Here is a 57,126-nt window from a genome sequence, read left to right as displayed (position 1 = left end):
AGGAGGGCCTGTTCGGCGCCCCGCCGCCGCCGCAGACACTGGACATTGACCCTGAGCACCCGGTCTCGCACCGCATCCAGGCGTTGGCCGAACCCGGACTGGCACCGATCACCCGCTCCTACGACGACAAGGGCAAACTGCGCAGTCAGATCGTGGTCGATGACATACGTAAATTGAACCGCTTTTTCGGCCTGTCGGCCACCGACGGCGGTCGGCGGGTGGTGATCGTGGACGCCGCCGACGACATGAACGTGAGCGCCGCCAACGCGCTGCTGAAAATGCTGGAAGAGCCGCCTGCGCGCACAACGATCCTCTTGATCTCGCACCAGCCCTCGCGCCTTTTACCGACGATCCGCTCCCGCTGCCGCACCCTGCGGCTGGGGCCGCTGTCTGCACCGGACATGGAGGCAGCGCTGGCGCAATCGGGTGTCGAGCTGCCCCAGAACATGGACAATCTCGCAGCCCTGGCGGGCGGTTCTGTCGGCGCGGCGCTGCGGCTGATCAACCTGGGCGGACTCAAGATCTATGCCGAGCTGGTGCAGATCCTCGATTCCATGCCCCGGCTGGACCGCCAGCGGGCAATGGCCCTGGCCGAGGCTGCTGCCCAGCGCGGTGCGGCTGACCGGTTTGAATTGCTGTTGTCGCTGACAGAGATGGCGCTGGCCCGGCTCGCGCGCACAGGCGCCACCGGCGCACCGCCAGCGCCCGAGGCGGCACCGCAGGAGGCGGCGATGCTGCAGCGCTTGTCGCCCGATCCCCGCAAGGCACGCGCCTGGGCCGACCTTGCCGCGGAAGTGACAGCGCGCGCCCGCCACGGACAGGCGGTGAACCTTGACCCCGCCGCCCTTGTCCTAGATACGGTTTTCAAGATGCAGGAAACCGCGTCGCGCTAGGGTTTTGGCGCGGTGCAAGCGGCACCAGAGGACAAATGACCGAGACGCCCCCACAGATAACGGACAGCCATTGCCACCTGGACTTTCCGGACTTCGAAGGCCGCCTGGATGAGGTGATCGCCAGCGCCGCTGAGGTCGGCGTCACCCGTATGGTGACGATCTGCACCAAGATGAAGAACGAACCGTCCGTGCGCGCGATTGCCGAAGCCCACGCACCGGTGTTCTACGCCGCTGGCACCCACCCGATGAGCGCCGCGGACGAGCCGCTGGTTTCGGTGGATGAGCTGGTGGCGCTGGCCAAACACCCGAAGTTTGTCGGCATTGGCGAGACGGGTCTCGACTACCACTACACCGCCGACAGCGCCAAGGTGCAGCAGGAATCCCTGCGCATTCACATTGCCGCCGCCCGCGAAACCGGCCTGCCGCTGATCATCCACGCCCGCGCCGCCGACGAAGACATGGCGCGCATCCTGGGTGAGGAGATGAAGAACGGCGCCTATTCCTGCGTGATGCACTGCTTCTCCTCTTCAGCTGAGCTGGCAAAGGCCGCGCTGGATCTGGGGTTCTACCTGTCGATGTCCGGCATTGCCGCCTTCCCCAAGAGCCAGGAGCTGCGCGATATCTTTGCCGCCACCCCGGTGGAACGCATCCTGCTGGAAACCGACGCGCCCTATCTGGCGCCGCCGCCTTACCGCGGCAAGCGCAACGAACCCGCATACACGGCCTTTACCGGCAAGGTGGGGGCTGAGGTGTTCGGCATGGACTACGCCGCCTTTGCCGCGCAGACACAGGCCAATTTCGACCGCCTGTTCTGGAAGGCAGCAGCTTATGAGGCCGCCGCCTGATGGCTGAGATGCGTTTCACCATCCTTGGCTCGGGCTCCTCCGGCGGGGTGCCGCGGATTGGCGGCCATTGGGGAGATTGCGATCCAAAGAACCCCAGGAACCGCCGCGGCCGCTGCTCGATGCTGGTGGAGCGCATTGATGCGGGCGGCACAACCTCGGTGCTGATCGACACCCCGCCGGACATGCGCAACCAGCTGCTGGATGCTGAGGTGGGCCGGCTGGATGCGGTGGTTTACACCCATTCCCACGCCGATCATCTGCACGGCGTCGACGATCTGCGCATGGTCTATTTCAACATGCGCCAGCGCATCCCCGTCTATGCAGACGGGCCGACCCAGAACGACCTGCTGAACCGCTTCGGCTATGCCTTTGCGCAGCCCGACGGCTCCCCCTACCCGCCCATTCTGGACCTGAAGAGCATCAGCGGACCGTTCTCCATCGACGGGCCAGGCGGCGAAATCCCGTTCCGCCCGTTTGAAGTGAACCACGGCTCCATCGACGCGCTGGGGTTCCGCATCGGCGGACTGGTGTATCTGCCGGATGTGAAGGAAATCCCGGATGCCGCTCTGCCGGAACTGGAGGGGCTGGACGTCTGGATCCTGGACGGGCTGCGCCGGACCCCGCATCCGACGCATTTCAGCTACCAGGACGCGCTGGACTGGTTTGAACGGATGGCGCCCAAGCGCGGCATCATCACCAACATGCACATCGACATGGACTACGCGACCATCGATGCCGAGACACCAGAGCACATCACGCCCGCCTATGACGGCATGGTGATCCGGATGGAGATCTGAAGGGGCGCATAAAAGCGCCCTTTTTCATTTGCGAAATTTGAGGCCGCCCAGTGTTTCAAAGCTTGATTGATGTCATCCTGCCGGTGTTCCTGGTTGTCGGCGCAGGCTATGCCGCGACGGCGCGGGGTGTGCTGAACCAGGATCACATCGAAGGCGTAATGAAGTTTGCGCAAGGCTTTGCGATCCCCTGCCTGCTGTTCAAGGCCATGGCGGAACTGGACCTGTCGGCCAGTTTCGATCCCCGGCTGCTGGGCAGTTTCTATACCGGCGCCTTTACCTGCTTTCTGATCGGTGTGTTCGGCGCCCGCATCCTGTTCAAGCGGGAGTGGGAGGACTGCATTGCCATCGGCTTCTGCTGCTTGTTCTCCAACTCGGTTCTGCTTGGGCTGCCGATTACCGAACGCGCGTTCGGGCCGGAGAACCTGACCGGCAACTATGCGATCATCGCCTTCCACTCACCGTTCTGCTATGGCGTCGGCATCACCGCGATGGAATTTGTGCGCAACCGCAGCGCGGGCGGGATCAAAACCCTGACCTCGGTGCTGAACGCAATGTTCCGGAATGTTCTGATTCTGGGCATAGCCGCCGGGTTTGCGGTGAACCTTTCCGGGTTTTCGATTCCGCTGGTGGTGGATGAGGCGCTGTCGCTGATCATCCGCGCCGCCCTGCCCTGCGCGCTGTTTGCGCTTGGCGGCGTGCTGGTGAAGTACCGCCCCGAAGGCGATATGCGGGCAATCCTGTTTGTCTGCTTCACCTCGCTGATGATCCATCCGGCGATTGTCTGGACGCTGGGTTCGGCCTTGGCGCTGCCGCAGGACCTGTTCCGGTCGGGTGTGCTGAACGCGGCAATGGCAACCGGGTTCAACGGCTATATCTTCGCCAATATGTACGGGCGGGCCAAACGGGTGGCGGCGTCCTCGGTGCTGATTGCCACCGGGGCCAGCATTCTGACCGTGTGGTTCTGGCTGCTGGTATTGAGTTGAAATAAAAGGTCAGCAGTTCTGTCTAAATGTTTCGCGCGCGAAACATTCGGGCAACAAGACTGACCTTATCCTTCAGATTTCGTTAGGAAATATTCAACTAATGGTTACCGCCTTCAAAACCGGGGATCATCCAGTTCCAGCGGGAATCCTTTGGGCAGCAGACCGGCCTGAAACCAGTTGATGAAGGAATGGATCGAGAACACCGGCAGGCCGGTCGCTTTCCTCACGTCGCGGGCGTAGGGCACCATATTTGTGCATTCCAGCACGATGGCGCCCAGATCCGGTATGTCCGCCACCATCGCGCGGGCAGCGTCGATCATGTCGAGGCGGCAAGCCTCGAAGTCGATTGCGGGCGCATCGCCCAGGATGTCGCGGGTAAAGGCGCGCAGGCCGTCTGTGCCGGCAATGGGCGTATCCGGCGCAACACCTGCGGCAACAAGGTGGGCGGGCGTCAGCGTCGCCTTGGAGATCGTCAGAATACCGCAGCGCTTGCCCGCGGGCAGCAGGTTTTGCACCATCGGCACCTGCATCAGCGAGGATGTCGCCACCGGCACGCCCAGCGCCTGCTTCACCTCATCCTGGATCAGCGCCAGGAAACCGCAGTTGGTGGTGATGCCATCGGCCCCCATGGCCACCAAGTCACGCCCCGCTTCGACAAACAGGTCGATAAGCTCCTTGGGGTTGCCGCGCACGACGTTCTCAGGATTGGCGCCGCGCACGACCTTGTAGTGGACGGGGAAGTCCCAGGTCATTGCGTTGCCCATGTCGCCATGGATGCGGGGAAAGCGGGTTTCCAGCATCAGGATGCCAACCGCCGCGCCAAAAACCGTCTTGCCGCCGTGTTCCATGTGAATCCCCTACTCGTCCGGGACATAAAGCTGGGAAAAGGCGATGCGGACGGCTTCCGTCGCCTCCTCCCGGCGTTTCTCGATATGGCTGCGCATGGCTGATACGGCAGCCTCCGTATTGCGGGTGGCGATGCCCTCGACGATCTGGCGGTGGGCCGAGATGTCGCCCGGCGCCTTGCCCCCGGCCCGGTCGCGCAGCCGCTTGAGGTCAATGAGGCGGATATAGCGGATGCGGCCGTTGAGGTTGTTCAGGATGCGCTGCAGCTCGCTGTTGCCCGACAGCTGCGCCAGCCGGGCATGGAAGCTTTCGTCCATCGAAAGCAGTTCTTCCGGATCGGTGGCGCTTTCGTACTCCGGCTCCATCCGGTTCAGGTAGTCCGCCAGCGCTGCGATGTCCTCGTCGGACGCCCGGGTGCAGGCCAGCCGGGTGGCTTCACACTCCACTGCCACCCGTGCCTCGTAGAGGTCCATGATGTAGCTGGGGGTCAGGGGGCGGCAAAAGAAACCTCGGTTGTTCTGAAAGGTCAGGAAGCCCTCGGCCACCAGCCGGTTCAGCGCTTCGCGCAGCGGCGTGCGGCTGGCGCCCAGTACCTCAGACAAAGCGCTTTCATTGATCCGCTGATCAGGCTTGAAGGCAAAATCCGCCGCCATCCGGCGCAGCGCCTCATAGACCCTATCCACATTGCTTTCGCGTTTGGCCATGTTACCGCCGTGTGTTCACTCCGCCGTGCAAGTTAGAGCAGCGCCCTCTGCCTGGCAATATTGAATTCGAAGCTGCATACAATATTGAAACGGGTTCAGGAGGCGGTTGCTGAATAGGGCGCCAGCTCCTGTTTCAGCAGCGCCAGGAACTCCTGCCCCACCGCTGACAGCGGACGCGACTTGGAGGTAATCACGGCCATATCCATCATGATCCTCGGCTGGAACGGGCGGGACACAAAACCACCGCCGGTCTCGAAATCCAGCACGAAGGGATCCAGGATTGAGACGCCCATCCCCTCCTGCACGAAGCTGAGGAGGTTCTTGAACAGATGCGAATGCACCCTGGTTTTCAGTGGAATGCCTGCCTGCTGGAACACTTCGCGGGTGCGGCGGTGGGTCATGTGATCAGGGCCCATGACGATAAACGGTACGCCCTCCAGCAATTCGGGCGTCAGAACCTCATGTTCTGCCAGCGGGCTGCCAGCGGGTATTGCCAGCCGGGTTTCGACGCTGACCGGATGCACTTCCAACCCGTCGTGCACCAGCGGCATCTCGCAGACGCCGATCTCAAACAGGCCGGCGATGACCCACTCCTGGATCTTCAGCGAATACTGCGCCTGAAAGGAAATCGACATATCCGGACGCGAGCGGGCAAAGCGGGCGATCAGCGCAGGCATGAAGCCGAAGGACAGGGAATGCTGCGACGCCACCTGCAGCTGGCCTGCCTGTTTGTTCTGCAGGTCGGTGACCGCCTGCGCCACGTGGTCCAGCCCGCGCACAACGGTGTCGACTTCCTGAAACAGCACGCCTGCCTCAGGTGTTGGGATCAGACGGCCCTTGCTGCGCTCAAACAGTTTCAGGCGGGTCTGTCGTTCCAGCTGGTAAAGCAGGTTTGAAATGCCAGGCTGGGAAATTCCCAGCTGCTCCGCCGCACCGGTGACGGTGCCGGTTTCAACAATGGCGTGAAAGGCCTGCAGCTGGCGGAAACGGAGAGACATATCGCCCCATCATTTAAAATGATATCTTGTCCAATTCTTTGTATTGGTAATGATGTTTCAGTCAAGGCACGCTTTCCCCGCACCTGGGAGGACGATCAAAGTGCTGGAACAAAAGATTGCCGGGATGGACCTGTGGCATCTTGCGCTACCCGTAACGTCGCGCCGCGACCACGGGATCGGGTCTGTGGAAGGCTCCTGTGAGGTCATCATCTTGCGCCTGCGCAGCGAGGGCGACGCCGAAGGGTTTGGCGAGGCGTCAACCTGGTCCGTGTTCACCGGCACGCCGGAGGCAAGCCTGGCAGCGCTCGACCGCTACATCCGGCCGCTGGTGGAGGGCCGCCGGGTCGCCGACCGTGCCGCGATCATAGAAGATGCGGCCAAGGCGGTGGCCCATTGCACCGAAGCCAAGGCGGCGCTGGAAACCGCCCTGCTGGATCTGACCGGGCGGATCACCGGGGTGCCGGTCTGGGCGCTGATCGGCGGCAAGTGCCGCGACACCATCCCGCTCAGCTGCTCGATTGCCGATCCGGATTTCGGGAAGGACATTGATCTTCTTCAACGGCTGCGGACGGACAAGGTGGGGCTGATCAAGCTGAAGACCGGGTTCAAGGATCATGCCTTTGACATCTTGCGGCTGGAGCGGATTGCCAGGGACTTCCCCGAATTCCGGGTGCGGGTGGATTACAATCAGGGCCTCAGCATCGAGGACGCGCCAGCGCAGGTCCGCGATGTGGCGGAGTTCAAGCCGGATTTCATCGAGCAGCCGGTGCGGTACCACCACTTTGCCATGATGGCCAAGCTGCGGCAGATGATCGATGTGCCGCTGCTGGCAGACGAAAGCGTCTTTGGCCCGGAGGACATGGTGCGGGCCGCGCGCGAGGGCATCTGCGACGGCGTTTCGGTCAAGATCATGAAATCCGGCGGCCTCAGCCGCGGTCAGACCGTGGCCCGGATTGCGGCGGCAAACGGGCTGTCGGCCTATGGCGGCGACATGTTCGAGGCGGGGGTGGCGCATCTTGCAGGCACCCACATGATTGCCGCGACGCCCGAGATCCGGCTGGGCTGCGAGTTCTACCAGGCGAGCTACTTCCTGAAGGAGGACATTCTGGAGGCGCCCTTCCAGGTCAAAGATGGCCAGGTGGTGGTGCCGGACGGGCCTGGTTTAGGCATCAAGCCGGATGTTGAGAAGCTGAACCGTTACGCGGTCTCCAAGAAGGTCGCGGCATGAGCGAAACAAAGAAAACCGTTGCCATCATCGGCGCCGGCATTGTCGGCGTCTCGGCAGCGATTGAACTGCAGCGCGACGGGCATCAGGTGATCCTGATTGACGGCAAGGGACCGGGCGAAGGCACCAGCCACGGCAACGGCGGCATTCTAGCCTCCTGCTCCATCGTGCCGGTGACGGGTCCGGGGCTGTGGAAGAAGGCGCCGAAGATGCTGCTGGATGCGAACCAGCCCTTGTTCATGCGCTGGGGCTACCTGCCCAAGCTGGCACCCTGGCTGATGAAATACATGAGCCATGCCAATGCAGCGGACACCGCCCGCATTGCCGCCGCGCTGGCGCCCATCGTGGGGGATTCGCTTGCGGATCATCAGGCACTGGCGGCGGGCACCGGGGCGGAGCGGCACCTGAGGCCCTCGGACTACCTGTTCCTCTACAATGACCGCGCGCATTTCGGCGAGGATGCCTTTGGCTGGGGGCTGCGCCGGAAACACGGTTTCCGCTGGGGTGAGCTGGAGGGTGCGGACTTCCGTGCCTATGACAGTATCTATTCCGAGGACATCACCTTTGCAGCCCGGCTGAAGGATCACGGGATCATCACCGACCCCGGCCAATACGTGAAGGATCTGGCGGCGCATGTCACCACAAATGGCGGCCGGCTGATCCAGGCCTTTGTAACCGATGTGGCCCGCGAGAACCGCAAGGTGACCGGCGTGCGCGCAGGCGGCGAGACCTTCCCATGCGACGCGGTTGTGGTGGCCACTGGCGTGTGGTCCAAACCGCTGGCTGAGAAACTGGGAATTTCCGTACCACTGGAAGCAGAACGCGGCTATCATCTTGAATTGTGGGAGCCTTCGGCGATGCCCAAGGCGCCCGTGATGGTGGCAGCAGCGAAATGCGTGGTGACCCCGATGGAGGGACGGATCCGGATTGCAGGTATTGTGGAATTCGGGGGGCTGGAGGCCGGGCCGTCGAAAGGCCCGCTTGAGCTGTTGCACAGGAACGCGCGCCGCATCTTGCCGGGTGTCACCTGGAAACGGGAAGTGGAATGGCAGGGCGCCCGCCCGGCACCGGCGGACTCGATCCCGTTGATCGGCGAAGTCCCCGGCCTGTCCGGCGCCTATGTGGGTTTTGGCCACCATCACATCGGCCTCACTGGCGGGCCCAAAACCGGGCGCCTGCTGGCGCAGATGATTTCGGGCCGCACCCCGAACATGGATATGAGCGCCTATGCCCCAGCGCGATACGCGATCTGATACCAACCAGTGCCCCATAAGGGGCCGCAACCACAACAGGGAGAACATGATGAAAAAACTGACCAAACTGCTGGCCGCCACCGCGCTGACCGCAGCTGCCGCCCTGCCCGCCGCGGCAGAGACATGGGACATGCCGATGGCCTATTCGGCGTCCAACTTCCACTCTGCCACGGGTGCGGAGTTTGCCGAGTGTGTGACCACCGGCACTGGCGGCGAAGTTGAGATCAAGACCCACCCGTCGGGATCGCTGTTCAAGGGCGCCGACATCAAGCGTGCGGTGCAGACCGGCCAGGCCCCCATTGGCGAGCGGCTGCTGTCCGGCCACCAGAACGAAAACGCGCTCTTTGGCTTTGACTCGATCCCGTTCCTGGCGACCTCCTTTGATGACAGCGACAAGCTGTGGAAAGCGGCCAAGCCTGCAATCGAAAAGCTGCTGGCAGAGCAGAATTTGACCTTGCTTTATGCCGTGCCGTGGCCGCCGCAGGGCCTCTACTTCAAGAACGAGGTGAACTCGGTCGCAGAGATGAAAGGCATCAAGTTCCGCTCCTACAACAACGCCACCTCGCGCCTGGCAGAGCTGACAGGCATGCTGCCGGTGACCATAGAGGCGGCTGAGATCAGCCAGGCCTTTGCCACCGGCGTGGCAGACTCGATGGTGTCGTCGGGCTCCACCGGATATGACCGCAAGGTCTGGGAAAGCTTGAACTATTTCTACGAAGTGGATGCCTGGCTGCCGCGCAACTATGTGTTCGTGAACTCCGATATCTGGAACGGCACCTCCGAGGCCAACCAGAACGTGATCAAAGGCTGCGCCAAGCTGGCCGAGTACGCAGGCAACTGGCGCGCCAAGGAATACACCGGTTTCACCCTGCAAGGCCTGCGCGATGGCGGCATGACCGTGGGTCCGGCCTCTGACCAGATGGTGGGCGAGCTGAAGGAAATCGGCGTCACCATGACCAATGAATGGCTGGAAGCGGCCGGGGACGAGGGCAAGGCCATCGTCGACGCCTTCCGCGCCGAGTAACAGGCGGTCCAATGGCGGCGCTGGCACCGGCGCCGCCTCCGCGAGGCACCATGGATTACTCTTCCTTCAAAGACGCAGAACGCAGCGGCTGGAACGAACGTGCCGCTGTGTATGAAAGCCACACCGCATTGGCGACGCTGCAGATCGCCCCGGCAATGCTGGACGCCTTGCGCCTGCGCCCCGGGATGCGGCTGCTGGATGTTGCCTGCGGCACCGGAAACGTCGCGGCGGCGGCTTCGGCGCTTGGCTGCGAAGCCTGCGGCATAGACTTTGCCCCTGCGATGATAGCGCAGGCCAAGGCCCGGTTTCCCGGCACCGTTTTTCAGGAAGGCGATGCCGAAGCGCTGGACTTTGACGAAGCAAGCTTTGATGCCGTCAGTAACAACATGGGCCTGTTTCACGTCAGCGACACTGCCCTTGCGCTGTCTGAAGCCCGCCGCGTGCTTGTGCCGGGCGGGCGGTTTTCCTTCAGCCAGTGGGCGGCCCCCGAAGAGTCGGACCTCTACCGGATGCTGTTTTCGATCATCCCCAGAGTGGCCGACATGACCCGTGCGGATCCGGCCCCGGATGCCTATGCGCTATCGGACCCGGCAGCGGCGCAGGGCATGTTGCGGAATGCGGGGTTTGACGCTGTTGAGACCCGGCGGCTGGATACTGTGCTGCTGGCAAATGGCCCCGACTTCTTTGAATTCTTCCTGAACTTTGGCGTCCGGGTGCCGCTGATCGTGCAAGCGCAGGACCCGGATGTGCAGGATCAGCTGCGCCGTGAGATCAACGCCGCCGTGCAGCCCTACCAGACCCCCCAAGGCTATGAGGTGCCAATGCCCAGCCTGCTATACACGGGACAAAAACCATGCTGATGCTAAGACGCGCCCTGGACGGGCTTTATCTCACTGCGGGGGTGCTGGCCGCCCTCTGCCTGATTGCCATTCTGGGGCTGATCGTTGTCCAGATGCTGGCCCGCTGGACCGGTGAGGTCTTCCCCGGCGCGCCGGATTACGCAGGTTATGCGATGGCGGCGGCGTCATTCCTGGCCTTTGCCAATGCGCTGAACCGCGGCAGCCATATCCGGGTGTCGATCCTGCTGAATGCGGTGCCTGAGCGCTTTCGCCGGGTGCTGGAGATTTGGTGCTTTGGCATCGGCACCGCGGTGATGTGGTACTTCTGCTATTACGCCTACCGCTTTGTCTACTGGAGCTGGAAGTTCAACGACGTCAGCCAGGGCCAGGACCGCACGCCGCTGTGGATGCCGCAAAGCGCCATGCTGATCGGTGCGGTCATCCTGGCCATCGCCCTCACCGACCACCTGGTCCACGTGATTTTCCGCGGCGACCACCGCATCACCCGGGATCTCGAAGATCAGAGCCACGCGGAGTAAGGGCACATGGAAAACATCTCAGTCATCATCCTTTTTCTCTTCGTATTGTTCACGCTTCTGGGCACCGGCGTCTGGGTCGGCCTGGCGCTGATGGGCGTGGCCTGGGTCGGCATGGAACTGTTCACCACACGGCCTGTGGGCGATGTGATGCTGACCACCATCTGGTCGGCCTCCTCCAGCTGGACTCTGACGGCACTGCCGATGTTCATCTGGATGGGGGAAATCCTGTACCGAACGCGATTATCGGAGGACATGTTCAAGGGCCTCTCCCCCTGGATGGCGCCCCTGCCCGGCGGGCTGGTGCACACCAATATCGTCGGCTGCACGGTGTTTGCCGCGGTCTCCGGTTCCTCTGCCGCGACGCTGACCACGGTGGGCAAGATGTCGATTCCGGAACTGCGCAAGCGTAATTACCCTGAGAAGATGGTGATCGGCACCCTGACCGGCGCGGCCACCCTGGGCCTGATGATCCCGCCCTCGCTGACGCTGATCGTCTATGGGGTCACCATCAATGAATCGATCACCAAGCTGTTCTTTGCAGGCATCCTGCCGGGCCTGGTGCTGGCGGCGATGTTCATGGGGTACGTGGCGATCTACTCCAAAGTCGGCAAGGACTGGAACCCTGACCAGGAAGACAAGCTGACTTTCGCGCAGAAGGTCAAGAATTCCCGCTTCCTGGCGCCGGTGATTGCGCTGATCATCGTGGTGATCGGCTCGATGTACCTGGGCTTTGCCACCGCAACCGAGGCGGCCGCCTTCGGGGTCATCGGCTCGCTGCTGCTGGCGCTTGGCCAAGGCTCTCTGAACTGGAAGACCTTCACCGAGAGCCTGATGGGCGCCACCCGCACCAGCGCGATGATTGCCCTGATCCTGGCAGGCGCCGCCTTCCTGTCCTTGTCGATGGGCTTTACCGGCCTGCCACGGGGCCTCGCCGACCTCATTGCCGGCTGGGAGCTGTCGCGCCTGGAGCTGTTGATGGTCCTGCTGGTGTTCTACATTGTGCTGGGCTGCTTCCTCGACGGCATCTCCTCGGTGGTGCTGACCATGGCGGTGGTAGAGCCGATGATCCGCCAGGCGGGCATTGACCTGATCTGGTTCGGCATCTTCATCGTGGTGGTGGTTGAAATGGCCCAGATTACCCCGCCGATCGGTTTCAACCTGTTTGTGATGCAGGGTATGACCCACCACGAGATGAGCTATATCGCCCGTGCTGCGATCCCGATGTTCCTGATCATGGTGCTGATGGTGTTTGTGCTGATCGCCTTTCCGGAGTTGGCGACTTACCTGCCGAACAACCTCAGGCCGGGACCGGTCTAGCCTCATGCTCCGTGCGCTCGCCTTTGCCGCCCGGCACGGGCGGGCCGCACTGGTCCTGGGGCTTCTGGCCGGGCTTTTGCTGCCCGGCGTTGCCTCCGCCCTTCAGCCCTGGCTGCCGGAAATGGTGGCTGGGCTTTTGTTTCTGAACGCCTACCGGATCGGCCTGCGCAAGGCTGCAGGCGGGTTGGCCGACGGCATCGGCACGCTGAAGGCCATTGCCATGCTGCAAGTCGCCCTGCCGCTGCTGGCGTTGGGGGTCGCCGCGTTGTTCGGCGTTGCCCAGACCCCCGCCGCCGTTGCGCTGATCCTGATGCTGAGCGCGCCCTCGGTGACCGGCAGCCCCAATATCACCGCCCTTATGGGGCACGCGCCGGAACCGGCCCTCCGCCTGCTGATCACCGGCACCGCGCTGATGCCGCTGACGGTGATCCCGGTGTTCCTGCTGGCGCCCAGCCTGGGAGATCTGGGAGAGGTGCTGCGCGCCGCGGGGCGGCTGATCGGAGCGATTGGCCTTACCGTGGCGGCAGCCTTCCTGCTGCGCCGCCTGACCCTGCCGCAGCTTCGGGAGGATCAGGCCAGGGCCATCGACGGGCTGACCATGATTGCACTTGCCGTGATTGTGGTGGGGCTTATGGCAGCACTGGGGCCTGCGCTGCGAGCAAACCCAGTGCAGGTTCTGCAATGGCTGTGCTTTGCTTTGGCGGCCAATCTTGGCCTCCAGGTTCTGGTGTTTGCAGTCTTGCGCCGCCGTGCGGGCAGCGGCGCGGTGCCAGTCTCCGTAGTCGCCGGCAACCGGAACTTCGCGCTCTTCCTGATCGCCCTGCCCGCAGCCACAACCGATCCGCTGCTGATCTTCCTCGGCTGCTACCAGATCCCGATGTATCTGACGGCGATCCTGATGAAGCCGCTATACAGCCGCGCAGCCTTCAAGACAGGAAAGTGACCCCCGGCATGTGCCGGATCAGCTCAGCATCGGCCGCATAGCTCTCGCTCATGTCGTCCACAAGCGCTTGCGACCAGCCGGGAAGATCGATTTCCTCCTCGATCTCCTCCTCATCGTGGAAATAACTCAGGAACAGCGCACGCACCCGCTCCCGTTGGTCCTCAGAGAGCCCGGGACGGCTTGCCAGATAGGTCTCCAGCCGCTCATACCCTGCCTCGGAAATGATGCCGCGTGTAATGTCCAGCTCGCCACTGAAACGGAAACTGTCCCCCAGGCCGGATACATGGCCCAGGATGCTGGGCCAGATCACCGGTGTTTCCTCGTTGCACCAGACGGTGATGCGGCAGCCTGGATTGCGTTCCTGGATATCCTCAACCACTTCCGACCAGTGCAGGTTCAAAAAGTCGGTTTCTCCCGCAAACTCGCGCCAGGTTCTGCCGGACTGCGACTTGAACACCGGACCGATCAGGGTGGCAGGGTTGCGCAGGCCAAGGAAGAACTCGCAAGGATTGCCGGGAAACAGACCGCGCAGGGCTGCAGTATTGCTTCCTGCGTTGCGGTACAGCCGCCCGCCCTGCAGCATCCAGCCCGGCATCCCCAGAAAGCCGGAATTGGTCAGGATGATCCGCGAGACCGCCTGATCCTTAACCAGCCCCGCCAGCAGCGCCTCCCGCTCTTGATCAGTCACAAATTCCTTGTTCTGTTTGCGGATCAGCTGGTTCAGCGCCGTCATATAAGTGCCGGGCCGGCGGATCATGACACCACGGTCCAGCAGCGGCTGCGCATCCTTTCGCAGCGACCAGATCAGCTGGCCGTTGTCGGTATTGGGCGCCCCTATGTGGAAGGCCAGGGAAATATCCCGGATGTCCGTGTTCGACTGGCTCATTATCCTGTCCGGCCTCTGCCCGGGTTGTTCTTAGCGGCGCGGTTGCAGCCAGCCGTATGGGCTTCTGCGCATCTCATAGCCGTTCCTTCATCCGGCGGAAAAACCGGTCGTCCCTCTGCCGCAAGATATAGGCGCAAACCTGTTTCGCAAGACCCGGATGGCCGCGATCCAGTGCCAGATTGGCAAGCTCTCGCTGGAACCGGGGAAAGCCGTGCCGCTTGCGCAGCAAACGGTGGAAGCGATGCGGCGTCAGGTCCCCGGCGATGGCGCCGCGGGCAACCTCCTGCAGCACGCCCATTTGCTGCAACGAGGACCCCAGCCGGTGTCCCAAAAGCGGGCACCGCCAGAACGTCACATTGGAGCCGGTGAACCGGGCCGCATGCGCCGCATCCGCCGCCACGTAAGGGTCGAACATGATATGCACGTCCCCTGCCTGCTGGCTGGCTTGCACCGCGTCGCCGAAGGGGCCGGAGAAGTCCCGGTCCCAAACCTTTTTGTAGCGCATTTCCCAGGGCACGAGGGACTTGTCGAGGGTGGATTGCGGACTGATGGCAAACACAGTGGAGCCCGGCGCGGCCGCGGCAAAGGCCGCTGCCGCATAGCCGCCCATCGAGGCGCCATAAAACACAACGCGGGAAAACTGCTGAAAGAACCCGCTGTCGCGCAACTCCTCGAACTTGCGGGTGACTTCCTGGTGGCGGAACCAGGTCCAGCCGTTGGCCATCACACCGAGCATCGACCAGCCCTGCGCTTCGATGAAGCTGAAGCCCCAAGGCCGCCGGTTGTCCCGCTTGGTCATCGCAATATCGAGATTGTCGAAGGTGACCACCAGCGTTTCCCCGCGCGGCATGAACAGAAAGGAATGCTCCTCAAGCTCGTCAAAGAAACCTTCTTCCCCGGCCAGCCCGCGGGCGACCTTGGACCACTCACCGGAGGGGGGGAGCACCTCCTGAGGTTCGGCGGACAGGACTGCCAGCCCGTTGCTGTCTGCCCCGGGCGCCAGCAGCGTATTGCAGCCGCCATAGGCCTTCAGAAACGGGTAGCTGCCAGACCCCTTACGGATTTCGATCACGACCCGGCTCAGCGGGTGCAACGCGCCATCCAGCAGCGGTTTGATGTTCTGGATCTTGTGCCGGACGCCAAAGCTGTTCAGCGCGAGGATCACGTCGTACTGGCGGTTTTCATCCCCGCCCTCAGCGATTTCGATGGCCTCCCGGTCAACCCCGCCCTGTTCGAGCCGGGAAAGCCAGGTTTGCAGCTCCGATGCTTCGGGTGTTCTGGACCTGCCCTTGCGGTCAAGGCAGACCAGATCGATGCGGCAGCCGAACCTGTGATGCAGCAGGACACACAGTTCCGGCGCCTGCCCGTTGATATCTGCAACACTGCCGACGTCGTCAGCATCAAGCTCCGGCAGCACTGTTCTGAAGTCGAATTCACCGGTCAGCATATGTCTTCATCCGCCTTCCTGTGTTCTCCAGACAGCTTCGCGCTCCAGCCTGCTGCCCGCCGGAACCGAAGCGAAGCGCCGCAAGAGCGCAAACCATTGCCGTCACATAACAGCAAAAGGTTAACGCTCCCGTACCTTTCACGCGCCCTGCCCGGCCCGGGTCAGGACCGTGGAGTATTTGCCATGTTTTGCAAGCACTTCGACCGCACCGTAGGTTTTCATCGCGCCAATGCCGCCCGATCCCTTGCGGATATCCAGAACAATGCCGCCGCCGTCATTGATCTGGCTGCGGAACAGGCTGTCATAGGTGCCAACCGGATAGTGGAACCCGCAGGAGGCAAGGCTGATCACAAGATCGAAACCGCCCAGCGCCGCCGTATCTTGCGACTTGGGGTTGATGCAAGTGATCTGTTCCGCCGGCACGCCGTTGCCTTCCAGGAAGGCCCGCGCGGTTTCCAGGCTGGTGTATCCCGCGCCTTCTCCCTCAAACCCGAAATGGCGGCTGTTGCCCTCTTCGATATCAATCAGGACAACGTCGCAGCCGTAACGCCGGTGCAGCACAAGGCTGGCAAAGGCGTATCCGCAGCCGATGTCTGCCGAGCGCTTCGGCGCTATCGCATCGGCTGATTTCAGAAAGAACTGGCACTCCCGTTCCGCGATGCGGATCGACTCGTGCAGGATATGCTCCCTCTGCGTTCTGGCTTCTTCCAGCAGCAGCTGTTCATCGCCCGCCAGCCAGTCCCGGATGGTCTGCCCCGAACTGGCAAGCTCGCTTCGCTGCAACAGGATGTTGGCCACATCCTGGTCGCTGAACATGGAGAAATCCAGCGTCGCTGGATCGATTTCGTGTGTCATGGATACCTCAGTTTCCGGTGCGGGCTGCAGCAGATGGCGGGTTTCTTCCGCATTGATCCCGTGTTTCGCCAGCAGCTCATGCACATAGCAGCCCTCCGGCGGCACGCCACCGTACTTGGCGGCGATATTGCGGAACCGCCGTCCCCAGAAATGGATCGACAGGGTGTCGCTGCGGATATGCTTGGCGGCCTGATTGCGGCGGTTCGGGTTCAGCACCACCCCAGCCTGTTTGAACGGCACAGGATAGATCACATGGCCGGGCTTCGAGTTTGAAATCTCGCCGGTTTCCTGAAGGAACCAGGTCAGCGCATCCGGTCCCCAGACACCCCAGGGCAGCAGCGACACATGCACGCCCTGCCCCGCATCCTTCAGGGCCTGCAGCTCGGCCTGTTTTTCCGCGCTGTACCAGGGCGGGATGGGATATTCGTCACTGGTGAATTTCAGCATCGCCTGCAGTGTCTTGGAGGTCTTTGGCAACCGCAGCACGCCATTGTTGACCATCGGCTTCTTGTCCGAGATCCAGCCATGGAAATGCTTGCCCTTGATGTCCCATGGCTGGCAGCAATAGGCATCCGTATCGGCCCAGACATAATCCGTCTGGCGCAGCATGTGCAGGCGGAAGACATCCGCATGGTAGGCCGGGCTGCCGGTCTTGGCATGGCGGATGATGCGATCCGCAGGCAGGATATCATTGGCATCCGCAACCCGCACACCTTCCGGCACGCCCTTGACCTCATCGTAAGTGAACAGAACCACCTCGTGGCCGTTATCGGCAAAGGACTTCAGGCAAAGCTGTTCCAGCCAGCTGAGCTCAGCGCCCACCCAAAGTGATGCGATGACCGGAAGTGCCATGATACCTGCCCTTTGTTATCCTCGTTACGTCTACCGCCTGAATGCGTTATTTTGTTGGCGCAAATTAGCCTTCGACTCAAAAACCTGTCAAATTGCCCAGGGCCGGAGGCCCTAGTGTGTGGTCTCGCCGCGCGCTACTGTGAACCAGAAATCGCTGTCCGGTTCCTTTTCCGCAACTTCGTCCGGAATCACGCCCGGACCGCTGAGAAAGACATTGGCGCCAAAATGCGCATGCATCCGGGACAGTTTGCACAGCTTTTCGCTGGTCAGTTCTCGGAACAACTCCAGCATGTCATCGCGGGGTTTCAGCTCTTCGATCTTCTCGCGGTGCTTGCGGCTGGAATACTCATGCGCCGCGGCAATCTCCGGATCCGCCAGCAGCCGCGCCATCTCTGCCTCCAGCGCCGGGATCATGCGCTGGATCGAGCGCTCCTCCTCGGCGTTGTTGTTCATCCGGAACCAGTAGGACAGCCCCTGGTCGCGGTCGACGTGATTGACCCGGCCGCGGTCGCGCTTGACCAGGAAGCTTTCGGCGCTGCGCACGGCGTAGTGATTGAGCTGCACCAGGTCGTAACCGTAGGTGCTCATCGAGGAACGCCAGCCATTGCGGAACATTTCCCGCGGCATGTCCTGGCCGGACCCGTTGACCCAGCGGATATCCTCCCACAGTTGCGGCTTCAGGCCCTTGGGCCGGTGCACCCCCAGCTTCTTGAAGATGCCGGTGTTGCGGAACAGCGTCTTGAAGCCCCAGGCCTGATGCGGCTTGCGGGTGACCTCATGCGCGCAGCGGGTAAACTCCCGGGTGATCAGATCGCCGGTAAAGTCGCGCACATCATTGTTGCCGAACAGCCGCCAGGTCATCGAGATCATGTTGGCTTCACCGACCGCCTCGAACAGATCCGCCAGCCGCCCCTCGCCGCATTTGATGTTGATAAACTCGTCTACATCCATGCAGACCAGCCAATCGGCATTGCGGATCAACGGTTCTTCCTCCGCCGCCTGCAGCGCTGCGTGCTGCGGCTTCAGATCCGTGCCCCGGAACGGGTTTTCGCGGTGCTGCACGATGCCCTTCTCCTGCAGCATCTGCAGCATCGTGTCGGTGCCATCGGTGCAATCGTTGGTGTAAATGAGGAAGTCATCCACCCCGATTGCCCGGTGATAGGCCAGCCACTCCAGTATGAAGGGCCCTTCGTTCTTCATCGTGGTGACAATCGCGGTTCTCGCCTTGCCGCCAGGGCGCTGAACCGCCTGCTCTTCGGGAATGCGGACGGGTTTGGCGTTGAAATACCCTGTTGCCAGCTCCAGCAGTTCCGGGGTCTCCACCAGGCTTGTTTTCGGCACGATCCTGGAAACCGTATCCGCCGGGTGGCGCAGCGCCATGCAGCGGTAGAACCGGGCGACGTGTTCGGGATCCGGCTCCGCGCCAACCACACGGATCAGGCGCCAGATGCAATTTGCCCCTGCCTTGGCAGGCGCCAAACACCAGCGCGGCCGCAGGCCCGCAGCATCGAACTGGGTGCAGATATGATCGGCAAAAGCGGGCTCCTCGCCATTACGCACTCGCCAGGGATAGGCCTGCACCCCGCCCAGGCGCAGGCAGCCTGAAGGGGCTGCTACGGCGCGGTCAAACACATTCGGCCCGTCAGACGCAGCCAGCAGGTCGAAGAGATCGATGTTTGCCACCGCACGCGCCCGCGCCAGGAACCGCGCCCGCAGGATCTCGTAGATCAGGAATTCCCCCAGCGGCGCCTGCCAGGGATCCGCGGGCGGGATTTCCATCCGGTCCTTGCCCGGCGCGCCCGGCACGTTGAAGGGATGCGCCTCAGGCGGCAGCCCCGCTTTGCCCAAGGGCAGCTTCGAATGGATGACAACAACCTTGCCAAGCCCCGGGATACTGCCAGCGTGCTCGCTCAGATCCCGGATGAAACGGCGGCTGTCCTGCGGCCGCGCCCGGTCAAGGATAACGGCCCCCTGCATGCCGTGCTGAGAGACATGAAAGCGCAGCCAATCCGCGGCCGTTTCAGCATTTTCCCCGTTGCGGACCGCGGCAAGGACATTCTGCCCGGCAAACAGGCCGGTCTCGTCCGGATGGAGCGGTATCGGAAGCTCCCCCCCGTCAGCAGCGAGACTTAACGCACTGCCGGCCGGAACATCCAGAACCGGAGCGCCGCCGAAATTATGCAGCACCGCTTCGGTGCGCGAGGACAAGGTTGCAACGATTTCCCGCGGTGTTCCGGACCGGAAAAACAGCCGGGCCGCGCTTGCTGCCGGACCAGCCATTTGCACAGCATCCAGCAGATCCTCTCCAGCCACTGACAGCGCGCTGAATTCACGTTCAAGAACTTGACCGCTGCACTTCCCGGGAACTGGACTGGACATACTGCTGCTTCACATCGCGAAATTCTTGGCCCCGCCTACAGATGAAGGGGCGGTTTCCTTATACTCTGCGAACCCGGGTGCCGGAACCGTCAAACGCCTCAGGCGGACTGCAAGAGACCGCATGGCTGATATAAGCGCAACAGGCATACCCCCGCAGAACACAGGGCGCCGATATACAGCAAAACTTTTCAGGAAGATGATGGTGCGGTCGAGAAGACTCGAACTTCCACTCCGGTTAAGGAACAGCGACCTCAACGCTGCGCGTCTACCAATTCCGCCACGACCGCACTGTCTTAGGCTTGGTGTAGCGGCGTATAGACCAGCCCGGATGCGATGTGAAGCCGAAAATCGTGTTTTTTGCGCAGAATATCGCAGCTGCGGTTTTGGGTTGCCAACTGGCGGAGAACAGCCGGTTTTTCGGGTTGCCCTCCAGCTTGCAGAAGATCAAAGGGCGCACTCAGTTGCCCCGGGAAGCCATCTGGCGGCACAGCACAATCTCGCCTGACATTTGGTCATAACAGGCGGGGAGCTGATCGTGATCCACATATGCCGCCAGATCCTGCACATCCCGGCTTGCCTGCTTGGCCAGCTGATACAGGGTCAGCCCGGCTCGCTCAGCCAAGGCAGCCGGGCGCAGGCAAAGCGGTTTTAGACGCGTACCCCTAATGAAACACATCCATAAACTGCATGGGGAGCACATCAACTCATGCTTTGAGAAATATCCGCAGCAAGCGGGTAGCGTCTAAAACCGCACTGCACCAAACAAACATTTGAAAATTTCGGGGGCCGGTGAGGCGGCACAGAAAAGGCCGACAGAAATGCCGGCCTTCCCATTTCTTCACGAAGTTGGGATCAGTCGCTCACTCACTGTTGAAAGAAGGCAAAGCAGATGCCCCGCCAGAGGCCTGAACCGGCTGCACCCGGCCGCCGGCCAGCTCAGTCGAGGCTGCCCTGATCAGTTCCGCGCGGCCCGGCTGGCCGGGCGCGAACACAGGTTCGGCGCCGCTCTCAAGCGCAATCACCGCCATGCTGTACCATTCCTGCGCCTTCTTCACCGCATTCGGCGCGCCAAAGCCCAACGCCAGGTGATGGCCGATCAGTTCGGCATAGGGGCGCTGGCCGGTTCCCGCCAAAATCAAGGCTGACCCCAGAGCCACATCCATGTCATCACGCCGGTAGCCGGAGAACAGGCAGATCCCGGCCGTATTGGACAGCTGATCCAGCGACATGCCCGATTGCAGAACGAACTTCTGCACGTCCCCCATCACTTCGCCGCTGCCCGCAGTGCCCAGCTTGGCCAGATAGGGTTTCAAGGCGGGACCAAAAGCATCGCACTGGCTGTCGATCTGCGACTGCGACGCGCCTGCGACCTTGCCAGCCCGGGCTTCGCCGGCATTGATTGCATAGGTGCGGGCCAGGCAGAACTGCTCGCCCAGCGCCAGCTCCGGGTCGTTCATGCTGTCTGCCGTCATGAACCCGCCGTTCGAACTGGTCAGAAGGCTCACCTTGCTGCAATAGCTGGTGAGCGAGGCGCTCTGCTCCTGCTGATCAAACAGGGTGATGCCGCCCAGGGCTGCGCTTTCCTGCCCGGCAAAGGCCATAACGGTGCTCCGGTTCTGCTGAGCCGCCTGCACCGGTTCTTCTGCTCCCGTATCTGTCATCCGGCACGTGCCCTGATGGCAGGCGAAACTGGCCGGGGTCACACCGCGGGCCAGGAAGTCATTGCGCTGATACCCCTGCGGCGTCGAGGCAAAGACCATCACCGAACAGTTGGAAGCACCGCACCAGAACGAGCTGCCGGAAACAGAGGTGTCCAGCACATAGTCGTTGCGCCCGTCCCCGTTCAGGTCGGCAAGCTGCATGAACCCGGTGCGCTGCAGCAGCTGCTCCCCGGTCGGCTCGGAGCTGGCGGCGATCTCATCCACTGCGTGGCTGACTTCCGGCGGCAGCCCGCCGTAGCCGCCGCTGGCATAGGTGCTGCCAGGAGCGCGGATGCCAGCGGCCTCATCCCGCCAAGTGTGCAGTACGCCGCGCACCCCTTGCGGGCCCTGCATCGCCTTGATGACCTGCGGGCCGCCTACCTGGGCACGGTTATAGGAACTGACCAGGAAATTGCGCTCGTAGGGGGTCAGATGACCAGTGGCCGGGTAGCTCATATGCACCTGGTACTGGGTGATCGCTGCGCGCGACCTCCGCCCCAGCACCCCGTCCGGTGTGCCGGCGTTGAAACCGAAATAATTGAGCGCAACCTGGGTCTCGCGGTTTTCGGCACGCGCTGCGGAATAGGTTGGCGCGCGCCTGTAGGTTGTGGCAGCGCGGCGGCGCTGCTTATTCTTGTGAACTTCGTTGACAATAACACCGCCAATGACGGCGCCGGCTATGGCGGCCCCCAGTTCGTCCGCGGCTGCGGGTCCGGTTACGGATGTCGCCAGGAATGCGGCTGTCAGGGCCGGTTTGAGCGGCTTGGAAAACATGATACTCGCCCCCTATGGATACTCGCTACGGAATCAGGATACTCCACAGGCAGCGTTAGCACCTAGGGTTTTCCCGCCAATTCCGCCGGTAAGCCCCTGGCGGGATGTAAAAGGACTGCAGCAAGCATGGTTGAGTGGATCACTTCAGACGGTTTAGTCGATTATGATCAAGCGGTTGCCTTCATGGAAGAGCGCGCCGCGGCAATTGCTGCCGGATCGGCGGAGGAATGCATCTGGCTGGTTGAACACCCCCCGCTTTACACGGCCGGCACCTCGGCCAAGCATGAAGACCTGACAGATCCCGAACGTTTCCCTGTCTACGAGAGCAAGCGCGGCGGCCAGTATACCTATCACGGGCCGGGCCAGCGGGTCGTCTATGTGATGCTGAATGTCGGCGCGCGCGGGCATGACGTGCGCCGGTTTGTGCAGCAGCTGGAAACCTGGGTGATTGCCGCCCTGGATGAATTCAACATCAAAGGCCATATCCGCGATGGCCGGGTTGGCGTTTGGGTCGAACGCCCGGAAAAACCCCTTACCCTCTCAGGCGGCACCGCCGAAGACAAAATCGCCGCCATTGGCATCCGGCTGCGCAAATGGGTCAGCTTCCATGGCATCTCGATCAACGTCGAGCCGGACCTGGAGCATTTCACCGGCATCGTGCCCTGCGGGATCACCGAATACGGGGTGACCAGTCTCGTGGACCTGGGCCTGCCGGTGACCATGGCCGACGTGGATGTCGCCCTGAAGCGCAGTTTCAAACAGGTCTTCGGCAGCTGACCTTAGCCGTCAGAGGCAGAAGTGAGATCCTGCAGCGCCGTCAGCACCAGTTCAGGGAAGTTATAAAACAGCAGCGCCCCCGCTTCCTGGCTGATGCACAGCCGGGCATCCGGCCACCCGTGCAGCATCTCGCGGACTGCAGAGAGCGGCGCCACGTGGTCTTCTCCACCGTGCACGAACACGGAACGCGGCACCCGGGCCGGCATGCCGGTCCGGATCCCCTGCCTCAGCATCTGCACATCGGCCATGAACCCCGCGCCGCCCTGCTTCTGGAACAGAACCTGGCTTTGCTGAAGCAGCTGCAACAAGTCCAGCTGCGACAGCCGCGCCCGCTCCTTGCTGCCGCTGCGGGTCTGTATATGCAACAGCGTCTTGTGCCCATACCAGCGCAGTGCTGCCGCCCAGCCCTTCATCAGCACAGGCAGCATCCAGTTGGCGCGCGTGGCGGCCAGCGCAACCAGCCATGCATAGCCGCTGAGGCCTGAAAACTGCCGCGGCGAACTGATGGCGCAATTTGAGGCGGCGGCCACCAAACCGGCAATCCGGCTGTCCAGGCGGCTGGCTGCGATAAAACCGTAAAGCGCCCCGCCGCGATGGCACAGCAGCACCGGACGCTGCAGGTTTTCATGCGCCATCAGGGCAATCAGCTGCTGCACAAAAGCTTCCGCGGGGTCCTCTCCGCGTTTCAGCGGCACCGAGCCGCCATAGCCGCGGCGCATCGGCGCATAGACCCTGAAACCCAGTTTCCGCAACTGCGGCTGCAAGCGCTGCAGCGGCGCAATCCCGTCCAGCATGCCATGCACGAAAATCACCGGCTGGCCGGTCTCCGCCCCAAGCCGGAAGTACTGGGAGCGCTGACCGGCACTGTCCTCATAGGTGCCAGAGGGCGGCAGCACCTCGCCCCGCGATACTGCCAGGTCCCGGCTGTGCTCATTCATCAGAAAAACCGCCAACCGGATCAGCTCTGCCGGGCCGGGCGCACCGGCCTGGCCCGCAGCCTGTTCCAGCCTGCCGTCCACCTTGCCGCCCGGGCTATGCTCCGTGTCTTTCAGAGGCGCGAAATCCGCCTCCTGCAGGCCCAGCGCTGCGGCAACCGGGACAGCCGCCTCCGCCGTCAGCACCCCGTCCAGTCGCTCTGCCATGACTGCAACAGAAGCATCTGGACCGCTCAGGCGCACTGGACGGCACAGGAACTGCTCGCCGGAGGTGCGGGACGCCAGCAGCAGCACGTCCCGCCAGGAAAAGGCTCCGCAGCGCACGTCTTCGAGGTAGCTTTGCCACAGCTCAGCCGCCGCCTGCGTCAATCCCAGCGCAAAAGGCAGCGGGCCATTGCCGGTCAATAGGCGTGCCGCCCGCTGCGAGGCGTTCAGAAGACCGCCATCCGGGCGCGCCTCCGCCAGCAGCCAGAACCGGCTGCAGCTGCCGGAATAGGCTCCCGGGTGCGGCCGCCCTGCCCGCTGCCACTGCTGCTCCTGGATCTCAGCCGCCCGGGCAAAATGCGCCTGCAGAACAGGCCGACGACCTTGCGGCATTCTGCCCGCCGCAGGTGTGCCAGGGCCGTCCTGCGCACCGGACATGAAACGGTCGAATTGCTCCGGCCGGATCATCGTTTCATAAATGGCGGCCACGACCTGGTCTTGCGACAAGGCCTGCCCATGGCACAAGAGAGTCACCCCTGCCCCTCCAATACAGTTAATGAAGTCAAAGAAGCACCGCACCTGGTAAGCACGCGGCTCGCACAGGGGATGGTGCAGGCCTTCTGGCCTGCATGTTTCAGGCAGCCTGCCTGCAAACAGAAAATACCCGGCTGATGCCGCCTGGAACCAGGCTGGCATACAGTGCCGAATTACCCCAATTCTTGGGGTCCCAAACTCTTGGGCGCGGGCGCCCTCTCTGACCTACAACCAATTTGCGAAACAGCTATGATCAAATTCAACTAAAATTCAACATTTATTTCAGATGCATAAATTTGCATGCCGAAACACCGCAGCTTAAAGCCGCGGCGTATTCACAGCTCAAAAGATACTGACGAGCAGGAAGGATCAGCCCTAAGCCAGCGCCGCACGGATTTTTTCGGCCTGCGCCTGGATCAGTTCCATGTCACCCATGGTCCCCGGCGGACGCAGCCGGTCGCCCTCGTGCCGCGGCAGAACATGCATGTGCAGGTGGAACACCTCCTGCCCGCCGGCCGCCTCGTTGAACTGCTGCACGGTGACCCCGTCCGCGCCGAACGCGGTGATCACAGCCTGCGACAGTTTCTGCACCGTCTGCATCACCGCCGCCAACTGTGCCGGGCTCGCATCCAGGATATTGCGGCAAGGCGTCTTAGGAATAACCAGCAGATGCCCGTCAGCCCGCGGCATGATATCCATAAAGGCCAGGGTCTCGTCATCCTCATAGACGCGGGTGGACGGGATCTCCCCGCGCAGGAGCTTGGCAAAAATGTTGTCGGGATCATAAGCAGGCATGCGTCCGGGCTCCTTGTTCTGGCTCACCCCGGTTGTGCGCGCCCCCCGCCCCCAGGTCAAGCGCTCTGAACCGGGCAATTCCCAGGGCATTCAAGCCCCTGCGGCAATAAATCTTGATCCAGATCAAACTCCGCCATTGAAGGCCCCGTCAGGCCACACTAAAACTCGCAAGGAATCCAGGCCGCCCGGAGTCCGTCTCCGGTGGCCTTTCGTTATGCAGCAGGAGGCACCTAAATGGCAGATGCAGCCATTCATGGTCACGGCCACGAGGACGAGCGGAGCTTTTTCACCCGCTGGTTCATGAGCACGAACCATAAGGATATCGGCATTCTTTACCTGATCGTTTCGGCGATTGCAGGTCTCATCTCTGTCATCTTCACCGTATACATGCGGCTGGAACTGATGGACCCGGGCGTTCAGTACATGTGCCTGGAGGGTGCGCGCATGTTCGCAGACGCCTCTGCGGAATGTACCCCGAACGGCCACCTCTGGAACGTGATGATCACCGCCCACGGCATCCTGATGATGTTCTTCGTGGTGATTCCGGCCCTGTTCGGCGGTTTCGGCAACTATTTCATGCCGCTGCAGATCGGCGCGCCGGACATGGCGTTCCCGCGGATGAACAACCTGTCGTTCTGGATGTATGTCGCAGGCACCTCGCTGGCGGTTCTCTCGGTTGTCTCCCCGGGCGGCAATGACCAGCTGGGTTCCGGCGTCGGCTGGGTTCTGTACCCGCCGCTGTCCGTGAACGAGGGCGGCTACTCGATGGACCTGGCTATCTTCGCCGTGCACGTCTCGGGCGCCTCCTCGATCCTGGGTGCGATCAACATGATCACCACCTTCCTGAACATGCGCGCACCGGGCATGACCCTTTTCAAGGTGCCGCTGTTCTCCTGGTCGATCTTCGTCACCTCCTGGCTGATCCTGCTGTCGCTGCCGGTTCTGGCAGGCGCCATCACCATGCTGCTGATGGACCGCAACTTCGGCTTCACCTTCTTTGACGCAGCCGGCGGCGGCGACCCGATCCTGTACCAGCACATCCTGTGGTTCTTCGGCCACCCGGAAGTGTACATCGTGATCCTGCCCGGCTTCGGCATCATCTCCCACGTCATCGCCACCTTCGCGCGCAAGCCGGTGTTCGGCTACCTGCCGATGGTTTGGGCGATCATCGCCATCGGCGTGCTGGGCTTTGTCGTCTGGGCGCACCACATGTACACCGTCGGCATGTCGCTGAACCAGCAGGCCTACTTCATGCTGGCCACCATGGTGATTGCGGTTCCGACCGGCGTGAAAGTGTTCTCCTGGATCGCCACCATGTGGGGCGGTTCGATCGAGTTCAAAGCTCCGATGATGTTTGCCTTCGGCTTCCTGTTCCTGTTCACCGTTGGCGGTGTGACCGGCGTGGTGCTGAGCCAGGCGGCTGTCGACCGCGCCTACCACGACACCTACTACGTTGTGGCTCACTTCCACTATGTGATGTCGCTTGGTGCGGTGTTTGCGATCTTCTCGGGCATCTACTTCTACTTCGGCAAGATGACCGGCCGCCAGTACAACGAGCTGGGCGCCCAGATCCACTTCTGGATGTTCTTCATCGGCGCCAACCTGACCTTCTTCCCCCAGCACTTCCTGGGCCGTCAGGGCATGCCACGCCGCTACATCGACTATCCGGAAGGGTTCGCCTACTGGAACAAGATCTCGTCTTACGGCGCGTTCCTGTCCTTTGCATCGTTCCTGCTGTTCTTCGGCGTGGTGATCTATTCGCTGCTGCGCGGCGCCCGCGTCACCCAGAATAACTACTGGAACGAATACGCGGACACACTGGAGTGGACCCTGCCGTCTCCGCCGCCGGAACACACCTTCGAAATCCTGCCCAAGCAGGAAGACTGGGACCGCTCGCATTCGCACTAAGCGGGTCCGGATCCTGAAATAGAGAAAGGCCCCGGCGCTGACGCTCCGGGGCCTTTTTCATGCCCTCGTGACGGGCTGAACAGCCGCAGTGGACATCCCGTCTTTCCGGCACATCATTCTTGAAAGAGCCTTTCTTCCCAGCAGGCCCGAACCGATGCCCTATAACTGGACCCGCCCGCAGGCCGGCGCCGAGCGCGAACTCCACCTCTGGCCGCACCAGTCGCTGCCGCCCAAAGGCTACGTGCGCTTCATTGGCCTCACTGCCGCTCTGATCTGCGTGCCGCTGGTGCCGCTCCTGGGGTCCTTCCTGCTGTGGGGGCTGCTGCCCTTCCTGCTGCTGGCGCTGTTCGGCATGAAATGGGCGCTGGACCGCAGCCGCCGCGACCACCAGATCCTCGAAGTGCTGACCCTCACCGCTGAGGAAGCCCGGCTGGAACGGATCAACCCGGACGGGGCCCGCCAAAGCTGGCACTGCAACCGCTACTGGACCCGTGTGGAGATGCACGACCATGACGGCCCGGTGCCCCATTACGTCACCCTGCAGGGCGGTGGCCGCGAGGTCGAGATCGGCGCCTTCCTGTCAGAGGAGGAACGGGTGGCGCTCTACGGCGACCTGAAAGACGCCCTGTCCGTGAAGCAGGCATGAAAAAGGCCCGCGCTGCGGGCCTCTCTTCATCATTCTTCAAATACTCGCGCCGCAGGCACCGCGCGGCAGTGCGGTCTTGGGCCGGCAGCAGCGGATCAGCAATCGCCCTTGCTGCAGAGCTGGTCCTTGACCATCGGGCCGGCTTTGCCGAAGTCCATCTGGCCGGTGTATTTCGCCTTCAGCGCGGCCATCACCTTGCCCATGTCGCGAATCGATTCGGCGCCGGTGTCAGCCACCGCGGCCTTCACTGCCTCGGCAGCTTCCTCGTCGCTCAGCTGCTGCGGCAGAAACTCTTCGATCACACTGATCTCGCCCAGTTCCCGCTCTGCCAGGTCCAGCCGTCCGCCTTCCTCATAGGCGCGGGCGCTTTCCTTGCGCTGCTTGGTCATCTTGCCGAGAATGGCAAGGATTTCGCCGTCGCCGATGCTGGTTTCCTCGCCATCGGCACGGGCCGCGATCTCGCGGTCCTTGATGGCGGCATTGATCAGCCGCAGCGTGGCCAGCCGGGCGGCGGCCTTGTCTTTCATCGCCTGCTTCAGGGCCTGGTTGACCCGAGTGCGCGTATCCATATTCAAAAGCATCCCCATGGTTGCCGGACACCGATGGTTATCCATTCCGGCGCTTCTGCGCAAGTTTTCAGTAAACTTTCAATTCCGGACCCCGCGTCAGCCTGCCCGCCTCTTGCAGGCTTGACCCGCATGGGCGCTCCCCTTACAAGCCCATGAATTTTACCCGCATGGAGACTCGCGCAATGGCCGCTTCCGCCCCGACCAAGCCCACCGCATGCCTGGCGCTCGCTGATGGCACCGTCTTTTACGGCACCGGTTTCGGCGCGACCGGCGACACCGTGGCCGAGCTCTGCTTCAACACCGCGATGACCGGCTACCAGGAGATCATGACTGATCCTTCCTACGCCGGCCAGATCGTCACCTTCACCTTCCCCCACATCGGCAACACCGGCGTCACCCCGGAAGATGACGAAACCGGCGATCCGGTTGCGGCAGGCATGGTGGTGAAATGGGATCCGACGCTGGCCTCCAACTGGCGCGCAACCGAAGAGCTTAAGGACTGGCTCACCCGCACCGGCCGCATCGCCATCGGCGGCATCGACACCCGCCGCCTGACCCGCGCGATCCGCCAGCAGGGGGCACCGCATGTGGCACTGGCCCACGACCCCGAGGGCAACTTTGACGTCGAGGCGCTGGTCGCCAAGGCACGCGGCTGGTCCGGCCTCGTCGGCCTGGACCTGGCAAAAGACGTGACCTGCGCGCAAAGCTACCGCTGGGATGAAATGCGCTGGGCCTGGCCCGATGGCTATGCCCGCCAGGAAACCCCCAAGCACAAAGTTGTCGCGGTCGACTATGGCGCCAAGCGCAACATCCTGCGCTGCCTGGCATCTGCTGGCTGCGACGTGACGGTGCTGCCCGCCACTGCAACAGCAGAGGAAGTGCTGGCGCACAACCCCGATGGTGTGTTCCTGTCCAACGGCCCGGGCGACCCGGCTGCCACCGGCGAATATGCGGTGCCGATGATCCAGGACGTGCTGAAAGCGGACCTGCCGGTCTTCGGCATCTGCCTCGGCCACCAGATGCTGGCACTGGCCCTGGGCGCCAAGACCGTCAAGATGAACCACGGCCACCACGGCGCCAACCATCCGGTCAAGGAGCATGCCACCGGCAAGGTGGAGATCACCTCTATGAACCACGGCTTTGCAGTCGATGCGCAGACCCTGCCGGAGGGCGTCGAAGAATCGCATGTCTCGCTGTTCGACGGCTCCAACTGCGGCATCCGCATTGCCGGCAAGCCGGTCTTCTCGGTGCAGCATCACCCCGAAGCCAGCCCCGGCCCGCAGGACAGCTTCTACCTGTTCGAGCGCTTTGCCGACGCGATGGCAGAACGCAAATCTGCGTAAAAAACCGGCTGGCCATGCCGCTCCGGAGGCATGGTTAACGCCGCATTTACCAACTCTTAACCCCCTGCCGCCAGCCTGAACGCCTCTGGTTTCAGTGTTGCGGGCAGGCGATGGGTATTGTGTCACAGCCGCTGCGGCAGCTCCGGCCGCCGCAGCACCAAAAGCCCCCGCGGCAGCGCGGGCCAGCGGATGCTCTGCCGCCGGTGGACAGCAGCAGCATGATGAAGGCGCTGGTGTTGCGCCAGCATCAAGGGGCGGCGCTTGGCCGGGTGCTGGTCGCCGAAGGCCTGGCCAGCGAAGATCAGGTTCAGGATACCCTTTCCTCCCAATACCGGATGCCACGTGCGGACCTGTCCGGCCAGGTGGCCAATACCCGGCTGCTGGCCTGCAAACCCGCAGCGTTCTGGCTGCGCCACTGCGCTGCTCCCTGGATGCAGCTTGGCCGGACCGTCACCCTGGCCGTGGCCCACCCCGACCGGTTTGAAACCCTGCAGCAGGAGTTGCAGGACAAATTCGAACACATCACGCCTGTTCTGGCCAGTGAAGCGCAAATCACGGCTTTGCTGACAGCCCACTTCAGCCCGGCGCTGGTGCGGCAGGCGAGCTGCAGCGTGCCTCCGCGCCAAAGCTGCCGAACTCTGAGGCCGCCCCGAAGCCGCGCTCTGCTGGCCGCCTTGGCCGCTCCGGCGCTATATCTGGCCTGGCAGGCACCTTCAGCACTTCCCGCCGCCCTCAGCGCAGTTGCCTTGCTGACTGTTTTCCTGTTCACCGCACTCAAACTCTTCGGGCTCGCCTCTTTTTGGCAGGCACGTGCGGACAGGACATCCGCTGCGCCTGCGGTAGCCCCGCCCGTCTGCACCACATACCCGATGATTTCGGTCCTGGTGCCGCTTTTCCAGGAGGCGGAGATCAGCCACGCTCTGCTCAGCCGGATCCGGAAACTCAGCTATCCGCGGGCGCAGACAGACGTGATCCTGGTGCTGGAAGAGCACGACAGTGTCACCCGGGCCGCGCTGGAGAACACCCGCCTGCCGCCCTGGATCCGGGTTGTGGAGGTCCCGGCCTTCGGCGGGCTGACAACCAAACCGCGGGCGATGAACTATGCACTGAACTTCTGCCGGGGCGACATTATCGGGGTCTGGGATGCCGAGGATGCACCTCAGACAGACCAGCTGAACCAGGTGGCGCAGGCTTTTGCTTCCGCCGGGAAGCGCACTGCCTGCTTTCAGGGGGTGCTGGACTATTACAACCCCGGCACGAACTGGATCTCGCGCTGCTTCACACTGGAATATGCCAGCTGGTTCCGCATCGTCCTGGACGGCATGGCCCGGCTTGGCCTGGTGGTGCCCCTGGGCGGCACCACGATGTTCGTGCGCCGCGAGGTGCTGGAAGAACTGGGCGGCTGGGATGCCCACAACGTCACCGAGGACGCCGATCTGGGCGTCCGCCTGTACCGGGCGGGCTACCGCACCGAAATGCTGCCCAGCACCACCTATGAGGAGGCCAACTGGCGCCCCTGGCCCTGGATCAGGCAGCGCTCCCGCTGGCTCAAGGGATTCATGGTGACCTACCTGGTGCACATGCGTCAGCCGCTGCGGCTGCTGGCCGATCTGGGCTGGAAGCGTTTTCTTGGCTTTCAGGCCTTCTTTCTGGGCACCATCGGGCAGTTTCTGTTTGCCCCCGTGCTCTGGTCGTTCTGGCTGTTCACCCTGGGTCTGCCGCACCCGGGCGCAGAGAGCCTGCCGCCGCAGCTGCTGACGCTGGCGGCGGCCACGCTCGTTCTCTTTGAAGGGCTGGGACTGGTAATCAGCATCACTGCGGCCTTTGCCATGGGGCGGCCCTGGCTGGCCGCCTGGGCGCCGGCGATGATCCTCTACTTCCCGATGGGGGCCATTGCCGTTGCCAAGGCGGCGCATGAGCTGCTGGCCCGCCCCTATTTCTGGGACAAGACAGCCCACGGCATCAAACCCGCTGCCCGTCGCCGTCTGTGGCGGGTTATCCGCGCCCGCTGGCGTCCTGCTTCAGCCGGGTCATGAAGGCAATCGAGATGTGCTCCTTCAGAGCCTCGCCCGCAGCCGCCTCGTCGCGGCGGCTGATCGCGTCGACAATGCCCTTGTGCTCCGACTGGGCAATCTCGCTGCGGCCCTCGGCCGCCAGCGAGGTGGTGGCCATCAGCGCCATGGTCCGGTGCACCAGATCCAGCTGCTGTACCAGATAGCGGTTGTGCGAGGCCAGGTGAATCTGCTCATGGAACCGCCGGTTGGCCTTGGACAGCGCCGCCGGGTCGCCGATCAGCTTGTCGTCGGACTCGACCATCTCCTTCAGCACTTTGATCTCTTCCTCGGTGGCATGGCGCGCCGCCAGCTGCGCCGCCAGCCCCTCCAGCTCGCGCCGCACCACATACAGCTCGGCCATCTGGTTGTGGTCCAGCGAAGCGACGATCAGCGACCGCCCGTCACGCTCCAGCAGCGATTGCGTCTCCAGCCGCTGCAGCGCCTCTCGGATCGGCGTGCGCGACACCCCAAAGCGTTCCGCCAGATCGCTTTCCACCAGCCGGTCGCCCGGCTTGTAGATCCCGGAGTCGATGGCCTCAAGGATCAGCGCATAGGCATCTTTCTGGTTGCTGCGGCTCTGGCTCATGGTCGTCCCTGTCTGTTTTGATCCGACAATCTCTACAGCGCATCCCCCAGCAATCAACCCTGATGGCGCCAACGCGCTGAAAACCCGCAGGCAAAATGCGCTTTTGATTGCAAATACCGCTTGGGGCCCCTACTTCAGCACCATGCCCAAACATTCCTTTTCCCACGTTTGCGAATGGGTGTTCGATCTCGACAACACCCTCTATCACCCGTCCGCACGGCTGTTCGACCAGATCGAGGTCAAGATGACCGCCTATGTGATGGACGCGCTCAAGGTGGACAGGACCGAGGCCGACCGCCTGCGCAGCTACTACTGGCGCGAGCATGGCACAACATTGGCCGGGCTGATGCGCGAACATGATCTGGACCCGGACCCCTATCTGGTCGCGGTGCACGACATCTCTATGGACCATCTGGAGGAGGACGCGCCGCTGGCGGCCGCGATCCGCAACCTGCCGGGCAAGAAAATCGTCTACACCAACGGCTCTGCGCCCTATGCGGAACGGGTACTGGCCGCCCGCGGGCTGTCCGGGCTGTTCGATGACGTTTACGGCGTCGAGCATGCGGACTACCACCCGAAGCCCGAACGCCGCGCCTTTGACCGGGTGTTTGACCGCGCCGGGATCGCCCCGCAGCAGGCCGCCATGTTCGAGGACGATCCGCGCAACCTGGCCGCCCCGCATCAGATGGGCATGCGCACCGTGCATGTGGCGCCAGAGCCGGTCCAGGCGGACCATATCCACCATCACTCGGACGATCTGGCCGGATTCCTCGCCGCCCTGACCTGAGCCCCGGAACCAGCGCCGGGACGCTTTTGCGCAGTGGTTTGCCGCATCGCGGAAGGTGTGCAATTGCATTCCGGCGAAACTTCGCAACTGCGTCAAAATATACCTGTTTGCTGCATGTTTTCCTCCCTATATGCGCCGCGAAGACAAATACAGGAGACCACCTGATGAGCGCATACACCCTCCCCGCCCGCCTGACCCTGTGGCAGCGCATCCTGTTTGCCGTGCCGCTGCTGGGACGGATCTTCAAGGAGGTCGCCTATGGCCCCGAAGAGAACATCGGCTACGCTCTGGCAACCTTTGTCAGCCTCTGGGGCTGCTCGATCCTGCTGTTCGGCATTCCGGGCCTCTACATTCCCGCGCTGTGCATGGTGCCGGTGATGTTCCTGGTTCTGCTCTCCATCACCCGCGGCTAATTCCCCGCGCGGCAGGTTGCGGCTTGTCTTCCCCCTCCGTCAGGGCCTATTTCAGGGCAACAACGGAGGGCTGAGACCATGGCCGAGACCTGCGACATCCTGATTTCCGGCGGCGGCATTGCGGGACTGACCGCAGCCGCCGCGTTTGCCTCCAAGGGCTTCAGCGTCATTTGTGCCGACCCGGCTCCGCCGGTCACAGAACGCGACGCCGAAGGCTCCGACCTGCGCACCACCGCCTTTCTGCAGCCCGCTCAGGCCCTGCTGGAGCGCTGCGGGATCTGGGCGCGGCTGGCGGACCACGCCGCCCCCTTGCAAATCATGCGCATCGTCGATGCCGGCGGCGCCCGGCCCGAACCGCGGGTGGTCAAGGACTTCAACGCCGCAGACATCTCCGACCAGCCGTTCGGATGGAACCTGCCCAATTGGCTGCTGCGGCGCGAGATGATTGCGCGGCTGGCAGAAGTGCCGAACGCCGACCTGCGTTTTGGCACCGGCACCACCGCCCTGTTCACCCGCACCGATGAGGCGCGCGTCAGCCTCAGCGACGGCAGCCAAGTGACGGCCAAGCTGGTTGTCGCCTGCGACGGCCGCAATTCCCCGATGCGCGAGGCCGCTGGCATTCCGGTGAAAACCACCCGTTACGGGCAAAAGGCGCTGGCCTTTGCCGTCACCCACCCTGTGCCGCATGACAACGTCTCCACCGAGATCCACCGCTCCGGCGGGCCTTTTACACTGGTGCCTTTGCCCGAATACCAGGGCCAGTCCTCCTCAGCCATTGTCTGGATGGAGCGCGGACCCAGGGCGCAGGAACTGCTGAATCTCGAACCCGCAGCCTTTGAGGCCGCGATGACCGAACGCAGCTGCGGGCTGTTCGGCGGTTTGAAACTGGCGTCGCGCCGCACCATCTGGCCGATCATCAGCCAGTCGGCGGAGCGGCTGAACGGCGAACGGCTGGCGCTGATGGCCGAAGCCGCCCATGTGGTGCCGCCGATCGGCGCGCAAGGTTTGAACATGTCCCTGGGCGACCTGCGCAGCTTGCTGGAACTGGCCGAGGCCCGCCCCGAAGGCCTGGGTGATGCCCAGATGCTGGCCGCCTACCACAAGGCCCGCCACAACGAGATCCTGCTGCGCGTGAAGGGCATCGACCTCCTGAACCGCACCTCGATGCTGGCGCCGCGCCCGCTGCGCGACCTGCGCGCCTTCGGCCTCAACGCGCTGTATTCGCTGGCCCCGGTGCGCAAAACGCTGATGCAAATGGGCCTTGGTGTGAAATAACATGCGGGCTGCCGGACGCTTTATGAAAGGCCACTGGCAGCTCCTCTGCCTGACCCTGGCCATTGCCGCCCTTTGGCAAACACCAGCGTTGCTGCCCCTGCGTATCCTGACCGTATTCCTGCACGAACTGTCGCACGCGGCAGCAACCCTGCTCACCGGCGGCGATGTGGTCAGCCTGACCATCGACCCCTATGAAGGCGGCAGGGTGATCTCGCGCGGCGGCAGCCGCTTCCTGACGCTCACGGCAGGCTACACTGGGTCGCTGCTGATCGGTTCTGCCCTGTTCGTGATTGCCCTGCGCACCGATTGGGACCGCAAGGTGCTTGCCGTCTTCGGCGCGATTACCCTGGCTGTTGCTGCCTTCTATGTAAGGGATCTCTTTGCGCTTGGTTTCACCCTTGCCACCGGCGCGCTGATGCTCGCCGCGTCGCGCTACCTCAGCCTCAACATCAACGACATGATCCTGCGTGTGATCGGGGTCAGCAGCATGATCTACGCGCCGCTTGATCTCTGGGACGACACCATTGCGCGTTCTTACCTGCGCTCCGACGCGCGGATGATGGCCGAGGAGTTCGGCGGCTCAACCATGCTGTGGGGCGGAGTTTGGCTGGCGATCAGCCTTGGGGTGATCTGGCTCACCCTGCGCCACGGGCTGGGCCGCACAAGCAATATTCCCTTGCGCAGCCCAGTCCGGATATTGCGTTAAAGCACCTGATCCACGACCGCTTTCAGACGCGCGATGGTGGCATCCACGTCATAAAGCTTGTCCAGGCCGAACAGCCCCAGCCGGAAGGTGCGGAAATCCGCAGGCTCATCGCATTGCAGCGGAACGCCGGCCGCGATCTGGGTGCCCAGCGCCAGGAACTTCTTGCCGTTCTGCACATCCGGATCGCTGGTATAGCTCACCACCACGCCCGGCGCGCCAAAACCGTCCGCCGCCACGGAGGTGATGCCCTTTTCCTTCAGCATGGCCCGCACGCCGTTGCCCAGCGCCCACTGCGCATCGCGCAGTTTACCGAACCCGTATTCCTTGGTCTCCAGCATGGTGTCGCGGAAATCCTTCAGCGCGTCCGTCGGCATGGTGGCATGATAGGCGTGGCCGCCGTCCTCATAGGCCTTCATGATGGTGCGCCACTGCTTCAGGTTGATGGCAAAGCTGTCCGAAGTGGTCTCCTCCAGCCGCGCCAGCGCACGGTCCGAGAACATCACCAGACCGGCGGAAGGAGACGCGCTCCAGCCCTTCTGCGGGGCAGAGATCAGCACGTCCACACCGGTCGCCTTCATGTCAACCCAGGCACAGCCCGACGCGATGCAGTCCAGCACCATCAGCGCGCCCACCTCATGCGCGGCTGCGGCCATCGCGGTCACATAATCGTCCGGCAGGATCACACCGGCAGCGGTTTCCACATGCGGGGCAAAGACGATGTCCGGCTTCTGCTCATGAATCGCAGCAACCACATCCGCAATCGGCGCGGGCTCAAACGGCGATGCGCTCTCATTGCCGGTGCGGCGCGCCTTCATCACGGTGGAGGACGCGGTGAACCCGCCGGCCTCAAAGATCTGGCTCCAGCGGTAGGAGAACCAGCCATTGCGCACGACCAGCGCACTTGTCCCGCGGGCAAACTGGCGCGCCACCGCCTCCATCGCATAAGTCCCGCCGCCCGGCACCAGCGCCACCGCTTCGGCGTTATAGACCTCTTTCAGCATCGCATTGATGTCCAGCATCACGGTCTGAAAGGTCTTGGACATGTGGTTGAGCGAGCGGTCGGTGAAAACCACCGAAAATTCATCCAGACCCTGCGGGTCCACGGTATCGAGCAGTGCCATCTGGGCCTCCCTTGTCTTCCTTTACTAACGGCTAGCCGGTGCCGCAGGCTTTGGCAAAGCCTACAATGGCATACAGCGCCGCCGCCGTTCTCCGAAGGGGAATACTGGCGAAACGGAAAGGAAAAGACAGCCCAAGCACGACAGAAAACACCCGCATTTGCGCCAAGCGGGTTTCTGATCGGCAACAAACACTCTGCTGCGGCCCGCCCATCTGGCGCAATCGCGCCTCAGCCGCCGGCGTCCCAGGCCACCGCCTGCTCGATCACCCCGGCCACCGCCAGCGCCTTTTCCGCCAGCTCTGGCGGCGTTTGCTCATCCAAGGCCAGATCCGCCATCCGCCGGTAAAGCTCCGGCGAGGTGTAAAAGGCAAAGACATCAGAATTGCCACCATTGTCCCAGAACGCCGAGATCCAGATCGACGGGCGCCCGATGCACCAGTCCCGCCACAGCCTCTCCGCAAGCGCATCTGCCGGACCGTCCAGCACCTGCGCGAACAAATCCGCCAGCGGCCATCCGGCAATACCGAACATGCACAGCACATCATCCAGGCAGTCCTCGCCATGCCGGACAGCCCGGTCCAGATACATGTGCCGGAACCTGTCGAGCACTCCCCATTCCTCCGACTTCCAACGCGCAGCGTCTCCGGTTGGAAACCGGTTCAGGCTGACCTCGAGCCCGACATAGGCCAGCTCCTCTCCGCTGGCGAGAACCTCCAGAACCCGCGGCAGCAGGTAGCGCCAGATGGGCTGACCGAAGGCATCGGAAACGGCGGCAAAATACCAGTCCTGCAGGTAGTGCAGCGGCAGGGCTGCGATATCCGGCACCAGAAAATCCGCCTCGATGGCAGGATCCATGCAGCACCCCTTGCAGACGCCGGTCTCCGCGGGCTTGGGTGCCGCAAAAACCCTGTAGGCTTCTGCAATCAGCTCCGCGAATTCATGATCCGCCGACAGTTTCGCCTTCACCTGTTTGCCGCTTTTACTCTTCAGATCCCGCCTCCCCATCAGCCCAGCGGCCCCGGCCGCCGCTCCTCGCTCAAGAGCACATTGGCCTCGACATTCCCCACCCCCGGCAATGTCATCACCCGGCGGCGCAGCACGCGCTCAAAGTCGGAAATATCCCGCGCCGTCACCCGCAGGCGGTAGTCATACATGCCCAGCACATGCTCCACCGTCTGCACCTCGGGGATGGCAGCGACCGCGCGTTCGAAATCTTCCAAACTGACCCGCCCCTTGGTGGCCAGCTTCACCCCCAGAAAGACAGTGACGCCGAACCCCAGCTTCTCCTTGTCCAGCTCCAGCCTGCGGCCCGCGATGATGCCCGTCTCCTGCAGCCTCTTGATCCGCCGCCAGGTGGCCGGCTGGCTGAGGCCCAGCTGCCGCCCCAAGGCACCTGCCGACAAGGTCGCATCCTCTGACAGCGCCCGCAGAATGGCAAAGTCCAGATCATCCAGCGCGCTCATACAGGCAGCACCTCGTCCGACTTGATCCGCGCCACATGCATCAGCGCCTCAATGTCGGTGATATGCGGCAGGTTCAAAATGGCGGCACGGTAGATCTGCTGGTAATGCGGCATGTCCCGCGCAATTACCGAAAGCCGCACATCCACCTGGCCCAGAAAGGTCTGGATCTCGATCACCTCGGCAATGCCGCGGGCCGCCTCGATGAACTCGTCAAAGGCGCGCGGATTGGTCTTGTCCAGCGTCACCCGCAGCGACACCTCGACCTCATAGCCCAAAGCCCGCCAGTCGATCACCGCCCGCTGCCCAAGGATCACGCGCGCCTCGCGCAGCTTCTCCAGCCGCCGCGACAGGCGCGAGGCCGTAAGCCCCAGCCGTTCGGCCAGATCCGGAATCGATTGCTCCGGGTCGCCTTGCATATAGCGCAGAATGCGCCGGTCCAGATCATCAAGCATGATTTCTTCACTATCAGTCAAAATGACGAATGACTACCGCAAAGAAACTGTGGAATTTATGCGCACCAGCAATCGCCTTCCCCGCCCACATGCCTATGATGCCTTCAAACACCAAACGAAAGGACGTGGATCATGCGCGTTTATTACGACCGCGATTGCGATGTGAACCTGATCAAGGACAAGAAAGTGGCCATCCTGGGCTATGGCTCCCAGGGCCACGCCCACGCGCTGAACCTGCGCGACTCCGGTGCCAAGAACCTTGTCGTTGCCCTGCGCGAAGGCTCCCCCTCCGCCAAAAAGGCCGAAGGCGAAGGCCTGCAGGTCATGGGTATCGCAGAAGCGGCCGCCTGGTGTGACGTGATCATGTTCACCATGCCCGACGAACTGCAGGCTGAGACCTACAAGAAATACGTCCACGACAACATCCGTCCGGGTGCAGCCATCGCATTTGCCCACGGCCTGAACGTGCACTTCGGCCTGATTGAGCCGAAAGAAGGCGTCGACGTCATCATGATGGCGCCCAAGGGCCCGGGCCACACCGTGCGCGGCGAATACACCAAAGGCGGCGGCGTGCCCTGCCTGGTCGCGGTCCACACCGACGCCACCGGCAAAGCGCTGGAAACCGGCCTGTCCTACTGCTCCGCCATCGGCGGCGGCCGCTCCGGCATCATCGAAACCAACTTCCGCGAAGAATGCGAAACCGACCTGTTCGGCGAGCAGGCGGTTCTCTGCGGCGGCCTGGTTGAGCTGATCCGCTGCGGTTTCGAGACCCTGGTCGAAGCCGGCTATGCCCCGGAAATGGCCTACTTCGAGTGCCTGCACGAAGTGAAGCTGATCGTTGACCTGATCTATGAAGGCGGCATCGCCAACATGGACTACTCGATCTCCAACACCGCCGAGTACGGCCAGTACGTCACCGGCCCGCGCATCCTGAAGTACGACGAAACCAAAGCCCGCATGAAAGCGGTTCTGGAAGACATCCAGCAGGGCAAGTTCGTGCGCGACTTCATGCTGGAGAACCAGGTTGGCCAGCCGACCCTGAAGGCCTCCCGCCGTGCCAACGACGAGCACCTGATCGAAGAAACCGGTGCCAAGCTGCGCGGCATGATGCCGTGGATCTCGGCCGGCAAGATGGTCGACAAAGAGAAGAACTAAGGCGCCCGCGGAACCATCCGCTGACCTTACCTCTGCAGGGCGCTCCAACTTGGGGCGCCCTTTTTCATTTATTTCATTGAGGTTATCCGATGCCAGACACTCCCGGCGCCGCCAATTGGGCCAAGCTCCTCTTCCTCGGCGTGATCTGGGGCGCCTCTTTCATGGCGGTGTCGCTGGCGCTGCGGGGCTTCCCGCCAATGACCATCGCCGCGCTCAGGATCTCCATCGGCGCGCTGTGCCTCCTGAGCGTGGTCTATGCCATGGGCATCGGTCTGCCTTCGCCGCGAACGCGCGAAGGCCGTATCATCTGGGCCTGCGCTATCGGCATGGGCTTCTTCACCAACGCGCTGCCCTTCACCCTGCTCAGCTGGGGGCAAACTTACGTGGCCAGCGGCTTTGCCGGGGTCTGCATGGCCGTGGTGCCGCTGTTTGTGCTGCCGCTGGCGCATCTGCTGGTGCCGGGCGAGCATATGACCCTGCGCCGCACCATCAGCTTCGTGATCGGTTTTGCCGGCGTGGTGGTGCTGATCGGGCTCGACGCCTTCCGCTCCGCCGGCACCGATTTTGAATCGCTGGCCCGCCTTGCCTGCCTCGGCGCTTCGCTCTGCTATGCCATCGGCTCGATCATCACCCGGCTCTGCCCGCAGGTGAACATGCTGTCGCTTTCCGCCGCAGCCCTCCTGTGCGGCGCCGCCATGATGACCCCCGCCGCGCTCTGGGCTGAGGGCGTGCCTGAGCTGCCCGCCGCCCTGCCGCTTGGCGCCGTGATCTACCTTGGCCTTTTACCAACCGCGCTCGCTCAGGTACTTCTGGTGCAGGTTGCCCGCAGCGCAGGCCCCGCGTTCCTTTCCACCGTGAACTACCAAGTGCCGGTCTGGTCGGTGATCTTCGGCGCGGCCCTCTTGGGCGAAACCCTGCCGCCGCAGCTGTTTGCCGCGCTGGCGCTGATCCTCGGCGGCCTCCTGCTCAGCCGCAGCCGCCGCCCGCGCGTGGCATGAAGCGCGAACTGTTCGATCGATAACAAAGCAATTGCCATTGACCCCGCCCGCCCGGCGGGGTCATGTCGCGCGGTGAACCGGCACGAGGGACCCATGCCCGATATCGCACCGCGCTACTGGCTGATGATCGCCACCCTCGGCTTTGTCTGGGGCGGGACGTTTCTACTGATCAAGCTGGCGCTGGACGGCATCACCCCGTTCTGGCTGGCGGCCAGCCGGATCGGCTTTGCCGCGCTCTTGCTCTGTGCGGTCTGGGGCTGGCGCGGGTTCAAACTGTTTCGGGGCGAGGCCAACTGGCCGTCGCTGATCCTGATCGGGATCCTCAGCACCGCCCTGCCCTTCATGCTGATCTCCTGGGGCCAGCAGCATGTCTCCTCCGGTTTTACCGGCGTCAGCATGGCGGCTATCCCGCTGATGGTGCTGCCGCTGGCGCATGTCTTTGTCCCCGGCGAGCAAATGACCCTGCGCCGCCTCATCGGTTTCTGCATCGGCTTTGCCGGTGTTGCGCTGCTGATTGGCGGCAAGGCGTTTGAGACCAGCGGCGCCGAACTGGAGGCCTATGGCCGCGCCGCCTGCCTGTCAGCCGCCGCCTGTTATTCGGTAAGCTCCATCCTGACCCGCCGCCTGCCGCCGGTGGACCCCGTGGGGCTGGCCGCTGTTCTGCTGGTGATCGGCAGTTTCATAATCTTCCCGGCTGCCTGGGCGGCCGAAGGCCCGCCGGTGATGCCGGACACAAGAACGCTGCTGATTGCCGCCATCCTCGGCCTGATCCCCACCGCCGCCGCCAACCTGCTGCGGGTGATCGTGGTGCGCGAAGCCGGCCCCACCTTCATGACCCTCACCAATTACCAGGTGCCGGTCTGGGCGGTGGTGCTGGGCGCGGTGTTCCTTGGCGAGGAGCTGCCGCCTTCGATGCTGCTTGCGATGGTGATGATCCTGGGCGGCCTGGGCCTCAGCCAGCTCGGCAAGCTGAGGCGCCTGTTTGGCAAAGGCGGCTGACCCTCCGGGTTTTACTCCGCGACGGCAGCCTCAACTGCGGCCACCACGCTGTCGACCGCAAGCGTCATCAGCCCGGCATCCTCGCATTCCGCCATCACCCGCACCAAAGGCTCGGTGCCGGATTTGCGGATCAAAAGCCGCCCCTGGCCATCCAGCATCTTTTCGGCCGCGGCAATCGCCTCCTGCACGCGCGCATCCTCCAGCGGTACCTGGCCCGCCTGGAACCGCACGTTGCGCAGCCGCTGCGGCACGGTTTCAAACTGATGCGCCAGCTCTGACGCCTTCCGGCCGGTCTGCACCATCGCCGCCAGGAAATGCAGCCCCGCCATCAGCCCGTCGCCGGTGGTGGCATAATCGCTCATCACGATATGGCCGGATTGCTCACCGCCCAGGTTGAACCCGCCCTCGCGCATCCGCTCGACCACATAACGGTCACCGACGGATGTGCGCTCCAGCCCCAGGCCCTTGCCCTCCAGGAACCGTTCCAGACCAAGGTTCGACATCACGGTTGCAACCAGCGCCCCGCCGGTCAAAAGACCTTCGTCGGCCCAGCGGCTGGCCAGCAGCGCCATCAGCTGGTCGCCATCCGCCACCGTGCCGGTCTCGTCAATCAGGATCACCCGGTCGGCATCGCCATCCAGGCAGATCCCGACATGCGCCCCATGCGCCACCACCGCCTCAGCCGCGGCCTGCGGATGGGTCGAGCCGCAACCGCGGTTGATATTCAGGCCATCAGGCGCAACACCCACCGGGATCACCTCGGCACCCAGTTCCCACAGGACCTCGGGCGCGGTCCGGTGCGCCGCGCCATTGGCGCAGTCGATCACCACCTTCAGCCCGTTGAGGCCCAGATTGCGCGGCAAGGAGCTTTTGACCCGCTCGCCATAGCGGAACCGGGCATCGTCAATCCGCTTGGCGCGTCCGATGTTAACAGCCTTCGCCGGTTCAACCCCTGTTTCCACCAGCGCCTCGATCTCCATCTCGGCGCTGTCCGACAGTTTGAAACCGTCAGGGCCGAAGAATTTGATGCCATTGTCCTCGGACGGGTTATGGCTGGCTGAGATCATCACGCCAAGGTCCGCCCGCATCGAGCGCGTCATCAGCCCCACGGCCGGCGTCGGCACCGGGCCCAGCAGCAGCACGTTCATGCCGGTCGAGGTCAGCCCTGCCGTCAGCGCGTTTTCAAACATATAGCCGGACAGCCGGGTGTCCTTGCCGATCACCACCCGGTGCACACCAGTGCCATCGCGACGGAAATATCGCCCCACCGCCGCGCCAATGCGCAGCGCCATCTCCGCGGTCATGGGATGGATATTGGCGGTGCCGCGCACGCCATCGGTTCCAAAGAGTTTCCGCATTATGCTTTCCTGCCAATAAGGCCTTACCGGACCGCCTGCCAAAGCCGCAGGGCCTGAACCGTCTCAGCCACGTCATGCACCCGCAGGAATTGCACGCCTTGCGCCAGCGCTGCAAGCCCTACCGCAATCGACCCCGGCGCCCTTGCATCTGCGCGCGGCGCATCGCCGATGGTGCCGATGAATTTCTTGCGCGACACCCCCAGCAGCACCGGGCAGCCAAGCCCGTGAAACAGGCTGAGATTGCGCAGCAGCGTCAAATTGTGTTCCTGCGTCTTGCCGAACCCGATGCCCGGATCAACCACGATCTGCTCGCGCACCACGCCGATGGCTTCCAGCCGGTCGATCTGATCGCTCAGGAAGTCATAAACATCCAGCAGCACATTTCCGTATTGCGGATCGTCCTGCATGGTGGCCGGGTCGCCCTGGGCATGCATGACGCAGACCGGCACGCTGGCCTGCGCCGCCAGCGGCGCCAGCGCCGGATCAAACGTGAAGCCCGAGACATCATTCAGCAGGTTCGCCCCCGCCTCCAGCGCCTCCATGCCGACCGTGGCCTTGCGGGTATCAATGGAGACCGGCACCGGGCATTCGGCGCGAATGGCCGCGATCACCGGCGCCGTGCGCTCGATTTCCTCGGCCTCGGGAACCTCATCAGCCCCCGGACGGGTGGATTCGCCGCCCACGTCAATGATCGTGGCGCCATCAGCCACCATCTGCAGCGCTGCGGCCTTTCCAGCCTCGATACCGGCATGTTTGCCGCCGTCCGAGAAACTGTCCGGCGTCACATTCAGAATGCCCATGATCTGCGGCTGGGTCATATCCAGCCCGGCAATCGACGCGCGCCGCGCGCTCAGGCGGCGGCGCTCCATCTCAGGCACCAGACCGGCAGGCACAATCCGCGGCGGCGCATCGCGGCTGAGGATCTCAACCTCGGTGAACCACAAGGAACTGCCTGCCAGCGGAACCGCGCCTTCGGGACGCGCGTCGCCGTGCTGAACCAACGGCCGGTAATATGTCACAGTTGTGCTTGCTCCACGCTGACGGCCCGCAAGGGGACACCGGGATTATCAGGCAAATCCCCGCCAAGCACAATCATCTCGCCAGCTTCAAACGTCGCCGCAAACCAGGCGGCCAGCGCCACAGAATTCGAGGGCGGCGCCGAAGGGCCGTCCACCGCATCCAGCACGATCTTGGACGGCGCCCAGACGCAGATCTGGCCGTTCTTCATCGCCCAGTCCAGCTCGGTCCGGGTCGACACCACGACGCAGCGGTCATCCTTGGCCGCAAGGCGCCAGGCATTCTGTTCAATCGCCAAAAGGTCGATCCGCCGCTGGGTCCATTTGTGCCCCGTCTCGGGCACCGCCAGCGGGTGCGTCCCGACGCACAGGATCAGCGGCCGCTTGCGGCATTCCATCTGGTCAATCCAGGTGGTCAGATTGCCACTCTCGATGGCAGCATTGGACAGATACATCAGCCGCGGATGCGGGCGGTCCTGTTCCTCTGCCAGATGGGTGATCTGATCCTTGGAGCGCACCACTTCGACGCCCAGCGCGCCGGGACCGCGGTCCAGCTTCTCGATCCGAACGAAGGCGCGCACCGCCTGATGCTCCAGCAGGATCCGCTCGGCCACGCGCTCTGCCAGGGTCTCCAGAAGGTTCAGCCGTTCCGCCGCCAATTCATGGGCGATGGCTTCGGTCAGCTTGTCATAGGACAGGATCCGGTCGACATCGTCGTCCAGGTCCTTGGGCAGCGGCGCGATTTCGACCACCACGTTGAAGCTGATCCGCTGGGTGGTGCCGCGCTCCGCCTGGAACGCGCCGATCTCCACCTCGACTGTATGATCGCGCAGTGAAATACGGTCCAGCAGGCCCGGCGCGGCAGTGGCCATCGAACGCTCGGACGGATGCGCAAAGGCGAGACGGATTTCAGAGGGCATTGGAGAACGGGCCTTTGGCTGGCTGTGTCAGGTGTGGGTCCCAACAATAGACTTTCAGCGGCTTCTTAACAGTCCCGCATACGCCATGCCAGTAGCAGAAAGCGGCACATTCATGCCGCCTTCAAGCCATCAGTTGCTCATCGCGGTCTGGTAGCGGTCGTCGCGGTAGAACAGGTGCACACCAATGCGCGTGGTATTTGTGAAGGTGCGGCTCCAGCGCGGGCGCACCGCGGTGGTATGATAGTAGGTCGCACCTGCAGTCAGTTCCGATTTCAGCCCGTCCAGTGCCGCACGCGCCACCTTGGCCACCCGCTGATACGCCTTCTTCTCGCGGATCACTTCCTCGTAGCCGTCGCAGGTGTAGGTGAACTGGCACTGGTACTTGCGCCCGGTCCCCTGATTGATCACCCCGCAAGGCGTGTTCGGGAACTGTTCGCTCTGGACCCGGTTCAGGATCACCTCGGCCACCGCAAACTGGCCTTTCACGGTCTCGCCGCGTGCCTCGAAGTACAACGCCTCGGCCAGGCAGGCGAATTGTTCGCCACCGGTCGCTTTGGGCTGGGAATCCAGCCAGGCTTTTGAGTACTCCACCTGTTGCGTGCTGGTCTTGCGGTTCTTGAACGGATTGGAGCGGAATCCGAAAAATCCGCTGAACTTCCGCGCAGGTACCGCGTTGAGACTGGCCTGCTCACGCTCGATCAGCGCATCCAGGCCGGTTTCGGCAGCAACACTCTTACCCATCGTGATGGTGGCAGCCATCACGGCAATCATAGTCAACAATTTCATTCAGGGTTCCCCCGTCCTAGCAGCTTGCAACCGGTTGCCCCGGCCACATGCGGTCGCAGCCTTTAAAGGAAATGACCCCGAACGTCCAGCTTGCCGCCCGGGGGTGCGACAGCATGGTTAACGCGTATGCAGAGCCAGAACCGCTTCCGGCAGCTGGAAGCCCTGAATTTTCCTAATATTTTTGGTAAGTTGGCGCAACCTGCCCGGTTCTGCTGCCAATCGCCAGCTGGGCGGCGGCTAACCGCGCAACCGGAACCCGGAACGGCGAGCACGAAACGTAATCAAATCCCGCGTCACGGCAAAATGCAATCGATTCGGGGTTGCCGCCATGCTCGCCGCAGATCGACAGCGTGATCTCGCCGTTCTCCGACCGGCCGCGCTGGACCCCCAGTTTTAACAGCTCGCCGACCCCGTCGGTGTCCAGCACATGGAACGGATCCTCCGGGAACACCCCCTGGTTCACATACTCCGACATGAACCGCCCGGCGTCATCCCGCGACAGGCCATAGGTCATCTGCGTGAGATCGTTGGTGCCGAAGCTGAGGAAGGCCGTATGCGGCGAAATCTCCCCCGCCCGCAGCGCCGCGCGCGGCGTTTCCACCATCACCCCCAGCCTGTAAGTGAAATCCTCACCGCGCTCTGATTTCACCGCCGCAGCCACCGCGTCGATGCGGGCCTTGACCAGTTCCACCTCGCGTTTGGCCGAGACCAGCGGGATCATGATCTCCGGCACCACCGGCTCGCCCCATTTCGAGGCTTCCAGCGTGGCCTCGAAGATGGCCCGCGCCTGCATGTCGTAGATTTCCGGCACCGTCACGCCCAGCCGCACCCCGCGCAGGCCCAGCATCGGGTTGTACTCGTCCATCTCCTCCACCCGCCGGGTCACATCACTGACCGGAATGCCCAAAGCCTCCGACAGCTCGCGCTGGCCGGTTTTGGTGGCAGGCAGGAACTCGTGCAGCGGCGGGTCGAACAGGCGGATGCAGACCGGCATCCCCTCCATGATCCGGAACAGCTCGCGGAAGTCGTCGCGCTGCATCGGCAGGAGCCGTTCCAGCACCGCCTCGCGGCCCGAGGGCGTCTCGGCAAAGATCATCTCCCGCATCACCGTCAGCCGGCCGGGTTCAAAGAACATATGCTCCGTGCGGCACAGTCCGATACCCTGGGCGTTGAATTTCCGCGCCATTTCAGCATCTTCCGGGGTATCCGCATTGGCACGGATACCGATATCGCGGGCCTCATCAGCCCAGGCCAGCAGCGTCTGCAGCGCCCCGTCCTCAGCGGCTTCCAGCATCTGCGGCTGGCCTGCCAGCACCTGGCCGCTGCTGCCGTCGATGGTGATGATGTCGCCCGCGTTGAATACCCGGCCATCGGCGGACTCCAGCATCTTGCGCTTGCTGTGGAACTTCATGTTGGAGGCGCCGACGATGCACGGCAGACCCAGACCGCGGCCAATCACAGCCGCATGGCTGGTCATGCCGCCCTTTTCCGTCAGCACGCCGGCCGCCGCATGCATCCCGCGCACGTCTTCGGGAGAGGTCTCCCGGCGCACCAGAATGCACGGCTCGCCGCGCGCCGCACTGGCCTGTGCCCCGGCAGCAGTAAAAACCAGCTTGCCCGTGGCCGCTCCGGGGCTTGCGGCAATGCCGCGCCCGATCACATCCCGCTCGGCGTCCGGCGCCACCTGGCGGTGCAGCAGCTCGTTCAGGATATGCGCGTCCACGCGCATCAGCGCGTCTTCCTTGGGGATCACCCCGTCCTCGGCCAGCGCAATGGCAATCCGCACCGCTGCCTGTGCCGAACGCACCACCCGCACCCCGTCCAGGATATGCACCCGGCCGTTCTCAATGACGAACTCCAGCTGCATTTCCTCGCGCAGCTTCCTGCGCATCAGCGCCGCGTGGGCCTTCAAGTCCGCAAAAGCCTCCGGTGCCAGCTCCTCCAGTGACAGCCCGCGCGCATCTTTGGCAAGGTACATCGCCTGAACCCCAGCCCCCAGCGCATCGCGCCCCTGGCTCTGGCTCAGGTAGCGCCCGGTCAGCTGCGGCATGCCGGTGGTGGAATTCACCAGCTGCAAAACGCCCGATCCGCATTCGCCCTGGCCCACGCCGGGGATCATCTCCTGCACCACCAGGCCCAGGCCCGCATCGGCCGGCGCCCCCTTGGCCTGGCGCAGCAGCCGCGCCGAGGTGCCCTCCCAGGCCCGCGCCATCGAGCGCAGCACCGCCGCCAGCTGCTCGCCCGGGTCCTGCGGGAAGTGCTCGTCGGTCTCCGCCTCATAGGCATGCAGGATCTCGCTCAGCGCATCCGGGCCGCCGTCCTCGACATCGTCGAACACATCCGGGTCCAGCCGCGCCACATGCACCGCATAGGACTGCACGAACCGCAGATAGAGCGCCGCCGCGGCCTCCCGCCCCAGACTGTCGCACAGGTCGACATAACGCGCATCGTTCATGCCGATGTTCAGGATCGCCCCCGGCCCGCCCCAATCCGGATCCTCCGAGGACGGGCGCACGCACAACAGTGCCTCCGGGTCGAATTCGGCCAGCACCGCATTCAGATCCGGCATCTGCCCTTCGGCGATGGAGTGCACAGCGTCAAACGACAGCGCCACAGTGCGCGGCACCGGCAGGTCCAGACGCACCAGCCGCTGCAGGCATTTCGCCCGGCCGCCGTGGGTGGCGGTGGCAATGGGAGCTGTCGAAGTTATCAGCGAGGCCTGCGGGGTCTGTTCGAAATCTTTCTGCACTGCAGCACGTCTCCTTTGAAAGTCACCATAAGGCCAAGTCGCGACGGCGCAAGGGTCTTGTACCGGGGCAGTAACGGATCAGGCGGGCGCAGATACGAAAAACCGGCCTTCCCTTGCGGTAAGGCCGGTCCCTGCGGGGCGAGTATTTTCATAAAGATGAAAGAGCCGTCGGCTCTCTCAGCCCTCGACCTTGGTGAGGTCGGCAACCTGGCCGCAGACCTGGCGGATCTGGCTGAGGAGGTTCAGCCGGTTGCGGCGGACGATGTCGCTGTCCGCATTGACCTGCACCGCCTCAAAGAACGCATCGATGGGGGCACGCAGGGCGGCCATGCCCCGCATGGCTGCCGCGAAATCTTCGGCCTCGATGGCCGGAGAGATCGCCGCCCCGCCCGCCTCCAGCGCATCGAACAGCGCGGTTTCCGCGTCGTCCTCGGCAAACTTGCGGTCGGCGCCATAGGAGTATTCCACCCCGTCCTTTTCCTCCGCCTGGGACAGAATGTTGTTGGCGCGTTTGAAGCCTTGCAAGAGGTTGGTGCCATCCTCGGTTTTCAGGAAATCCTCCAGTGCCCGCGCGCGCTTGACCAGCAGCGTCAGGTCGTCGTTGCCCTCCATCGCGATGCAGGCGTCGATCACATCGTGGCGGATGCCCTGATCGCGCAGGAAGACCTTGAGGCGGTCGTGGAAGAAGGAGAGGAGGTCGTCCGAAGTGTCCGGAACCTTCTTTTCGAGGTTCAGGAAAGCTTCCGCAGGGGACCCGCCAAGGCTCTCTTTCACGGCCTCAAAAGCGGACCCGAATACGCCGTGTTCCGCAATCTCCTGCAGCAGGCTATTCACGGTCTCCTCCGGCAGCGCACCATTGGCGGCGCTTTCGGCCCGCAGAAGCTGGCTGTCGAAGAACCGGTCCAGTGGCATCCGCACATCATTCTCCAGCACCAGCCGGATCACCCCCAGCGCGGCGCGGCGCAGGGCGAAGGGGTCTTTGGAGCCGGTGGGCTTTTCGTCGATGGCCCAGAAACCAGTCAGCGTGTCCAGCTTGTCGGCCAGCGCCACCGCAACAGAAACCGGCTCCGACGGCACATCATCGCCCGGCCCCAGCGGCGAATAATGCTGCTCGCAGGCGTTTGCCACTTCCTGCGGCAGGCCCGCAGCCTCGGCGTAATAGCGCCCCATCAGCCCCTGCAGTTCCGGAAACTCATAGACCATTTCCGAGCTGAGGTCGGCCTTCGCCACCCGCGCCGCCTGCTCTGCCAGACCGGCATCAGCGCCCACCACCGGCGCGATCTCGCGTGCCAGCGCGGCGATACGGTCAATCCGCGCGGCTTGCGTGCCCAGCTTGTTGTGGAAGGTCACGTTGCCCAGGTTCTCCACCCAGGCGCTCATGCCCGCCTCGGATTTCGCGGTGCGCAGGTCGTTCTCCCAGAAGAACTTGGCATCCGCCAGACGCGCCGACAGGACCTTCTGGTTGCCCGCCAGAATGGTGGCGCCATTGTCCGCGGTCTCGCGGTTGGCCACGGTGATGAATTTCTCGATCCGCCCGGTCTTGGGGTTCTTCACCGAGAAAAACTTCTGGTGTTCCTTCATCGAGGTCTGCAAGACCTCCGGCGGCAGCGCCAGGAATTCTTCGTCAATCGCGCCCATCAGCACCACCGGCCACTCGACCAGCCCGGCAACCTCGGCCAAGAGCCCCTTGTCCTCAACCACGTCCAGCCCATTGGCAAAGGCCTGATTGGTCGCTTCCTGCCAGATCGCCTCACCCCGCTCGCGGGCATCCAGCACCACATGGGCGCGCTTCAGCTTGGCGGCATAGTCGTCAAAACCGGTGACGGTGATCTCGTCCGGCGCCATGAAGCGGTGGCCGCGGGTGGTGTTGCCGGACTTGATACCGTCGATGTCCAGATCGACCACGGCTGCGCCTGCCTCATCCGACAGGATGCAGAGGATCGAATGCAAGGGCCGCACCCAGCGCAGGGACCCCGCGCCCCAGCGCATGGATTTCGGCCAGGGGAAGTTGCGGATGGTGTCTTCCAGCACCTCGGCAATGATTTCGGCTGCCGGGCGGCCCGGCTTTTCGATCATCGCGAAATAGACCGCGCCTTTCGGCGTTTCACGCTCTTCCAGCTGCTCGCGGCTCAGGCCCGCACCGCGCAGAAAGCCCTCGATGGCCTTGTCCGGCGCGCCCACTTTCGGCCCTTTGCGCTCTTCGCGGATGGTCGGGCTTTCCGCCAGCAGGCCGTCCACTGCCAGCGTCAGGCGGCGCGGCGTCGACAGCGCGGCGGCCCCGGCATAGGTCAGACCCGCCTCGACCAGACCATCGGTCACGCGCTTTTTCAAGTCCTCGGCGGCACGCGCCTGCATGCGGGCCGGGATCTCCTCGGAAAACAGTTCAATCAGCAGATCGGGCATCAGATATCCTCGGGCGTGGCCGCGCGGGGCGCGGAAAATACGTGTTGACGGAACGGAGCCGCTTCTGAACGAAGGGCTGCGCCGTCCCGCGGGGTGGCGCTGTTGCGCCGCCCCAGGGGGGCGGGACGGCGCAGCCCGGCTTGCAGCCGGGCGGTACTATTCAGAAAGGCAAGCATCATTCGCTTCCAACCGGCTCAGGCCGGGCTGGGCATTCCTCGCCCACCACAGTGCCGTCATAGGCTTTCTGACCGCAGTCATTCAGCTCATGCCAGACATAGCCACGGCCCTCATCGGTGACGGCGACAATGCGGTCGACACCATAGGAGATGTTCTTGACCGACAGGAACGATTTGGCCGATCCGTCTGCCAGCTTGGCGCCAATGGCAGCGGCATCAAAGCATTCAAACCAGTCCGGTGCGTTGCGCGGCTCTGTCTTGTCCGACAGGGTAAAGACCTGCGCCAGCGCGTCCGGCGTCATCTTGGTGCTGAAGCAAGCGCGGTAGCGGATGGGGGAGCTGTCGGCGTCAATCGCTTCGAAATCTGCATAGGCAATCGGCTGCGCCTCACCGCCGTCCAGCGGCACCAGCATCACATCGCGGCCCGGCTGCAGCGCGACCTCATCATAGAAGCCATAGACCTGCAGGTAATACATCGCCCCCCCGGCGGCGAGGCCGGAGACGATCAGGATCAGGGCAAGGAGTTTCCCCATAACGTGCTGTCTCCTGCTCAGGCCGCGCTCTCGGGCGCATGCCCTCCAGCCTCGGTCAGCACAAAGGCATCGGCGCATTGCTTGGCCAGCGCGCGGACGCGGCCGATATAGGCCTGGCGCTCAGTGACCGAAATCACCCCGCGGGCATCCAGCAGGTTGAAGATGTGGGACGCCTTGATGCACTGATCATACGCGGGGTGCGCCATGATGATGCGCTTGCCGGTCTTGGGGTCCTCGTGCTCCTGTGCCAGGATCGCTGCGCATTCGGCCTCGGCCTCCTCGAAATGGCGCAGCAGAACTTCGGTGTTGGCCACGTCAAAGTTCCAGCGGGCGTATTCTTCCTCGGTCTGCTTGAACACGTCGCCATAGCTCAGCGGGATCAGCGCGTCCGGGTCGTTGTAGGGCATGTCCATCACATGATCGACACCCAGCACATACATCGCCAGACGCTCCAGACCATAGGTCAGTTCACCCGACACCGGGTGGCAGTCATGGCCGCCGACCTGCTGGAAATAGGTGAACTGGCTAACTTCCATACCGTCGCACCAGACCTCCCAGCCCAGGCCCCAGGCGCCCAGGGTCGGGCTTTCCCAGTCATCCTCGACAAAGCGGATGTCATGCGTCGCCATGTCAACGCCGATCGCCTCAAGGCTGCCCAGATACAGCTCCTGCAGGTTCGGCGGCGACGGTTTGATCAGCACCTGGTACTGGTAGTAATGCTGCAGCCGGTTGGGGTTCTCGCCATAGCGCCCGTCGGTGGGGCGGCGCGAGGGCTGCACATAAGCCGCGGCCCAGGCCTTGGATCCCAGCGAGCGCAGCGTGGTCGCCGGGTGGAAGGTGCCGGCGCCGACTTCCATGTCATAGGGCTGCATCACCGCGCAGCCTTTGGCGGCCCAGTAATTCTGGAGCCTCAGGATAATCTCTTGGAAGGAGCGCGGCGCGCCGTTGGTCTGGGTCATCTCTTATCCCTTTGGGGGCATCTGGGGCAGCAATTGCGGTGTTCTTCCTATGCAAGGCTCTTGGCAGGGTCAACGCCCTCTGCCTGCCGAAGCCCCGTCCTTGCCCTGATGCCCGCATCGCATCGGCAACAAAAGTGCGGGAATGCGGCAACGGGCCGGGAATTCCCCCTGTCATGAGGAGTTCCCTTTGCCGCCGCAAAATGCTTTATCTCCGCCTCAAAGAATAAGAGTACTTCCGGGATACGAGGCCCTGACCATGAAAAAACTGTTTGCCGCTCTGGCCCTGCCGCTGATTGCGCTGGCCATTGCGTTCACGGCGCCTGTTTCGGCGCAAAGCAGCCGCGATGGCGTCTGGATCCAGATCGCCGCCCGCCCCTCCCTGCGCGAGGCTGAAAACGAGGCCCGCAGCTATGCCGCCCGCCTGCCCGATGTCTCCGGCTATTCGATTGGCGGCGGCTGGTACGGTGTGGTGCTCGGCCCCTATTCCCGTGATGACGCCGAACGCGTGCTGCAGGTCTACCGCGCCGAGGGTCAGATCCCGCGCGACAGCTTCATCGCCTTTGAACGCAACCTGGGCAACCAGTTCTACCCGGTCGCCGCGGATGCCACCCAGCCCGCGGAACCCGCCCCGGCCCCTGTGGAACCCGCGGTGCAGGAACCTGAACCGCAGCCGCAAACCGCCCTGCAGACCACCCTTCCGGATGAAACCCCGGCCCAGGCGCGGCGCAGCGAAAGCGCGCTCAGCCGTGAACAGCGGATGGAGCTGCAGGTTGCCCTGAAGGCGGCAGGCTTCTACAATTCCGGCATCGACGGCGCCTTCGGCCGCGGCACCCGCGCCTCGATGAGCGACTGGCAGGCAGCCCGCGGATTTGAGCCGACCGGCGTGCTGACCACCGCGCAGCGCCAGGTACTGATGGATGAGTACAACGCGCCGCTGATCTCGGTCGGCATGGCCCGGGCCGAGGACGCCAAGGCCGGCATCGCGCTGCAGATCCCGGCGGATGAAGTTGCCTTTGACCGCTATGAATCGCCCTTTGCGCATTACACCAGCAAAGGCGATCTGGGCGCCCAGCTGCTGCTGATCAGCCAGCCCGGCGACAAGCGCACCCTGTTCGGCCTCTACGACATCCTGCAAACGCTGGAAATCGTGCCGCTGGACGGCCCGCGCGAACGCGGCGCCAACAGCTTCACCATCGAAGGCCGCAACGGCAACATCGTTTCCTTCACCCAGGCCAGCCTGAAAAACGGCGAGATCAAGGGCTTCACCCTGGTCTGGCCCGCCGGTGACGAAGACCGCCGCGCCCGTGTTCTGGCCGCGATGCAGTCCAGCTTTACCCGCCTCGACGGGGTTCTGGACCCGGCTGAGGGCGGCGACGCTGTGCAAAGCGTCGACCTCGTGTCCGGCCTGGAGATCCGCAAGCCGAAGCTGTCGCGCAGCGGTTTCTTCGTGGACGGCAATGGCAGCGTCCTGACCACTTCGGACGTGGTGGCCGGCTGCACCCGGATCACCCTGGACCACGGCTATGAAGCCAGCATCGCCGCCAATAACACCGCCGACGGCATCGCAGTGCTCAAACCGGCACAGCCGCTGGCGCCCGCCGCAGTGGCAGGCCTCAGCACCGCTTCCCCGCGGCTGCAGTCCGAGGTCGCGGTCTCCGGCTTCTCCTACGAGGGCGTGCTCGGCGCTCCCAGCCTCACCTGGGGCAAGATCGCTGACGTGAAGAGCCTGGACGGCAACACCAATGTCGCCCGGCTGGAGCTGGCAGCCCAGCCCGGCGACGCCGGCGGCCCGGTGCTGGATGCAACCGGCGCGGTTCTGGGGATGCTGCTGCCGCAGCAGTCCGGCGGCAAACAGCTGCCCGAAGGTGTCAGCTTTGCGGTGAACGCCGAGGTAATCCGCGGCGCCTTGAACGATGCGGGCCTCAGCCCCGCCGCACAGCCCGCCTCCGGCGGCAGCCTGCCAAACGCGGCAATGACCCGTCTGGCCTCCGGCATGACCGTCCTGGTCAGCTGCTGGGAATAACCCCCCGCCCCGCTTGCGGGGCGCGGCACGCAAACAAGAAAGCCGGTGCGCCCAGCGCGCCGGCTTTTCTCTTTTCAGCATCCGCAGTCTCCCGCGCAGCGGCGCGCTCCCGCCTGGCACCGGACCCTGCCGGGCCCTCAGCCCGTTGGGCAGGGCACCGTGCCTGCGCACGGTGCCGCGCCGCGGCCTCCGTTCTGACCGTTTCCGCTCAGTACGGGTGGATACGGCCGTCCCAGGTGTGAAAGCAGCCGGTGGTGTCCAGGGTCAGGACGTCAAATTCGTTGATCAGCCCGGAGACCGACTCCTGCACCGTGATATCGCCGTCATAACCGCCCATATCGGTCTGCACCCAGCCGGGATGATAGATGCCGACGGCAATCCCTTCCGGCTTCAGGTCGGCTGCCAGGTTGCGCCCGATATTCAGCGCCGCCGCCTTTGACGCGCGGTAGGCATAGCTGCCGCCCGGCGCTCTGGTGTGGCTGGCCATCTGCGACGACAGGATGGCGATCTTGGGGTTTTCAGCCAGCCGCAGGTTCGGCAGCATCGCCTGCACGGTCAGGAACACGCCGGTCACATTGGCGGCCATCGTCTTGGTCCAGACCTCGGCGGAATAATCCTCCAGCCCCATTGCCTTGTCGATATAGACGCCGGCATTGCAGACCAGCAGATCCACTGCGCGGCCCTTGATCTGGGCGGCAAAGCGCGCCTGCTGGCCCGGGTCGGAGACATCCAGCTTGACGCCCGAGGAATGGTCCCGCGAGGTACCCGTCACCTCATGGCCCGCATCCCGCAGCTGCTTTACCAGCTCCTTGCCGATCCCGCGGCTGGTTCCCGTTACAACTGCATGCATTCTGCCCTGTCCTTCAGTTTTCTGTCCCTCAATTTGATTTGCGTCCGGGACGGAAGGGCAGCGGCATCACCGGCACCCCTTCCTCAATCAGCTCCCGCGCGTCTTCCAGCCTGGCCTCGCCATGGATCGCCCGCTCCGGCGCCTCGCCCAGATGCATGGCCCGGGCCTCCCGCACGAAATTGCCGCCCACGTAATCGGAGTTCTCCTCAACCTTCTTGCGCAGCTCGGCCAGCGCCTTTTCCACCTCGCCAGAGGGGCGGCTCAGCATGCCGGGCCCTGACGCAGAGGGCACAGGTGCGGGGACCGCAGGCGCAGGGGATGGCGCAGCTGCCGGCGCTGCCTGCGGTTCCGGCTCGCCGACACCGGACACGGCCTTGCGGCCCGGGCGCACCCGCGGCGCCATGATGGCCTTTGTCACCTGCGTGCCGCCGCAGACCGCGCAGGACACCATCCCGGCTGCCGCCAGCTTGTCAAAGGCCGCCACCGACTGAAACCAGCTGTCGAACGCATGCCCGTCCGCACATTTGAGGCTGTATTGAATCATGCTTACTCTCTTAGCAGGAAAGGCTGATTAAATCTGCCTTTCCGGCAAGCGCAAGAGGTCTCTGTGTCAACCTTGCAGCTAGCGTGCTGCATCAGGGCCTTGCAACCGCTGCCGCAGCCGTGCCGTCAGCTCCTCCGGCGCCACATCCGCCTCAACCGCCAGCCGTCTCAGGCCGAAATGCACATGCGCCATCTCGCGGTAATATCCGGAAAACACATAGTTCACCGCCGCCCCCGCCACCGCGCCAGCAATGGGCACCGCCTGCGCGGCCAGTTTCTGCCCCAGCACCGTGCTCAGTTTGGGCGCCACCTGCGCAATGAGCTTGTGCAAGCCCCCGGGCAGCCCCAGCCGGACCGAGACAAAGCCCAGATCCGCGCCATCATCCTCTGCCAGCGGCCCAGCCGCGGCAAAGACCTGAATGCAGTCGAAAGTCACGCTTTCAGCGTCCGGGTCAAAGCCCTCCTCCGCTGCCGCGCTCTGGATGGTGCGCAGCAGAAAGGCGGTGGTGGCCGGCAGCTCCACCAGCGCGCCCGGCAGCCCCGCAGCGCCGCCCGCGGCGCCCATCGCCGCGCTCACCATCCGGTCAACGCCGGGCTTCTGGTCCGGCACCAGGCGGCGCGACTGGCTGGCGCCCTTCATAGCAACCCGCAGCGCGGTCTCCGTGGCACCGGTCAGCCCGGCCCGCACCGGTTCCGGCAGCCGTTCCAGCAGGCTCTCGCCGCTGCCGCCCAGCCGGTTCAAGAGGTCAACGCCGAACCCGCCGGCCGCCCGGTACCGCGCCGCCAGCGCGTCCAGCTCTGCGTCGATCTCCTGCGGGGTATAGGCCCGTGCGTTTGTCAGAACATCTGCCACATGTGTCTCCTCTGCCTTCCTAAAGATCGGCAGCGAAAGGCACAATTTCAAGCCTGCCAGCGGCTCACCTGCCCCTGTACGCCATCCCAGGCACCCGCCTGCAGTTCCAACCCCAGAACCCGCTCCGGGTTGGTCGGGG

At 63.6% G+C, this 57,126-nt stretch carries 52 protein-coding genes, 1 tRNA gene and 1 pseudogene (1 of these 54 only partly in view); 24 read left to right on the top strand and 30 right to left on the bottom strand.

From position 1 onward, the window contains the following. The 4 genes in view from RA26_RS12305 to RA26_RS12290 are tightly spaced (at most 50 nt apart) and all read left to right on the top strand, a layout consistent with a single transcriptional unit that may run on beyond the window. A protein-coding gene (locus RA26_RS12305) for a DNA polymerase III subunit delta' (RefSeq protein WP_039184051.1) crosses the window boundary here: on the top strand, positions 1-893 show its 3' portion. 226 nt of this gene lie to the left of the window's left edge; only the last 893 of its 1,119 coding nucleotides appear in the window; its start codon lies off the left edge, out of view; it ends in the stop codon at positions 891-893. A gap of 35 nt (positions 894-928) precedes the next feature. Next, positions 929-1,738 carry a TatD family hydrolase gene (locus tag RA26_RS12300; RefSeq protein WP_039184049.1) on the top strand — a complete coding sequence of 270 codons (810 nt, stop codon included), beginning with the start codon at positions 929-931 and terminating at the stop codon, positions 1,736-1,738. Then, positions 1,738-2,535, top strand: coding sequence for an MBL fold metallo-hydrolase (locus RA26_RS12295; protein WP_039184048.1), 798 nt, complete (start codon positions 1,738-1,740; stop codon positions 2,533-2,535). The genes RA26_RS12300 and RA26_RS12295 overlap by 1 nt, the downstream gene beginning before the upstream one ends. Before the next feature lie 50 nt (positions 2,536-2,585). After that, positions 2,586-3,518 carry an AEC family transporter gene (locus RA26_RS12290; RefSeq protein WP_039184046.1) on the top strand — a complete coding sequence of 311 codons (933 nt, stop codon included), beginning with the start codon at positions 2,586-2,588 and terminating at the stop codon, positions 3,516-3,518. 113 nt (positions 3,519-3,631) lie between these two features. On the opposite strand, the gene RA26_RS12285 is transcribed toward RA26_RS12290, so the two are convergent. The 3 genes from RA26_RS12285 to RA26_RS12275 form a co-directional block, all read right to left on the bottom strand. Next, positions 3,632-4,366 carry an aspartate/glutamate racemase family protein gene (locus RA26_RS12285; RefSeq protein ID WP_039184045.1) on the bottom strand — a complete coding sequence of 245 codons (735 nt, stop codon included), beginning with the start codon at positions 4,364-4,366 and terminating at the stop codon, positions 3,632-3,634. Between the two features lie 9 nt (positions 4,367-4,375). Further along, on the bottom strand, positions 4,376-5,068 hold the full coding sequence (locus tag RA26_RS12280; protein ID WP_039184044.1) for a GntR family transcriptional regulator: 693 nt from the start codon (positions 5,066-5,068) through the stop codon (positions 4,376-4,378). 95 nt (positions 5,069-5,163) lie between these two features. Then, positions 5,164-6,066: a LysR family transcriptional regulator gene (locus tag RA26_RS12275; protein ID WP_039184043.1), complete on the bottom strand. Its 903-nt coding sequence runs from the start codon at positions 6,064-6,066 to the stop codon at positions 5,164-5,166. A gap of 100 nt (positions 6,067-6,166) precedes the next feature. Between RA26_RS12275 and RA26_RS12270 the strand changes: the two genes are divergently transcribed. From RA26_RS12270 to RA26_RS12240, 7 genes are read left to right on the top strand one after another with little or no spacing between them, the layout of a single operon-like run. Then, the gene (locus tag RA26_RS12270) at positions 6,167-7,294 is read left to right on the top strand and encodes an enolase C-terminal domain-like protein (RefSeq protein ID WP_446720175.1); all 1,128 of its coding nucleotides are present in this window, start codon (positions 6,167-6,169) and stop codon (positions 7,292-7,294) included. Further along, positions 7,291-8,544 carry an NAD(P)/FAD-dependent oxidoreductase gene (locus RA26_RS12265; protein WP_039184041.1) on the top strand — a complete coding sequence of 418 codons (1,254 nt, stop codon included), beginning with the start codon at positions 7,291-7,293 and terminating at the stop codon, positions 8,542-8,544. Before RA26_RS12270 ends, RA26_RS12265 begins: the two co-directional genes overlap by 4 nt. Before the next feature lie 49 nt (positions 8,545-8,593). Continuing rightward, positions 8,594-9,568, top strand: coding sequence for a TRAP transporter substrate-binding protein (locus RA26_RS12260; RefSeq protein WP_039184040.1), 975 nt, complete (start codon positions 8,594-8,596; stop codon positions 9,566-9,568). 50 nt (positions 9,569-9,618) lie between these two features. Beyond that, positions 9,619-10,428, top strand: coding sequence for a class I SAM-dependent methyltransferase (locus RA26_RS22100; protein WP_193747611.1), 810 nt, complete (start codon positions 9,619-9,621; stop codon positions 10,426-10,428). Further along, positions 10,422-10,946: a TRAP transporter small permease gene (locus RA26_RS12250; protein WP_039184039.1), complete on the top strand. Its 525-nt coding sequence runs from the start codon at positions 10,422-10,424 to the stop codon at positions 10,944-10,946. The genes RA26_RS22100 and RA26_RS12250 overlap by 7 nt, the downstream gene beginning before the upstream one ends. A 6-nt stretch (positions 10,947-10,952) precedes the next feature. Further along, positions 10,953-12,263 (top strand): TRAP transporter large permease, encoded by a 1,311-nt coding sequence (locus RA26_RS12245; protein WP_039184037.1) that lies wholly within the window; start codon positions 10,953-10,955, stop codon positions 12,261-12,263. A 4-nt stretch (positions 12,264-12,267) separates the two neighbouring features. Then, positions 12,268-13,206, top strand: a complete 939-nt coding sequence (locus tag RA26_RS12240) for a hypothetical protein (RefSeq protein WP_039184036.1) — start codon at positions 12,268-12,270, stop codon at positions 13,204-13,206. On the opposite strand, the gene RA26_RS12235 is transcribed toward RA26_RS12240, so the two are convergent. The 7 genes from RA26_RS12235 to RA26_RS12210 form a co-directional block, all read right to left on the bottom strand. Then, complete coding sequence (locus RA26_RS12235; RefSeq protein ID WP_039184035.1) at positions 13,190-14,092, bottom strand: hypothetical protein; 903 nt, start codon at positions 14,090-14,092, stop codon at positions 13,190-13,192. The two genes, RA26_RS12240 and RA26_RS12235, sit on opposite strands and share 17 nt — an antisense overlap. Positions 14,093-14,165: 73 nt before the next feature. Continuing rightward, the gene (locus RA26_RS12230) at positions 14,166-15,539 is read right to left on the bottom strand and encodes a hypothetical protein (protein ID WP_039184034.1); all 1,374 of its coding nucleotides are present in this window, start codon (positions 15,537-15,539) and stop codon (positions 14,166-14,168) included. Between the two features lie 138 nt (positions 15,540-15,677). Further along, a complete protein-coding gene (locus tag RA26_RS12225) occupies positions 15,678-17,246 on the bottom strand; it encodes a class I SAM-dependent methyltransferase (RefSeq protein ID WP_039184032.1) in 1,569 nt (522 codons plus the stop codon). Positions 17,247-17,357: 111 nt separating this feature from the next. Next, the gene (locus tag RA26_RS12220) at positions 17,358-19,625 is read right to left on the bottom strand and encodes a glycosyltransferase family 2 protein (RefSeq protein WP_039184031.1); all 2,268 of its coding nucleotides are present in this window, start codon (positions 19,623-19,625) and stop codon (positions 17,358-17,360) included. Positions 19,626-19,825: 200 nt separating this feature from the next. Beyond that, positions 19,826-19,912, bottom strand: a tRNA-Leu gene (locus RA26_RS12215). A 170-nt stretch (positions 19,913-20,082) separates the two neighbouring features. Beyond that, positions 20,083-20,247, bottom strand: a complete 165-nt coding sequence (locus RA26_RS22975; RefSeq protein ID WP_193747610.1) for a hypothetical protein — start codon at positions 20,245-20,247, stop codon at positions 20,083-20,085. A 238-nt stretch (positions 20,248-20,485) separates the two neighbouring features. Then, on the bottom strand, positions 20,486-22,099 hold the full coding sequence (locus tag RA26_RS12210) for a peptidoglycan-binding domain-containing protein (protein WP_039184030.1): 1,614 nt from the start codon (positions 22,097-22,099) through the stop codon (positions 20,486-20,488). Between the two features lie 96 nt (positions 22,100-22,195). Between RA26_RS12210 and lipB the strand changes: the two genes are divergently transcribed. Continuing rightward, complete coding sequence (lipB, locus tag RA26_RS12205; protein ID WP_275041641.1) at positions 22,196-22,876, top strand: lipoyl(octanoyl) transferase LipB; 681 nt, start codon at positions 22,196-22,198, stop codon at positions 22,874-22,876. A 2-nt stretch (positions 22,877-22,878) separates the two neighbouring features. Here the strand turns inward: lipB and RA26_RS12200 are convergent, their stop codons facing one another. Further along, a complete protein-coding gene (locus tag RA26_RS12200; protein ID WP_241482638.1) occupies positions 22,879-24,549 on the bottom strand; it encodes an alpha/beta hydrolase in 1,671 nt (556 codons plus the stop codon). A gap of 375 nt (positions 24,550-24,924) precedes the next feature. Next, complete coding sequence (locus RA26_RS12195; protein WP_039184177.1) at positions 24,925-25,344, bottom strand: HIT family protein; 420 nt, start codon at positions 25,342-25,344, stop codon at positions 24,925-24,927. A gap of 234 nt (positions 25,345-25,578) precedes the next feature. Between RA26_RS12195 and ctaD the strand changes: the two genes are divergently transcribed. Together ctaD and RA26_RS12185 are read left to right on the top strand one after the other, a co-directional pair. Next, positions 25,579-27,252: a cytochrome c oxidase subunit I gene (gene ctaD, locus RA26_RS12190; RefSeq protein WP_039184027.1), complete on the top strand. Its 1,674-nt coding sequence runs from the start codon at positions 25,579-25,581 to the stop codon at positions 27,250-27,252. 154 nt (positions 27,253-27,406) lie between these two features. Beyond that, positions 27,407-27,898 carry a DUF2244 domain-containing protein gene (locus RA26_RS12185; protein ID WP_039184026.1) on the top strand — a complete coding sequence of 164 codons (492 nt, stop codon included), beginning with the start codon at positions 27,407-27,409 and terminating at the stop codon, positions 27,896-27,898. Positions 27,899-27,993: 95 nt separating this feature from the next. Here RA26_RS12185 and RA26_RS12180 read toward each other — a convergent pair whose 3' ends face one another. Further along, positions 27,994-28,467 (bottom strand): GatB/YqeY domain-containing protein, encoded by a 474-nt coding sequence (locus RA26_RS12180; RefSeq protein ID WP_039184175.1) that lies wholly within the window; start codon positions 28,465-28,467, stop codon positions 27,994-27,996. 182 nt (positions 28,468-28,649) lie between these two features. Here RA26_RS12180 and carA point away from each other — a divergent pair, with 182 nt between their 5' ends. Further along, complete coding sequence (gene carA / locus RA26_RS12175) at positions 28,650-29,810, top strand: glutamine-hydrolyzing carbamoyl-phosphate synthase small subunit (RefSeq protein WP_039184025.1); 1,161 nt, start codon at positions 28,650-28,652, stop codon at positions 29,808-29,810. A 110-nt stretch (positions 29,811-29,920) separates the two neighbouring features. Then, a complete protein-coding gene (locus RA26_RS12170; protein ID WP_039184024.1) occupies positions 29,921-31,846 on the top strand; it encodes a glycosyltransferase in 1,926 nt (641 codons plus the stop codon). On the opposite strand, the gene RA26_RS12165 is transcribed toward RA26_RS12170, so the two are convergent. Beyond that, positions 31,806-32,450 carry a GntR family transcriptional regulator gene (locus RA26_RS12165; RefSeq protein ID WP_039184023.1) on the bottom strand — a complete coding sequence of 215 codons (645 nt, stop codon included), beginning with the start codon at positions 32,448-32,450 and terminating at the stop codon, positions 31,806-31,808. The genes RA26_RS12170 and RA26_RS12165 overlap by 41 nt on opposite strands. 142 nt (positions 32,451-32,592) lie before the next feature. Between RA26_RS12165 and RA26_RS12160 the strand changes: the two genes are divergently transcribed. The 4 genes from RA26_RS12160 (at position 32,593) to RA26_RS12145 (ending at position 35,631) form a co-directional block, all read left to right on the top strand. Then, positions 32,593-33,237 (top strand): pyrimidine 5'-nucleotidase, encoded by a 645-nt coding sequence (locus RA26_RS12160; RefSeq protein WP_039184174.1) that lies wholly within the window; start codon positions 32,593-32,595, stop codon positions 33,235-33,237. 164 nt (positions 33,238-33,401) lie between these two features. Then, entirely contained in the window at positions 33,402-33,650 is a 249-nt protein-coding gene (locus tag RA26_RS12155; RefSeq protein WP_039184022.1) for a hypothetical protein, read from the top strand. 78 nt (positions 33,651-33,728) lie between these two features. Next, complete coding sequence (locus RA26_RS12150) at positions 33,729-34,925, top strand: UbiH/UbiF family hydroxylase (RefSeq protein ID WP_039184021.1); 1,197 nt, start codon at positions 33,729-33,731, stop codon at positions 34,923-34,925. A gap of 22 nt (positions 34,926-34,947) precedes the next feature. Next, entirely contained in the window at positions 34,948-35,631 is a 684-nt protein-coding gene (locus RA26_RS12145; protein ID WP_241482637.1) for a M50 family metallopeptidase, read from the top strand. Here RA26_RS12145 and RA26_RS12140 read toward each other — a convergent pair. The 4 genes from RA26_RS12140 to RA26_RS12125 form a co-directional block, all read right to left on the bottom strand. Then, positions 35,628-36,752: an aminotransferase class V-fold PLP-dependent enzyme gene (locus RA26_RS12140; RefSeq protein WP_039184019.1), complete on the bottom strand. Its 1,125-nt coding sequence runs from the start codon at positions 36,750-36,752 to the stop codon at positions 35,628-35,630. The two genes, RA26_RS12145 and RA26_RS12140, sit on opposite strands and share 4 nt — an antisense overlap. A 227-nt stretch (positions 36,753-36,979) precedes the next feature. After that, positions 36,980-37,756 carry a hypothetical protein gene (locus tag RA26_RS12135; RefSeq protein WP_039184018.1) on the bottom strand — a complete coding sequence of 259 codons (777 nt, stop codon included), beginning with the start codon at positions 37,754-37,756 and terminating at the stop codon, positions 36,980-36,982. Beyond that, entirely contained in the window at positions 37,756-38,214 is a 459-nt protein-coding gene (locus RA26_RS12130) for an Lrp/AsnC family transcriptional regulator (RefSeq protein WP_039184017.1), read from the bottom strand. The genes RA26_RS12135 and RA26_RS12130 overlap by 1 nt, the downstream gene beginning before the upstream one ends. Then, the gene (locus RA26_RS12125) at positions 38,211-38,666 is read right to left on the bottom strand and encodes an Lrp/AsnC family transcriptional regulator (RefSeq protein WP_039184015.1); all 456 of its coding nucleotides are present in this window, start codon (positions 38,664-38,666) and stop codon (positions 38,211-38,213) included. The genes RA26_RS12130 and RA26_RS12125 overlap by 4 nt, the downstream gene beginning before the upstream one ends. Before the next feature lie 132 nt (positions 38,667-38,798). Here RA26_RS12125 and ilvC point away from each other — a divergent pair, with 132 nt between their 5' ends. From ilvC to RA26_RS12110, 3 genes are all read left to right on the top strand, one after another. Then, entirely contained in the window at positions 38,799-39,821 is a 1,023-nt protein-coding gene (gene ilvC / locus RA26_RS12120; protein ID WP_019298383.1) for a ketol-acid reductoisomerase, read from the top strand. An 89-nt stretch (positions 39,822-39,910) separates the two neighbouring features. Next, a complete protein-coding gene (locus RA26_RS12115; RefSeq protein WP_039184014.1) occupies positions 39,911-40,819 on the top strand; it encodes a DMT family transporter in 909 nt (302 codons plus the stop codon). Positions 40,820-40,912: 93 nt separating this feature from the next. Next, a complete protein-coding gene (locus RA26_RS12110) occupies positions 40,913-41,818 on the top strand; it encodes a DMT family transporter (protein WP_039184013.1) in 906 nt (301 codons plus the stop codon). A gap of 11 nt (positions 41,819-41,829) precedes the next feature. Here the strand turns inward: RA26_RS12110 and glmM are convergent, their stop codons facing one another. The 8 genes from glmM to RA26_RS12070 form a co-directional block, all read right to left on the bottom strand. After that, positions 41,830-43,176, bottom strand: a complete 1,347-nt coding sequence (glmM, locus tag RA26_RS12105) for a phosphoglucosamine mutase (RefSeq protein ID WP_039184011.1) — start codon at positions 43,174-43,176, stop codon at positions 41,830-41,832. Positions 43,177-43,199: 23 nt separating this feature from the next. Beyond that, a complete protein-coding gene (gene folP / locus RA26_RS12100) occupies positions 43,200-44,195 on the bottom strand; it encodes a dihydropteroate synthase (RefSeq protein WP_039184010.1) in 996 nt (331 codons plus the stop codon). Next, complete coding sequence (locus RA26_RS12095) at positions 44,192-45,112, bottom strand: dihydroneopterin aldolase (protein WP_039184008.1); 921 nt, start codon at positions 45,110-45,112, stop codon at positions 44,192-44,194. Before RA26_RS12095 ends, folP begins: the two co-directional genes overlap by 4 nt. A 129-nt stretch (positions 45,113-45,241) precedes the next feature. Next, positions 45,242-45,898 (bottom strand): cell wall hydrolase, encoded by a 657-nt coding sequence (locus tag RA26_RS12090; protein ID WP_039184007.1) that lies wholly within the window; start codon positions 45,896-45,898, stop codon positions 45,242-45,244. Positions 45,899-46,070: 172 nt separating this feature from the next. Further along, positions 46,071-48,647 (bottom strand): putative PEP-binding protein, encoded by a 2,577-nt coding sequence (locus RA26_RS12085; RefSeq protein WP_039184006.1) that lies wholly within the window; start codon positions 48,645-48,647, stop codon positions 46,071-46,073. A 177-nt stretch (positions 48,648-48,824) separates the two neighbouring features. Then, positions 48,825-51,050 carry a glycine--tRNA ligase subunit beta gene (gene glyS, locus RA26_RS12080; protein WP_039184004.1) on the bottom strand — a complete coding sequence of 742 codons (2,226 nt, stop codon included), beginning with the start codon at positions 51,048-51,050 and terminating at the stop codon, positions 48,825-48,827. Between the two features lie 175 nt (positions 51,051-51,225). Further along, entirely contained in the window at positions 51,226-51,759 is a 534-nt protein-coding gene (locus RA26_RS12075) for a DUF6446 family protein (protein WP_039184003.1), read from the bottom strand. A gap of 17 nt (positions 51,760-51,776) precedes the next feature. Further along, a complete protein-coding gene (locus RA26_RS12070) occupies positions 51,777-52,718 on the bottom strand; it encodes a glycine--tRNA ligase subunit alpha (RefSeq protein WP_039184001.1) in 942 nt (313 codons plus the stop codon). Between the two features lie 256 nt (positions 52,719-52,974). Here RA26_RS12070 and RA26_RS12065 point away from each other — a divergent pair, with 256 nt between their 5' ends. Further along, positions 52,975-54,741: a trypsin-like peptidase domain-containing protein gene (locus RA26_RS12065; protein WP_039184000.1), complete on the top strand. Its 1,767-nt coding sequence runs from the start codon at positions 52,975-52,977 to the stop codon at positions 54,739-54,741. 208 nt (positions 54,742-54,949) lie between these two features. Here the strand turns inward: RA26_RS12065 and RA26_RS12060 are convergent, their stop codons facing one another. The 4 genes and pseudogenes from RA26_RS12060 to RA26_RS23170 all read right to left on the bottom strand — a co-directional run. After that, entirely contained in the window at positions 54,950-55,591 is a 642-nt protein-coding gene (locus tag RA26_RS12060; protein ID WP_039183999.1) for an SDR family oxidoreductase, read from the bottom strand. 28 nt (positions 55,592-55,619) lie between these two features. After that, positions 55,620-56,135, bottom strand: coding sequence for a DUF1178 family protein (locus RA26_RS12055; RefSeq protein ID WP_039183997.1), 516 nt, complete (start codon positions 56,133-56,135; stop codon positions 55,620-55,622). A 78-nt stretch (positions 56,136-56,213) separates the two neighbouring features. Then, the gene (locus tag RA26_RS12050; RefSeq protein ID WP_052272411.1) at positions 56,214-56,987 is read right to left on the bottom strand and encodes an EcsC family protein; all 774 of its coding nucleotides are present in this window, start codon (positions 56,985-56,987) and stop codon (positions 56,214-56,216) included. Positions 56,988-57,034: 47 nt separating this feature from the next. After that, positions 57,035-57,126, bottom strand: a pseudogene (locus RA26_RS23170) (GNAT family N-acetyltransferase); the annotation flags it as partial.

The organism is Leisingera sp. ANG-M7, from assembly GCF_000813965.1.
GTDB lineage: Bacteria > Pseudomonadota > Alphaproteobacteria > Rhodobacterales > Rhodobacteraceae > Leisingera.
Note: the sequence above shows the minus strand (reverse complement) of the source record. Positions and strands in the feature narration are given on the sequence as shown.

What these genes read in the sequence shown, in the direction of transcription:
- RA26_RS12260 (WP_039184040.1), top strand. Translation starts at nt 8,594, where the DNA reads ATGAAAAAACTGACCAAACTGCTGGCCGCCACCGCGCTGACCGCAGCT.
- RA26_RS12285 (WP_039184045.1), bottom strand. Translation starts at nt 4,366, where the DNA reads ATGGAACACGGCGGCAAGACGGTTTTTGGCGCGGCGGTTGGCATCCTG.
- carA (WP_039184025.1), top strand. Translation starts at nt 28,650, where the DNA reads ATGGCCGCTTCCGCCCCGACCAAGCCCACCGCATGCCTGGCGCTCGCT.
- RA26_RS12230 (WP_039184034.1), bottom strand. Translation starts at nt 15,539, where the DNA reads ATGCTGACCGGTGAATTCGACTTCAGAACAGTGCTGCCGGAGCTTGAT.
- RA26_RS12160 (WP_039184174.1), top strand. Translation starts at nt 32,593, where the DNA reads ATGCCCAAACATTCCTTTTCCCACGTTTGCGAATGGGTGTTCGATCTC.
- RA26_RS12135 (WP_039184018.1), bottom strand. Translation starts at nt 37,756, where the DNA reads ATGGGGAGGCGGGATCTGAAGAGTAAAAGCGGCAAACAGGTGAAGGCG.
- RA26_RS12145 (WP_241482637.1), top strand. Translation starts at nt 34,948, where the DNA reads ATGAAAGGCCACTGGCAGCTCCTCTGCCTGACCCTGGCCATTGCCGCC.
- RA26_RS12245 (WP_039184037.1), top strand. Translation starts at nt 10,953, where the DNA reads ATGGAAAACATCTCAGTCATCATCCTTTTTCTCTTCGTATTGTTCACG.
- glmM (WP_039184011.1), bottom strand. Translation starts at nt 43,176, where the DNA reads ATGCGGAAACTCTTTGGAACCGATGGCGTGCGCGGCACCGCCAATATC.
- RA26_RS12280 (WP_039184044.1), bottom strand. Translation starts at nt 5,068, where the DNA reads ATGGCCAAACGCGAAAGCAATGTGGATAGGGTCTATGAGGCGCTGCGC.
- RA26_RS12155 (WP_039184022.1), top strand. Translation starts at nt 33,402, where the DNA reads ATGAGCGCATACACCCTCCCCGCCCGCCTGACCCTGTGGCAGCGCATC.
- RA26_RS12195 (WP_039184177.1), bottom strand. Translation starts at nt 25,344, where the DNA reads ATGCCTGCTTATGATCCCGACAACATTTTTGCCAAGCTCCTGCGCGGG.
- RA26_RS12185 (WP_039184026.1), top strand. Translation starts at nt 27,407, where the DNA reads ATGCCCTATAACTGGACCCGCCCGCAGGCCGGCGCCGAGCGCGAACTC.
- RA26_RS12265 (WP_039184041.1), top strand. Translation starts at nt 7,291, where the DNA reads ATGAGCGAAACAAAGAAAACCGTTGCCATCATCGGCGCCGGCATTGTC.
- RA26_RS12095 (WP_039184008.1), bottom strand. Translation starts at nt 45,112, where the DNA reads ATGCCCTCTGAAATCCGTCTCGCCTTTGCGCATCCGTCCGAGCGTTCG.
- RA26_RS12170 (WP_039184024.1), top strand. Translation starts at nt 29,921, where the DNA reads ATGGGTATTGTGTCACAGCCGCTGCGGCAGCTCCGGCCGCCGCAGCAC.
- RA26_RS12060 (WP_039183999.1), bottom strand. Translation starts at nt 55,591, where the DNA reads ATGCATGCAGTTGTAACGGGAACCAGCCGCGGGATCGGCAAGGAGCTG.
- RA26_RS12140 (WP_039184019.1), bottom strand. Translation starts at nt 36,752, where the DNA reads ATGGCACTGCTCGATACCGTGGACCCGCAGGGTCTGGATGAATTTTCG.
- RA26_RS12115 (WP_039184014.1), top strand. Translation starts at nt 39,911, where the DNA reads ATGCCAGACACTCCCGGCGCCGCCAATTGGGCCAAGCTCCTCTTCCTC.
- RA26_RS12180 (WP_039184175.1), bottom strand. Translation starts at nt 28,467, where the DNA reads ATGGATACGCGCACTCGGGTCAACCAGGCCCTGAAGCAGGCGATGAAA.
- RA26_RS22100 (WP_193747611.1), top strand. Translation starts at nt 9,619, where the DNA reads ATGGATTACTCTTCCTTCAAAGACGCAGAACGCAGCGGCTGGAACGAA.
- RA26_RS12110 (WP_039184013.1), top strand. Translation starts at nt 40,913, where the DNA reads ATGCCCGATATCGCACCGCGCTACTGGCTGATGATCGCCACCCTCGGC.
- RA26_RS12065 (WP_039184000.1), top strand. Translation starts at nt 52,975, where the DNA reads ATGAAAAAACTGTTTGCCGCTCTGGCCCTGCCGCTGATTGCGCTGGCC.
- glyS (WP_039184004.1), bottom strand. Translation starts at nt 51,050, where the DNA reads ATGCCCGATCTGCTGATTGAACTGTTTTCCGAGGAGATCCCGGCCCGC.
- RA26_RS12300 (WP_039184049.1), top strand. Translation starts at nt 929, where the DNA reads ATGACCGAGACGCCCCCACAGATAACGGACAGCCATTGCCACCTGGAC.
- RA26_RS12275 (WP_039184043.1), bottom strand. Translation starts at nt 6,066, where the DNA reads ATGTCTCTCCGTTTCCGCCAGCTGCAGGCCTTTCACGCCATTGTTGAA.
- RA26_RS12130 (WP_039184017.1), bottom strand. Translation starts at nt 38,214, where the DNA reads ATGAGCGCGCTGGATGATCTGGACTTTGCCATTCTGCGGGCGCTGTCA.
- RA26_RS12125 (WP_039184015.1), bottom strand. Translation starts at nt 38,666, where the DNA reads ATGCTTGATGATCTGGACCGGCGCATTCTGCGCTATATGCAAGGCGAC.
- RA26_RS12250 (WP_039184039.1), top strand. Translation starts at nt 10,422, where the DNA reads ATGCTGATGCTAAGACGCGCCCTGGACGGGCTTTATCTCACTGCGGGG.
- RA26_RS12235 (WP_039184035.1), bottom strand. Translation starts at nt 14,092, where the DNA reads ATGAGCCAGTCGAACACGGACATCCGGGATATTTCCCTGGCCTTCCAC.
- RA26_RS12150 (WP_039184021.1), top strand. Translation starts at nt 33,729, where the DNA reads ATGGCCGAGACCTGCGACATCCTGATTTCCGGCGGCGGCATTGCGGGA.
- RA26_RS12210 (WP_039184030.1), bottom strand. Translation starts at nt 22,099, where the DNA reads ATGTTTTCCAAGCCGCTCAAACCGGCCCTGACAGCCGCATTCCTGGCG.
- RA26_RS12240 (WP_039184036.1), top strand. Translation starts at nt 12,268, where the DNA reads ATGCTCCGTGCGCTCGCCTTTGCCGCCCGGCACGGGCGGGCCGCACTG.
- RA26_RS12295 (WP_039184048.1), top strand. Translation starts at nt 1,738, where the DNA reads ATGGCTGAGATGCGTTTCACCATCCTTGGCTCGGGCTCCTCCGGCGGG.
- RA26_RS12090 (WP_039184007.1), bottom strand. Translation starts at nt 45,898, where the DNA reads ATGAAATTGTTGACTATGATTGCCGTGATGGCTGCCACCATCACGATG.
- RA26_RS12225 (WP_039184032.1), bottom strand. Translation starts at nt 17,246, where the DNA reads ATGGCACTTCCGGTCATCGCATCACTTTGGGTGGGCGCTGAGCTCAGC.
- ctaD (WP_039184027.1), top strand. Translation starts at nt 25,579, where the DNA reads ATGGCAGATGCAGCCATTCATGGTCACGGCCACGAGGACGAGCGGAGC.
- RA26_RS12055 (WP_039183997.1), bottom strand. Translation starts at nt 56,135, where the DNA reads ATGATTCAATACAGCCTCAAATGTGCGGACGGGCATGCGTTCGACAGC.
- RA26_RS12220 (WP_039184031.1), bottom strand. Translation starts at nt 19,625, where the DNA reads ATGTCCAGTCCAGTTCCCGGGAAGTGCAGCGGTCAAGTTCTTGAACGT.
- ilvC (WP_019298383.1), top strand. Translation starts at nt 38,799, where the DNA reads ATGCGCGTTTATTACGACCGCGATTGCGATGTGAACCTGATCAAGGAC.
- RA26_RS12165 (WP_039184023.1), bottom strand. Translation starts at nt 32,450, where the DNA reads ATGAGCCAGAGCCGCAGCAACCAGAAAGATGCCTATGCGCTGATCCTT.
- RA26_RS12070 (WP_039184001.1), bottom strand. Translation starts at nt 52,718, where the DNA reads ATGACCCAGACCAACGGCGCGCCGCGCTCCTTCCAAGAGATTATCCTG.
- RA26_RS12075 (WP_039184003.1), bottom strand. Translation starts at nt 51,759, where the DNA reads ATGGGGAAACTCCTTGCCCTGATCCTGATCGTCTCCGGCCTCGCCGCC.